Source organism: Streptantibioticus rubrisoli, from assembly GCF_024436055.1.
GTDB lineage: Bacteria > Actinomycetota > Actinomycetes > Streptomycetales > Streptomycetaceae > Streptantibioticus_A > Streptantibioticus_A rubrisoli.
Genome location: NZ_JANFNH010000006.1, coordinates 114,323 through 171,472, shown reverse-complemented (window position 1 = coordinate 171,472; position 57,150 = coordinate 114,323). Strand labels below are relative to the sequence as shown.

The window sequence follows — 57,150 nt, the reverse complement described above, 5'->3', positions numbered from 1 at the left end:
CCAGGAAGCGTGCTTCGGTGCGCTCGACGGCATGCCGGACCTCGCGGTCCCGGTAGACCGGGATGACCGGGGTCTGCACCGCTCCCAGCCGGGCGAGCGCGGCGGAGAGCACCACCGTCTCGATTCGCGTCGGCAGTTGCCAGCACACCGGGGTGCCCGGCCGCACCCCCAGCTCGTACAGGCCCGCCGCCGCGCGTTCCGCGTGCTCGGCGAGCCCGCCGAAGGTCATCCGGCGGTCCGTCTCGTCGAACAGCGCCGGTGCCCGGGGTGTGAGCGCGGCGCGGCGTGCGATCAGCTCCCACAGGGTGTGGGACGTGCCGAGGTCGTACGGGGTGGTCGCGCTCATCCGGTCCTCCGGTCGCGCCTTGTCGGTTGCGGGTGGCGTGGCTACGGTAGATCTGACGCCGCGTCAGATGAAGTGTCCGGGCGAAGGGGAGGCGGCCGTGGAGCTACCGAGGATCATCAGCGTCGACGACCACGTCATCGAGCCCGCGCACCTCTTCGACAGCTGGCTCCCGGCCAAGTACCGCGACCGCGGCCCCCAACCGCTCACCGCGGGCATCGGCGAACTCGCCTACGTCGGCGGCAGGTACCAGATCACCATGGACCCCGACGGACCGCCCACCGACTGGTGGATCTACGAGGATCTGAAGTTCCCGTACAAGCGCAACATCGCGGCCGTCGGCTTCGACCGCGACGAGATGACCCTGGAGGGCATCACCCGCGACCAGATGCGCCGCGGCTGCTGGGACCCGATCGAGCGGTTGAAGGACATGGACCTCAACCATGTCGAGGCATCGCTGTGCTTCCCCACCTTCCCGCGGTTCTGCGGCCAGACCTTCGCAGAGGCGCGGGACAAGGAGGTCGCCCTGGCCTGTGTGCGCGCCTACAACGACTGGATGGTGGAGGAGTGGTGCGGGGACAGCGGGGGACGGCTGATACCGCTGTGCCTGATACCGCTGTGGGACGTGGAACTGGCCGCCGCGGAGATCCGGCGCAACGCCGAGCGCGGGGTCAAGGCGGTCTGCTTCAGTGAGATCCCGACCCATCTGGGGCTGCCCAGCGTCCACTGCGGCTACTGGGACCCGTTCTTCGCCGTCTGCGAGGAGACCGGCACCGTCGTCAACATGCACATCGGCTCGTCCTCGCAGATGCCCGCCGCCTCACCGGACGCGCCGCCCGCCGTACAGGCGAGCCTGAGCTTCAACAACGCGATGGCGTCGCTGATGGACTTCCTGTTCAGCGGCGTGCTGGTGAGGTTCCCGCAGCTGAAACTCGCCTACAGCGAGGGCCAGATGGGCTGGGTTCCGTACGCCCTGGAGCGCGCGGACGACGTCTGGCGCGAACACCGGGCGTGGGGCGGCGTGCGCGACCTGGTCCCCGAGCCGCCGTCCACGTACTACTACCGGCAGGTCTTCTGCTGCTTCTTCCGCGACAAACACGGCGTCGAGTCGATCGACACCGTCGGCCGCGACAACGCGACCTTCGAGACCGACTATCCGCATGTGGACTCGACGTTCCCGCACACCAGGCAGGTGGCGCTGGACCATGTCAAGGGACTGGACGACGAGACCGTCTACAAGCTGATGCGCGGTAACGCCATCCGGATGCTGGAGCTGGACCTTGACCGCTGAGCTGTGCGCGGGCCGGGTGGTGGCGATCACCGGCGCGGGGCGTGGGATCGGCCGCGAGCACGCGCTGGCGTTCGCGGCGGCGGGGGCGCGGGTAGTGGTCAACGACCTGGGCGTGGTTGGCCAGTCGCAGATGTTTGACGCTCCGGCCGCACTTAATGAGCCGGGCACGCCCGAGGAGGTCGTCGAGCGGATACGGCAGGCGGGCGGCGAGGCCGTCGCCCACACCGGGGACGTCGCGACCTGGTCGGGCGCCGCGTCCCTGGTGCGCACCGCGCTCGACGCCTTCGGCGGTCTGGACGTACTGGTCAACAACGCCGGGATCCTGCGCGACCGGATGCTGGTCTCGATGACGGAGGCGGAATGGGACGCGGTGGTGCGGGTGCACCTCAAGGGCCACTTCGCGCCGCTACGGCACGCCGCCGCGTACTGGCGGCAACAGGCCAAGTCCGGTCGGCCGGTGGCGGCCCGTGTCGTCAACACCACCTCCGGTGCGGGGCTGCTGGGCAGCGTCGGGCAGGGCAACTACGCGGTGGCGAAGGCGGGCGTCGCCGCCCTGACGCTGGTCGCCGCGGCCGAACTGGGGCGGTACGGGGTGACCGTCAACGCCATCGCCCCCGCGGCCAGGACCCGGATGACCGAGCAGGCGATGCCGGAACTGGTCGCCCGCCCGGAGCGCGGGTTCGACACCTACCACCCCGGCAACGTCTCGCCGCTGGTGGTCTGGCTGGGCAGTACGGAGTCGGCCGGGGTGACCGGGCGGATCTTCGAGGTCGAGGGCGGCCGGGTGTCGCTCGCGGACGGCTGGCGGCACGGCCCGGCCGTGGACGTGGGCCGCCGCTGGAGGCCCTCCGAACTCGGCCCGGTCATCGGCGCGTTGCTGGGCAAGGCGGCACCGCCCGAGCCGGTCTACGGGCAGTGATCCATGGACCTGGCCTACACCGAGGAAGAGGAAGCCTTCCGCGCCGAACTGCGCGCCTGGCTCACCGCCACCGTGCCCACGCTCGCGCCCAGACCCGATCCGGCGGACTGGCCGGGCCGAAGGGCGTACGACAGCACCTGGCAGCGCATGCTCTACGACGCCGGTTACGCCGGACTGCACTGGCCCGCGGAGGCGGGTGGCCGCGGTGCCACCCCCACCCAGCACCTGATCTTCCTGGAGGAGACCGAGCGGGCCAAAGCGCCGTACGTCGGCGCCCACTTCGTGGGACTGCTGCACGCCGGGCCGACCATCGCCGCCGAGGGCACCCCGCAGCAGCGGCGCCGCTGGCTGCCGCCCATCCTGCGCGGCGACGAGGTGTGGTGCCAGGGCTTCAGCGAACCGGAAGCGGGCTCGGACCTGGCGGCCTTGCGCACCAGAGCGGTCCGGGACGGCGACAGCTATGTGGTGACCGGTTCGAAGATCTGGACCTCGCACGCCGAAGTCGCCGACTGGTGCGAACTGCTGGTGCGCACCGACCCCGAAGCGCCCAGGCATCAGGGCATCACCTGGTTGGCCATGCCCATGAACGCCGACGGCATTAAGGTACGGCCGCTGCGCACACTCGCTGGATCGAGGGAATTCGCCGAGGTGTTCCTTGACGAGGTCCGGGTACCGGTGGCGAACCGGGTGGGCGAGGAGAACGACGGCTGGCGCGTCACCATGGTCACGCTGTCCTTCGAACGCGGTACGGCGTTCGCCGGTGAAGTCATCGCCTGCCAAAGGACGTTGCGCGAGGTGGCCGCCATGGCGCGGCGCAACGGCAGCTGGGACGACCAGACGCTGCGGCGGCGGGTCGGACGGCTGGCCGCCGAGTTCTCGGTGCTGTGGCGGCTCATCCAGTGGAACGTCAGCGCGGCGCAGGACGGCACGGGCGTACCCGGCGTCGGCGGCTCGGTGTTCAAGCTGCGCTACTCGCAGGCGCGCCAGGAGCTGTACGACACGGCGGCGGCGGTGCTGGGCGTGGAGGCCCTGGACACCTCGCGGGAGTGGACCGTCGACCGGTTGTCCTCGCTGTCGTACACGATCGCCGCGGGCACCTCGCAGATCCAGAAGAACATCGTCGCCGAGCGGATCCTCGGCCTGCCGAAGGGGCCGTGACCCGGTGCGCTTCCAACTGAACGACGACCAGCGCGCGTTGCGCGGGGGCGTACGGGAACTGCTGGCCGGACGGTTCGGCCGGGACCGGATGCGGGCCTGCGTGGCGGACCCCTCGGTGGACCGGAGGCTGTGGCGGGAGCTGGGCGCCGCCGGAGTGTTCGGGCTGCGGCTTGAGGAGATGGGGCTCGCCGAGGCCGCGTTGGTCTTCGAGGAGGCCGGGCGGGCGCTGCTGCCGGGACCGCTGGTGGCCACGCATCTGAGCGCGGGAGTGGTGGACGGTGCCGCCGAGGGCGAGGCGGTGGTCGCCGGGTGCGATGGCGCGCTGGTCGATCATCTGCCGGACGCGGACGCGGTGCTGTGGCTCGATGAGAGCGGCGCCTTCGTTGTCGATCCGGCCGAACTGGTCACCGTCGAGCTGCGGTCGGTGGATCCGATGACCCCGCTGAACCGCGTCACGGTCCGGCCCGCCGAAGGGCGCGCGCTTCCCGGCGCCGCGCGGTTGCGCCGTGAGGCCGTGCTGTTGACCGCCGCCCAGCAGTGCGGCATCGCGGGCCGGACGCTGGAGTCGGCGGTGGAGTACGCGGGCGTACGGCGCCAGTTCGGGCGGGCGATCGGGGCGTTCCAGGCGGTCAAGCACCTGTGCGCGGACATGCTGGTGCGGGTCGAGATGGCCCGTACCGCCGTCCACGCGGCGGCCGTCACCGGTGATCCGGTGGAGACCGCCGCCGCCAAGCTGCTCGCCGACGAGGCCGCCGTCCGCAACTCCCGCGACTGCCTTCAGATCTTCGCCGGCACCGGCTTCACCTGGGAGGCCGATGTGCACCTCCACATGAAGCGCGCGTGGTTGTTGTCAACCCGGTTCGCCCGGGAGGGGGAGATCCAGGACGCCCTGGCGAGCTCCCTTCCCGCGCCCGGGATCTGGTAATGGTGACCGGGCGGGTACGCGCCCTCGCCCCTGGTCGCCAGCAGTTGCGGAATGGTGCGATATGCCCGGAATAAGGAGTCACAGAGCGTCGATATCGGGTTGTGTCCGAGGTGTAACTCGTAACGGCGTGGAGTCGACGCCTTGCTCGGGTACCCTCCATCGGGTGCGAGTGGTTCACGGGCGCAACAATCGCGACGGTCGTCATGGCGGTGGCCATGCGGCAACCGGCGCGGTGCCCCGGGATGCCCGCGGGCGGCGTGAAATCGCCCGTAGGCGCTGGACACGCACGGTGTCGCGCCCATTCACTACCCGTAACGCGCGCGGCCGCGGGGCAGTATGCAGCATGTGTACCGCGTCCCGTTGGAATATGACTGAAGCGCTTGTTGCGGTGACTGTACGTCAATCATGCTGTCCTTCGTCAGCGTCACGGTCGGTGACGGTACGGAGGCGCGAGGCGATGTGTCCGCCGGTTCGGATGGTGTGAGCGGTGCAGGTGCTTCAGGTGCAGTTGGAGGTCTTCCCTGACCCGGCTGAGGTGGGCCGGGCCCGCAGATGGGCCCGTTCCCGGTTGCAGCGCTCGGGCATAGGAGCGGACGAGCCGCTCGCCGAGACACTGCTGCTGCTCATCTCGGAGCTGGTCACCAACGCGGTGGTGCACACCGGCTGTCCGGCCGTGCTGCGGATGCTCTTCCCCGAGTCCGAGGCCCATGAGGCGGGCGCCAACGGGACGGTGCGCGTGGAGGTCGCCGACGCCAGCGCCAAGCCTCCGGCGCCGCGGCACGCCAAGGGCGACGAGACCGGCGGGCGCGGCCTTGAACTGGTCGACGGGCTCGCCGACCGCTGGGGCTGGGAGCGCGAGGGCTCCGGCAAGCACATCTGGTGCGAGGTGGACCGGCCCGAGGAGACGCCGACGGCTTCTCCCGCCCGGTACCTCTGCGACGAGGCCCCCATGACCGCCTACGGTGACGCCATCGGATACCGGAGCGACGACCCCGCCGCCGCCGGAACCGTTCCCGGGCCGGGTGCCTCCAGGCGCCCGGGTGCGGCGAGTACGGGCTATCTGATCGCGACCGGCGCGACCGGACTGCCCACCCCGCCGACGAACGGCTCGGGCGTCGCGCTCAGCAGGAACGCGTAACGACCGTCCTCGGCACAGGCTGTGGACAGTTCCTCCAGATTCCAGTTCTGCCCCTGCGGCATGCCCATCTCCACCAGGTGGAGCGCGTGCACCGGCAGCCACAGGTCCTTGATCTCGGGCGGGAACACCTCGAACGTCAACGTGTCGTCGGCGACCGCCGCCACATCACGGGCGTGGAACCACTCGGGCGCGCTGATCGACAACCCGGGGGACGGGTACGCGTATCCGTGCCTGTCACCGCTCAGGTACCGCTGGATCTGCCCGGTGCGCACGACAACGATGTCGCCCCCGCGGACCCTGGTGCCCGCCAGTTCCTCGGCGGCGTCGAGGTCTTCGGATGTCACGGCATGGCCCTCGGGAAGGCGCTCGACGCCGCGTGTGCGGGCGACGTCCAGCAGGACACCGCGGGAGATCAGGGTGGTGACCTTCTCGATCCCGCTGAACCCGGCTCCCTGGTGCGCGGTGACCGTGCTGGCGGGGCGACCGTTGTAGAGGCGGCCGGAGTGCGAGACGTGACCGAGGCCGTCCCAGTGTGTGCCCGCCTGCAGCCCCATCGTGACCACGTCGTCGCTGATGGCGACCGTATCGGGGCCGAACATCGCCCAGTTGACGGCGGTCATCGTGCGCAGCGGGTTCACCCGGCCCGGGATCGCTCCGGTCTGCACCCCGTCCTGCCTCAGGGGTAGCGCGAGCGGGACTCGGTGGCCGGTGCGGACGGCGCGGGCCGCCTCGCGCACCACCTCGTCGGTGATCAGGTTGAGCGTGCCGATCTCGTCGGCCGTGCCCCAACGCCCCCAGTTGTTCACGCGCTTGGCGATGTCATGGAACCGCTCGGGCAACGGCATCCGGGCCTCCAGTGCGCAGTACGGGCTTGCGGGGACGCGGGGCTTGCGCGATGGGTCACCACTGTTCCTAGAATCTAACGCACCGTCAGAAACTGGGGAAGTTCCGTGGGAAGGTTCCGCCGTGGGCGACTTCTTGACCGGCAAGGTCATCGCGATAACCGGCGCGGGGCGGGGGATCGGACGGGCCGTCGCGCTCGCCTGCGCCGCCGAGGGCGCCAAGGTCGTGGTCAACGACCACGGTGTCTCCATCGAGGGCGGCGAACCGACCAGCGAGGTGGCGGCGGCCGTGGTCAAGGAGATCGAGGCGGCGGGCGGCGACGCCGTCGCCGTGGCCGACGACGTGGCGACCATGTCCGGCGGCGCCCGGATCGTCGCCACCGCCGTCGAGACGTACGGGCGGATCGACGGGGCGGTGTGCGTCGCCGGAATCCTGCGCGAACGCATGCTGTTCAACATGACCGAGCAGGAGTGGGACCCCGTCGTCGCCACCCATCTCAAGGGCACCTTCACCGTCTTCCGTGCCGCATCCGCCGTGATGCGCCAACAGCGCTCCGGCACCCTGATCGGCTTCACCAGCGGCAACCACCAGGGCAGCGCCTCCCAGGCCAACTACTCGGCGGCCAAGGGCGGGATCATCTCCCTCGTTCGCAGTGCCGCCCTCGGCCTGCACAAGTACGGCGTGACCGCGAACTGCGTCGCGCCCATCGCCCGCACCCGGATGTCCGCCAACGTCCCCATGGAACTGAAGGAGATGGGCGAACCCGAGGACGTCGCCCCCTTCGTGGTCTACCTCCTCAGCGACCGCGCCCGCGACATCACCGGCCAGGTGTACACCGTCGCCGGACCGAAGATCGCGGTGTGGGCCCAACCCCGCGAACTGCGCGCCGCCTACGCGGAGGGCGGCGGCTGGACCCCGCAACGCATCGCGGACCTCCTGCCCGGCACCGTCGGCACCGACCCGATGCCGCTGCTCGCCCAACTCGACGCCATGCGGCGAGCCGCCGCCACGGGCGACCGGCCCAACGCCTAGGGAACCGCCATGGACTTCACCTTCGGGCCGCGGGCCGAGGCCTTCCGCGCCGAGGCACGGGCCTGGCTCGCCGAACACCTCACGGCCACCACGACCAGCGGCCGGGCGTGGGAAGGCGAGTTGGGCGCCCACGGCTGGATCGGCCTGGGCTGGCAACCCCCGGACGGCCACCCCGCACCGCCCAACGGCGCCCGCGGACCGTACGGAAACCGGCATGGCTCGCTGGTCGAACAGGTCGTCTGGGGGGAGGAGTATGCCCGCGCCGCCGCACCGGCCCGCTCCGGCCACATCGGCGAGAACCTCCTCGCCCCCACCCTGCTCGCCCACGGCACCCCCGCCCAACGCGACCGCTTCCTGCCGCCCATCGCCCGTGGCGAGGAACTGTGGTGCCAGGGCTACAGCGAACCGGACGCCGGATCCGACCTCGCGGGCGTGCGCACCGCGGCCGTCCGGGACGCCGGTGGAGCCAACTACCGGGTCACCGGCCAGAAGATCTGGACGTCACTGGCGCTGGACGCCGACTGGTGCTTCGTCCTGGCCCGCACCGAACCCGGCTCCACCCGTCACCGTGGACTGTCCTTCCTGCTGGTGCCCATGGACCAGCCCGGCCGCGTTGAGGTCCGCCCCATCCGGCAGATGTCCGGCGACAGCGACTTCAACGAGGTGTTCTTCGACGGCGCCTACGCCGCCGCGGACCACCGTGTCGGCGCCGAGGGCGACGGCTGGCGCATCGCCATGGCCCTCCTCGGCTTCGAACGCGGCGTGTCCACCCTCGTCCAGCAGATCGGCTTCGCCCGGGAGTTGGCGGACATCATGGCACTGGCCTGCGGCAACGGCGCCACCGATGATCCGGTGCTACGCGACCGCCTGATCCGGCAGTGGGCGGACCTGCGCGTCATGCGCTGGAACGCGCTGCGCACCCTCGGCACCACGGATCCGGCCGCCCCGAGCATGTCCAAACTCCTGTGGGCCCGCTGGCACCAGCGCCTCGGCGAACTGGCGATGGCCGTACGAGGCACCCCCGCCTCGGCGGGCCCCGCCCTCCAGGACGCGGCTGTCTCGGCCGCCGAACCCGACGACCCGAGCACTGACCTTCCATATCAACTCGACTCCATCCAAAGGCTCTTCCTGTTCAGCCGGGCCGACACCATCTACGGCGGATCGGACGAGATCCAGCGAACGATCATCGCCGAGCGCGTCCTCGGACTTCCGAAGGAGCCCCGCCCATGACCCCCGAACCCACCCCCGGGCGGCTCACCGGGGCTGGTACGGCAGCTCGGACGCGGCCACCGTCGTACGAGTCGGCCCATGGACTGCTCACCGGGCGGACCGTCCTGGTAACCGCCGCCGCGGGCACCGGGATCGGCTTCGCCACCGCCAAACGCTGCGCCGAGGAAGGGGCCGCCGTCGTCATCAGCGATCGCCACGAGCGCCGCCTGGCCGCGTCGGCCGAGCAACTCGCCGACACAACGGGTGGCAAGCCCCTCGCCGTGCCCTGCGATGTGACCGTCGAAGCCGACGTGCAGCGTCTGTTCACCACCGTCACCAACGAACTCGGCGGAGTCGACGTCCTGGTCAACAACGCGGGCCTGGGCGGCACCGCCGAACTCCTCGACATGACCGACGAACAGTGGAATCGCGTCCTCGATGTCACACTCGGTGGCACCTTCCGCTGCACCCGCGCCGCACTTCGGCACATGTGCCCCCGCCGCACGGGCGTGATCGTCAACAACGCCTCCGTACTGGGCTGGCGCGCCCAGGCCGGACAGGCCCACTACGCCGCGGCCAAGGCCGGTGTCATGGCACTGACCCGATGCGCGGCCATCGAGGCCGCCCCGCACGGTGTGCGGGTCAACGCCGTCGCCCCCTCTCTCGCCATGCACCCCAACCTGGCCAAGGTCACCAGTGACGCACTCCTCGATGAACTCACCTCCCGCGAAGCCTTCGGCCGCGCCGCCGAACCCTGGGAGATCGCGAACGTCATCGTCTTCCTCGCCAGCGGCTACAGCTCCTACCTGACCGGTGAAGTCATATCGGTCTCCTCCCAACACCCCTGACGTCATGGCCACTTGACCGACCAGCGGGTGACCGGACCAACGAGCCCAGCGAAGGGCACCGACGGATGAAGCGCTACGCGCACTGGATCAACGGACGGCATCAGCCCGCCCAGGACCACTATCCGGTCATCAACCCCGCCACCGAGCAGGTCATCGGCCTCGCCCCGGAGGCGGCACGGGACGAAGTGGACGCCGCGGTCACAGCCGCGCGTACCGCGTTCGAGCGGTGGAGCCGCACCGCTCCCCGGGAGCGCGCCGCCGTGCTGGACCGTGCCGCGGACCTGCTGGCCGCCCGCGCCAAGGACCTCGTACCACTCCTCCAGGCCGAGACCGGAGCGACAATGCGGGTGGCGGCCACCATGCAACTGCCCACGGCCGTCGAACGCTTCCGTCGCTACGCGCGCGGGGCGATTGAGCCCGACACGATCCCGTTGGCACCCCTGCCGGTGAAGGCGTCCCCACTGGCGGCCGGAGGCCTGCTCGGCGCGGCCGCCATCCGGCGACCGGTCGGCGTCGTCGCCTGTATCACCTCGTACAACTTCCCCGTGGTGAATCTCGCGGGGAAGGCCGCGCCCGCACTGGCTATGGGCAACACCGTCGTGGCCAAGCCAGCGCCGCAGGATCCGCTGGCCTGTCTCCTTCTCGGCGACATCCTCCAGCAGGCCGGTCTGCCGGACGGCGTGTTCAACGTGGTGACCGGGTCCGGTGCCACAGCGGGTGAGTACTTGGTCGGCCACCGTGGCGTCGACATGATCAGTTTCACTGGTTCCACCTCCGTGGGAAAGGCGATAGCCGAATCGGCTGGCCGGTCGATGAAGCGAACGCTCATGGAACTCGGTGGCAAAGGAGCCGCGATCGTCCTGGACGACGTGACCGACGGGGCGTTGAAAAACGTGGTGGGCGGCGTCGGTTCGACATGGTCGTTCCACTGCGGACAGATCTGCACGGCTCCGACCCGGGTACTCGTCCATCGCGCGCTGTACGAGAAGGTCGTCACCGGTCTCCAACGCTACGCCGAGACACTGACAATCGGGGACCCTGTGGATAACTCCACGATCATCGGCCCGTTGATCAGCGCCGCCCAACGCGACCGCGTCGAGTCCCACATCGCCGGAGCTCGGGACCAGGGCGCCCGTATCGTCACCGGCGGCACCCGCCCCGACCTCAAGCCCGGCTTCTACGCGGCGCCCACCCTCATCGCCGACGTGCGACCGGAGACGGCCGTGGCCCAGGAGGAGGTCTTCGGGCCGGTGGTAGTCGCCATCCCCTTCGACACCGAGGACGAGGCGGTCGAGATCGCCAACGGCACCGCGTACGGTCTGTACGACTACGTCTTCTCCGGCGACGCCGGTCGCGCCTGGCGGCTCGCCGGTCGGCTGCGCAGCGGAAACGTCGGCATCAACACCGTGCAGCGGCACCCCGAAACGCCCTTCGGCGGATTCAAGGAAAGCGGGGTCGGCCGGGACGGCGGCTCGTTCGGCCTGCACGCGTACAGCGAACTGCAGTCGGTGGTCTGGCCGTCGTAAGGAACCGGCGGCCGTGAGGACGGTGGGTATGAGAGGCGTGATCTTCGACGGCGAGCGGCCCCGGGTCGTGGACGATCTCGCGGTGCGCGCGCCCGGCCCGGGCGAGGTCGGTGTGCGCGTCCGGGCCGCGGGACTGTGCCACAGCGATCTGTCGGTGATCGACGGCACGATCCCCTTTCCGGTTCCCGTCGTCCTCGGCCACGAGGGCGCGGGCGTGGTCGAGGCCGTCGGCGCGGGCGTCAGCCATGTCGCACCCGGCGATCACGTCGCGCTGTCCACGCTGGCCAACTGCGGTGCGTGCGGCGAATGCGATCGAGGCCGTCCGACCATGTGCCGCAGGGCGATGGGGCGTCCGCAGCGACCGTTCAGCCGCGGCGGCGAGGCGCTCTACAACTTCGCGGCCAGCTCCGCCTTCGCGGAGCGCACCCTCGTCAAGGCGGTGCAGGCGGTCCCCGTTCCACGGGACATACCCTTCACCTCCGCCGCGCTGATCGGCTGCGCCGTCGTGACTGGCGTCGGTGCCGTGCTCAACCGGGCCAGGGTCGGCCTCGGCGAGTCCGTGGTCGTCATCGGCACCGGCGGCGTCGGCCTCAACGTCATTCAGGGCGCACGGATCGCCGGAGCCCGGCGCATCATCGCCATCGACGCGAACCCGGCAAAGGAAGCGGTGGCCCGGCGGTTCGGCGCCACCGACTTCATCGACGCCTCACGGGTCGCCGACCCGGTCGAGGCGGTCCACGCCCTGCTGCCGAGCGGCGCCGACCACGCCTTCGAGTGTGTGGGGCACGTACGGCTCATCCGTCAGGCCATCGACCTGCTGGACCGACATGGCCAGGCCGTACTCCTCGGCGTACCGCCCGCGGACGCCGAGGCGTCGTTCCGTGTCTCCACCATGTATCTGGACAAGTCCATCCTCGGCTGCCGGTACGGGTCCTCACGGCCGCAGCGGGACATCGCGTTGTATGCCGAGCTCTACCGGCAACGGCGCCTGCTGCTCGATGAGTTGGTCACCAGGACCTATCCGATAGAGGACTTCGCCAAAGCCGCTGATGACGCGCGCAACGGGCGGGTGGCCCGTGGCGTGCTCACCTTCTGATGGGGCTTGCGTTGGCGCGCGGCGCCAAGCGGGAGCGTGCGAGGTTGTGGCCGGAGCTCTGACCGGAGGCGGTGCGAAGTCAGGCTGGAGCCCTAACCGGAGACGGTGCCGAAGCGCCCCTGGTGGAAGATCAACGGCGCCTCCGCTCCGTGCCGCTGCGTACCGAGGGCGGCGACACGGCCGACGACGATGAGGTGGTCACCGCCGGTGTGCACCGCGTGAATGGTGCAGTCGACCCACGCGGTGACCCCGGCGAGCAGCGGTGCGCCGGTCGCGGGGGCGGCAGCCCACTCCACCCCGGCGAACTTGTCGCCACCGCTCACGGCGAAGGCCCGGCACAGTTCCTTCTGGTCGGCGCCGAGGACGTTGACGCAGAAGACACCGGTGCGGGCGATGCGCGGCCAGGTGGTGGACGTACGGCCGACCATGAACGCGACCAGCGGTGGGTCGAGCGACAGCGAGACGAACGACTGGCAGGCGAAGCCGGCGGGGCCGGGCTCCTCGTCATGCGCTTCCGGCGCGGTGATCACCGTGACGCCGCTGGCGAAGTGGCTCAGCACGCGCCGGAATTCGCCGTGGTCGACCGGCGCCCGATCGTCATCCCGAACCGCTCGCAGCTCCGGTCGTGGCATCGCTTCGACGGGTGCGGCGGTTGTCGGCGCCCCTACTGACCTGAGGTAGCGGACGGCGGTGGCCGCCATTCCTGCGTGTCCCATCACACTGACCATTGAAACTGACCAAGCGTCAGATTGAAAGTGTGTTTGTGGGGCGCTTGCCGCCGGTCAGCGGCCCCGGAATTGCGGGCTTCGGCGTTCGACGAAGGCGCGGACGCCTTCCTGGGCGTCCGCGGTGGTCATGTTGATCTCCTGGGCGGCGGCTTCGGCGGCGAACGCGGTGCCGCGGTCGGACTCCAGCGAGGAGTTGACCAGTTGTTTCGTGAGCGTCAGCGCTCGGGTGGGTGCGCAGGCGAGCCGGTCAGCCCACTCACGGGTGGTTTTCGTCAACTCCTCAGCGGGCACGACGCGGTTGACCAACCCCAGCCGCTGCGCCGTGGCAGCCCGCAGGTCCTCGCCGAAGAACATCAGCTCCTTGGCGCGCTGCGGACCGACCAGGCGGGGGAGCAGATACGTACCGCCTCCGTCGGGGACCAGGCCACGCCGGACGAACACCTCGATGAACCGCGCGCCCTCGGCCGCGATGACCAGGTCGCATGCGAAGGCGAGGTGCGCCCCGATACCGGCGGCGGTGCCGTTCACGGCCGCGATCACCGGTTTCTCGCAGTCCAGCACGGCGGCGATCAGCCGTTGGGCGCCGCGCCGTATGGTCCGGGCGACGTCGCCCGCGATGCGGTCGGCGGGGGTGGGGATCGGGCTTGCGGTGGGTGGCCCCGGGCGGGTTGCCGGGGTGGCGCGCAGGTCTGCTCCGGCGCAGAACGCCCGGCCCGCTCCGGTGATCACGACGGCCCGGACCAGCGGGTCGCCGGAGGCGTCATCCAGTAGGCGGATGAGGCGTTCGCGCTGGTCGGGGGTGAGCGCGTTCATCGCCTCCGGCCGGTTGAGGGCGATCCACGAGACCCCGTTGTCAGTGGCCCGGAGTACAACTGAATCGACGGACGGATCGATGGATTCTTCGGGGGAGGAAGTCATGAAAGTCCTTGGTCACGGTTGGAAGTACCGGCCGCCCACGCGGCATCGGCCGGGCGCCGCGCCTGGCTCACCGGCACACCGCGAGCGCGTCCAGCGCCACCGCGCCCTGACCGCGGGGCAGCACCATCAGCGGGTTGATGTCCAGTTCAGCGAGGCTGTCATCGAGTTCCATCGCCATGCGCTGCACTCGCAGGATCACATCCACCAACGCGTCGGCATCGGCGGGCGGTTGGCCGCGCGCCCCCTCGAGAAGGGGGTACCCGCGCAGTTCACGCAGCATCGCATGGGCTTCTTGTGGCCCGAAGGGGGGAACTCGCACCGCTGTGTCCCGCAGCACCTCGACCAGCACACCACCGAGACCCACGGTCACGGTGGGGCCGAACAACGGGTCGTGGTGGACGCCGACGACCATCTCCACACCCTGCTCCACCATCTGGCAGACCAGGACACCGTCCAGATCGATGTTCCAGAAGCGGGCGATGTCGGTCAGCTCCCGATAGGCGTCGCGGACCTGGCTGGCGGAGGTCAACCCGATCCGGACCAAGCCGAGTTCGGTCTTGTGCGACAGCTGGGCACCGGAGGCTTTCATCACGATCGGGTAGCCGACCAGCCCGGCCGCGCGAACCGCTCCGGCGGCACTGTTCACCAACTGCTCCCGCGGCACGCGGATTCCGTACGCCCGAAGCAACTGCTTGGCCGCGTGCTCGCTCAGTCGCTGTCCCTTGCGCAGCAGCGGCCTGGCCTTGCGGACGGACGGCGAGAGCGTGCGTGGCGCGTCGGTGAAGGGGGACCGGTAGTCGGCGACGAAGCGGTGGTGCTGGAGATAGGCCTTGATCGCGGTGACGCAGTTGCCGAAGGTGCGGAACGTGGCGACCTTGGAGGAGCCCAGCAGTGTGCTGCGATAGGCCTCCTCGGTGCCCACCGGCGAGCCCCACACCACGCACACCAGCTTGTCCGTGTGCTCGGCCGCGTCCACCAGGTCCTGGGCCAGCTTGTCGCTCATGGGCGGGAACGGCCCGGTGATCGGGCAGACCAGCACACCAACGGACGGGTCGGCCAGGATCGCGTCGATGATCCTGCGGCCCCGCCAGTCGCCCACTGGATGGCCACCGTTGTCCACTGGGTTGGCCACGCTCAGGTACTCGGGTATCCACTGGTGCAGCTCTGCCTGCTTGTCTTCGGACAGTACGGGAAGCGACAGGCCCGCCGCACTGGCCAGGTCGGAGAAGTGCGCGCCGGTGCCGCCGGAGATGGAGTAGACGACGACGCCCTCGGCGCTCGGCGGCTTGGCGCGGGCCAACAGATGGGCGGTGTCCTGGAGTTCGTCAAGGCCGTCGACCCGGATGACGCCGAACTGCTTGAACGCCGCGTCGGTGACGGCGTCCGAGCCGGTGAGCTTCCCGGTGTGCGACGCGGCCGTACGGGCGCCGGTCTCGGTCCTGCCGACCTTGATCGCGACGATCGGGACCTTGTTCCGGGCCGCCCGATCGGCGGCGAGCATGAACGACCGGCCGTCCTTGAGCCCTTCCACATACGCGGCGATGGCCCCCACCTCGGGCCGTTCCGCGAAATACGAGATGAAGTCGGCGGCTTCCAGATCCGCCTCGTTGCCGGTGGGCGCCCAGTGGCTGAGCCGAATGCCGAGTTCCTGGAGGGCGAAGACCGGGCGGCCCTGGTGGCCTGACTGGGTGATCAACGCGATCGCCGGGCCTTCCAGGTCGTCGCGGAACCGCTCGAAGGCGTTGAGGTTGGTGTTCGGCCCGAGCAGCCGCAGGCCTGAGCGGCTCACCGCCTCGGCGAGGCGCCGTTGGGCGGCCGTGCCCGCCGCACCGGTCTCGGCGAACCCTGAGGCGAACGCGACGGCGAACTTCGCCTTGGCGTCGGCCAGTTCCTCGATCACCGGCAGCGGATCGGAGACCAGTAACACCGCGAGGTCAACCGGCTGCGGCAGCTCCGCGGCGGATGCGTGGCACGCAAGCCCGAAGACCGTCTCGCGTCCCGGGTTGACCGGGAGGAGCCGGGCGCCGACTCGATCGGACCAGGCCATCAGCTGGCGGGTGATACCGGTGTTCGGCTTGCCCTCGGCGTCCGAGGCGCCGATCACGGCCACCGTCTCCGGGCGGAAGAACCGGTCGAGGTCGGGCACCGGTGCGTACAGCGGCCGTCCGCTGACGTCGAGGTCCGCGGCGCCGTGCACGGCGGGTCCAGGACGTTCGCCGCAGGCCACGGCCCGCGCCGAACGGGGGTCGGTGCTGAGGCTGCCGTGTGTCGATCCAAGCATGGGTCCCGCCCGCTCCTGGTGCACTGTTGACTTAGCTGACGCTTAGTCAGATTACTGAATTGAGCGAGCGCCAGGAACTGGTCAGTAGCGAGAAGCTTCCGCAGGGCTCGCGTGCGCCGAGAGCCGGTCGACGGCTTCGCTCAGGGGGGGGCGGATGGATCGACGAGATGTGCCAACTGCCGGGGGAATCTGCTGAGGAAGGAGTTCCATGGTGCACACGCTCTGGCTGACGGGTGGCGACTGGTTCGCCGTGCTGCGCATAGGTCTGGGCCTGTGGTGGCTGGAGAGTTGGCGGCACAAGGACAAGAAGGCATGGTTCGAGCGCGGTTCGGGCATCGCCTGGGCGGCCGACATCGCCGAAAGGCACCGTTGGTCCTTGGTGCGCAACGGCTTCAGTGCGGTCGTGGCCCCTCGGCCCAAGACGATCGCCTATGTGGTGGCGTATGCCGAACTCGCCCTCGGACTGGGCCTGACGTTCGGGCTGCTGACACCGATAGCCCTGGTGGGCGGCTTGCTGCTCAACCTCATCTACTTCGTGCTGATGATCCACGACTGGGCCGAGCAGGGGCAGAACTCGATGATGGCGCTGATATCGCTGGTGGGGCTGTTCGCCATGTGCTGGCAGCACTGGTCGCTCGACGCGGCGTTCGGACTCTTCTGACGGTGGGGCGCGAACGGAGGGAACAGCCATGCCAGAGGGGCGCTTCGACCTGCCGGAGATCGACGCCTTCACCCGCCGCTACTGGGACGCGGCAGCCGAAGGCCGGTTGCTGATCCGACGGTGCCGGGGCTGCGGTGTCGCGCATCACTACCCGCGTGAGTTCTGCCCGCACTGCTGGAGCGATGCCGTGGACTGGGAGGAGGCCAGCGGTCGGGCCACCCTCTACACCTGGTCGGTCGTCCACCGCAACGATCTGCCGCCCTTCGCGGACCGTGTGCCGTACACGGCAGCGGTGGTAACCCTCGCCGAAGGGCCGCGCATGATGACGGAGATAGTCGACTGCGCGGCGTCCGACCTGCGGGTCGGCATGGAACTGCGGGTGGCCTTCCGGGCGGGTGCGGACGGCGGGGCGCGCTTAATTCCCGTGTTCCGCGTGGCCGGTACAGGTGTTGAATGAGTGCATGCTGCGACCTGTCGAACTCCAGGCCTATGGACTGACGCTGCGCCCCTGGGAGGAGGACGATGTGAAAGCCGCGCTACGTGGCCTGTCGGATCCGGACTTCAACCGCTGGAACACGCCCGCAGCGCCGATAGAGGACGAGCAGGGTGCCCTGAGGTTCATACGGAGCCGCCGGGAGGGTTGGGCGCGCGGTGACACGGTGTCGTTCGCCGTCTGTGAGGACGGTGATGTCCGCGGTCATGTCGGCGTGCAGTTGTCCGACGCGAGGATGCGTAGCGGGCGGGTCGGCTACTGGGTGATCCGGGAGGACCGGGGACGGCGCATAGCGTCGCGGGCGCTTGAGGCGCTCACCCGTTGGGCGTTTCGTGATCTGAGGCTGTACCGGCTCGAGTTGGGGCACGACACCGACAATGAGGCGTCCTGCGCGGTCGCCCGCCGGTGTGCGTACGCCTACGAGGGGCTGTTGCGTGGCGCGCGGATCGACCTGGGCGGCATACCTCGCGACCTGCATCTGCATGCCCGGCTCGCCGTCGATCCGGCGCCCGAGGTGCCGACCGCGCCTTGAGCGCGCGGTCTCAGTCGCGCCCCAGGACGACGGTGCCCGAGGAGCAGAACCAGCCGCCCGTCCCGCTTGCCACGGCCAGTTGTGGCAACCGCCCACGCCTGCGTACCTGATGGCCGCCCGCCTCACCCCGCAACTGCCGTACGGCCTCGACGAGGAGGAACAGCCCACGCATACCGGGGTGGCAGGCGGACAGTCCGCCGCCATCGGTGTTGACCGGCAGTTCGCCGTCGGTCAGCAGTCGCCCATCGGCGGCGAACGCGCCGCCCTCTCCCTTACCGCAGAAGCCCAGGTCCTCCAGCGTCACCAGCGTCATGTACGTGAACGCGTCATAGATCTGTGCCACGTCGATGTCGGACGGCCGGATTCCGGCCCGCGCGAAGGCAAGCCGTCCGGAGACCGCAGCGGGTGACACGGTGAAGTCATCCCACTCCGACATCGTGCTGTGCGATACGCACTCACCGGTACCCAGGATCCACACCGGAGGCTTGACGGTGTCCGGTACGTACTGCTCGGCGGCCAGCAGAACCGCGCAGCCGCCGTCGGAGCGGATGCAGCAGTGCAGTTTGGTGAACGGGTCGGCGATCACCGGGCCGGAGAGCACCTCGTCGACGGTGATCGGCGTCCGGTACATCGCGTCGGGGTTGCGGCTGGCGTTCGCGCGGGCCTGGACGGCTACCTCGGCGAGCTGCTCCAGCGTCGTGCCGTACTCGTGCATATGGCGTCGGGCGGCCATCGCGTACTTGGCGATCAACGTATGCCCGTACGGCACCTCGAACTGCAGGGGGCCGCGGGCGCCGAAGGAGAGGTTGGCGGTACGGCGTCCGGCCTTGAGGTCGGCGCGCGCGGTGGACCCGTAGACCAGCAGTACGGCGTTGGCGTGCCCGGCGGCGATGGCGTCGGCGGCGTGCGCCGCCATCACTTCCCAGGTCGAGCCGCCAACGGCGGTGGAATCGACCCAGGTGGGGCGCAGACCCAGGTATTCGGCCACTTCCACGGGCGCCAGGGTGCCCAGTCCCGCCGACCCAAAGCCGTCGACCACCGACCGGTCCAGCCCGCAGTCCGCCAGGGCGCGTCGGGCGGCCTGTGCGTGCAGGGCGTATGGGGTCAGCTCATCGACCCGACCGCAGTCGGCCAGGGCCACCCCGATGACGGCGACCTTGCGACCGTCGCGGGATATCACGGGCGTCGGCATAAATCTGACGGTACCTCAGTTTGGCGGCGGCCGTGCGATCTCGTCGTGGCGTACCCCTGTGCTCGGGATGCCCGGCTCCCTAATATGACGAGACGTCAGGTAATGGGAGTGTTGCGGTGGCCCGCCTGGAAGGATCCGCCGATGGATGCCGAGTTCACCGAGGAACAGCACGAGATCCGGCGCACCCTGCGCGACCTGCTACGCGAGCGGTGCGGACCCGACCAGGTCAGGGCCGCGTGCCGCACTCCCGCTGGATACGACACGGAACTGTGGCGGCTACTGGCACAGCGGCTCGGGCTGCCTGGCCTGGCCCTCCCGCAGCGGTACGGCGGCGTCGGCTGCGGCGCCACCGAGCTGGTGCTGGCGTGTGAGGAGACAGGCCGGGTGCTGCTGCCAGCTCCGCTGCTGGCCAGTTGTGTGCTCGTGGCACCGCTCATCGCGGAGTTGGGCAGCGAGGAGCAGCGGGCCGCATACCTACCGCGCATCGCCGCGGGCGAGCTGACGGCCGCGCTGGCCGTTCCCGGGCCGCTGGGCGCTGTTCTCGGGCTGACCGGACCCAATGACGGCCCTTGGGCCGGGGGTGGGCGAGCGGGCGGCGTACAGGCCCGTCAGGCCGCCGACGGCTGGTGGCTGTACGGGCAGGCGGACCAGGTGCTGGACGGGCACAGTGCCGGGCTGCTGCTGGTCGCCGCGCACACCGGTGGCTACGTGCGCGGTCGAACCCGCCTGTTCATGGTGGAGGCGACGGCGCCCGGGCTGACCCGCACCCGGCTCACCACGCTGGACGGGACCCGTCCACAGGCGCGGGTGGAACTGCGTGACGTGGCCGCCGTGCCCCTGGGCGGGGCGGTCGGGCCGAGAGCGGACGAACTGTCGGCGGCACTAGTGCGCACCGGTGGGCTCGCCGCGGCCGTACTGGCCGCGCAGGCGGTGGGGGCCGCGGACTTCGCGCTGTCCAGCACGGTGGCGTATCTGCGGGTGAGGCGGCAGTTCGGACGGCCCGTCGGATCGTTCCAGGCGGTCAAGCACCGTCTCGCCGACGGTTATGTGCGGGTGGAGGCGGCGCGCTCGGCCGCGTACTACGCCGCCTGGGCGGCGGGCCGGGAGAGCGCGCCCAATGGTGGCGGCAGGGAGGACGACATCGGCGTCGTCGGCCCGCTGGCCCTCGCGCAGGCGCTGGAGACGCTGACTCACGTGGCCGGGGAGTCGATCCAGCTCCACGGTGGGGTCGGCTTCACCTGGGAGCACCACGCGCATCTGTACTTCAAGCGGGCTGCCGCCGACGAGTTGGTTTTCGGCCCCGTGCACCGGCTCAGGGCGCATGCCGCACGGCGGGCCGGGGTGCTCGGTGCCGGTGTGGCCGAGGGGGCGGTCGCATGACGGCGGCAAGCGCCGTGCGGCGGATCGTCCAGGAGGTCTCGTCCACCAGGGCGTTCGCCAAGGTCGCGCCGTATGTCCTTCCGGCGCTGGACCGGCTCGTCCACCGCTCGACCGGCGGCAGGGTGATGCTGGGCGCCCGGATGCTGCCCAGTGTGGTCCTGACGTCCACGGGTGCGCGCAGCGGCCAGCCACGGCAGACCCCGTTGGCCTGCATGCCCGCCGAGGACGGGACCTTCGTGCTGGTGGGCAGCAACTTCGGGCGGCCGGGCCACCCCGCCTGGACGGGCAACCTGATCAGGAACCCGAGTGCTCGCATCAACTGGAAGGGGCGCGACATCCCGGTCACGGCCGCGTTGCTCGAAGGTGCCGAGCGCGCGCGGGTGTGGGACGCCGTGGTGCGCTTCTGGCCGCCGTACGCGAAGTACGCGGAGCGGGTGGAACGGGAGATCCGGCTGTTCCGGCTCACGCCGCGCAATTGACCGGGCGCCATCCGAAGCGGCGCCAGAACGGGCGGTGGGAGCCCCACACGCCGACGCGGGCGCCGGACCGGCTACCTCCCCCGAGGGCCGGCCGACGCCCGCGTCAATGGCTGGCAGGACGTGGCAGGACGAACTGGCGACACGGCGCTGGGCCGCCGCCGAATGGTGCTTGCGCTGTTACTTGGTCGGCTTCTTACCGGTCACACCCAGGTGCACCAGGAGCGCCAGGTTGGGCTTGAGCTCAGCCTGCTTGACGCCCCAGGACTGGAAGCCCTTCTGGTGCGCCGCCACTGCGGCGAGCATGGCCACCAGAGAACCGGCGATCGCCGCCGGGCTGACCGTCTTGTCGACCCGGCCCTTGCTCTGAAGCTCCTTGATGGAGTCGGTGAGGGAGTTGGTGACGGCGTTGAGGATCTTCATGCGGATCTTGTAGAACCGTTTGTCCCCTTCTGCCGCGCCAAGGTCGACGACGCGCAGAATGGCGTCGTTCTTACGCCAGAAGGAAAGGAACCCGTCCACCAGGTCCTCCGCGGCGGCCCAGGCGGGCTTGCCCGTCCAGGTGCGCCCTGCGACGAGATCGGTGAGGGTCGCTCCTTCCTTGGCCATCTCCTCGGCGAGTTCGAGGACCGCGCCCTCGACATCGGGGAAGTACTGGTAAAACGTTGCGGGGGAGGTACCCGCCATCCGGGCGACGTCGATGACCTTGACGTCCCGGTACGGCGAGCTGCTGAGCATCTCGCTGAGGCATTCGAGCAGCTTCTGCCGCGTCGCCTGCCCGCGGCGCCCTGCAACTCGGCCGTCGACGGTGCGAACTTGTCCTGTCATGCCGTCAGTTTACCTTCGGGTGATCAGTGCGCGATTCGGCTGCGTGCAAATGGGGAGGGCGCTCCCCTCCACCATGAACATGCAGGTCAGCGCCGGTTATATAGCGCGCGCCGGGTGATGCCAGAAACAGCACCGGATCCGCGATCTCCTCGGGGCGGGCCAGTCGGCCCATGGGAATGGCGGCGCCCAGTGTTCGCCTGGCGGCCTCGTCCCCGTAGTGGGCGCGAGCCGCCTGCGCTGCGCCGCCGGTCTCGTCGTCGGTCAGTACCAGGCCCACGACCAGGCAGTTCACCCGGACCTTCGGCGCCCACTCGGCGGCCAGGGAACGGGTGAGCGAGGACAGTCCTGCCTTGGCGGCCCCGTAGGCCGCGGTGCCGGGGGAGGGACGGACCCCGCTGACGCTGCCGATGTTGACGATGGATCCGCCACCGGGCTGCTCGCGCATGATCAGGTACGCCGCCTGTGCGCAGTACAGCGGGGCGAGCAGGTTCAGCTCGATGATCGCGCGGGAGAAACGCGGGGAGGCCGTGGCGGCCTCCGCGTAGGGGGAGCCGCCCGCGTTGTTGACCAGCAGGTCGAGCCGTCCGTACGCGGTGTGTACCCGGTCGAACAGCGCGCTGACGGCGTGCGGGTCGCGTACGTCGGCTGGGTGGAAGGTGATGCCGTCCGGCAGCGTCCGCGGCCTCCCACGGGCGCATACGGCGACCTCGGCGCCCGCTGCGCGGAGCCGCTCCGCGATCGCCCGGCCGATGCCGCGGGTGCCGCCCGTAACGAGTGCGACTTGCCCTTCCAGGTCATCCATCACGTCGGCTATCGTGCCAGAGGAACTGACGCAGCGTCAGATTAGGTTCAACTCGGCGCGAAGGGAGGTCTGATGGCGGTACGGGTGGCGCACCAGGCGACGGGCATCGCGGAGGTGGTGATCGATGCCCCGCCGGTCAACGCGCTTGACGTGGCAGGGTGGTTTGAGCTCGCCCGCGCACTTAACGCGCAGGGATCGGAACCCGGCACAAGGGCGCTGGTTCTGCGCGCCGAAGGCCGGGGCTTCTGTGCGGGCGTCGACATCAAGGAAATGCGGCGTCCACCACGCGCGGGTGCGGGGGCCTACGGCGCGCTGCTCGGCGCCAACTCGGGTTGCGCCGCGGCCTTTTCCGCGGTGTACGACTGTCCGGTACCGGTGATCGCCGCGGTGCACGGCTTCTGCCTGGGTGGCGGAGTGGGGCTGGTGGGCAACGCGGACATCGTGATCGCCTCGGACGACGCCTACCTGGGGCTGCCCGAAGTCGACCGCGGAGCGCTGGGCGCGGCCACGCACCTGGCCCGCCTGGTGCCGCAGCAGCGGATGCGGCACATGGTCTATACGGCCCAGTACGCCACCGCCGCCGAACTCCATGGCTACGGTTCGGTGCTCGCGGTCGTCGACCGCGACCGGCTGCGCGAGACGGCGCTGGACGTCGCCGCCCGCATCGCCGCCAAGGACGTGGTCGTCATCCGCGCTGCCAAGCAGTCCCTGAACGGCATCGACCCCGTCGACGTCAAACGCTCCTACCGCTATGAACAGGGCTTCACCTTCGAGCTGAACCTGACCGGCGTCAGCGACCGGCTGCGCGAGGGCTTCGGCCGGGGCGATGGAGCTGGCGACCCGGGCGGCCCGGCGCAAGGGGAGGGCACATGACGGACAAGCGGATGACCGCCGACGAGGCCGTCTCGCGCATCGAGAGCGGAATGACGGTGGGCATCGGGGGCTGGGGATCGCGCCGCAAGCCCATGGCACTGGTGCGCGCCCTGCTGCGCTCTCCCGTCAAGGACCTGACCGTCGTTTCCTACGGTGGTCCGGACGTGGGGCTGCTGTGCGCCACGGGCAAGATCCGCGAGGTCGTCTACGGCTTCGTGTCGCTGGACTCCATCCCCCTGGAACCGCACTTCAGGACGGCCCGGGAGACGGGCGCGGTGCGGGCCCTGGAACTGGACGAGGGCATGTTCCTCGCCGGGCTGCGGGCGGCGGCGCTACGGCTGCCGTTCATGCCGGTGCGCGGCGGGATCGGCTCGGACGTGCCGCGCAACGCGCCCGCCCTGCGCACCGTCGCCGATCCGTACGGCAGTGGTGACGAGGTGATGGCCGCGCCGCCGTTGGAGCTGGACGTCGCCTTGGTGCACGCCAATCTCGCCGATCCGCGCGGCAACGCGGCGCTGACCGGGCCCGACCCATACTTCGACGACCTGTTCTGCCTCGCGGCCAAGACGGCCTATGTCTCGGCCGAGCGCGTTGTCCCTACCGCCGAGCTGCGGCGGCAGGCGGGTTGCCTGCACGCGCTGGTCATCCACCGGTACCTGACGACAGGTGTGATCGAGGCACCACGCGGGGCGCACTTCACCGAGTGCCCGCCGCAGTACGGGCGCGACGAAGCGTTCCAGCAGGCGTACGCGCGGGCCGCGGCCGACCCGCAGGAGTGGGCCGCCTTCGCCGACCGCTTCCTCGGTCACCCTGACGAGCCGTCGTATCAACAGGCTGTGGACGAGTTCTACGCCGCGCGAGGAGTCCGTGCCGGAGGCGTGCGATGACTAGCACCGCGACCCGTGCCGAGGTCTGCGTCACCGCTTGCGCGCAGGCCTGGCGCGGTGACGGCGAGATCCTCGCCAGCCCCATGGGCACGGTACCCACCCTCGGCGCCCGCCTCGCCCGCGCCACGTTCGCGCCGGATCTGGTGCTCACCGACGGCCTCGCCCTGATCGTCGACGGTGACATCCCCCTGGGCACACCAGCTGAGGACCTCACCGTCGAGGGCTGGCTGCCGTACCGCGCGGTGCTCGACCTGCTGGCCAACGGGCGCCGCCACGTGATGATGGGCCCGGCGCAGATCGACGTGTATGGCAACGCGAACATCTCCTGTGTCGGCGACTGGGCACGCCCCAAGCGCCAGCTCCTCGGGGCCCGCGGTGCCCCCGGGAACACCGTCAACCACGCCACCAGCTACTGGGTACCGCGGCACAGCCGCCGTGTCCTCACCGCCCACGTCGACGTCGTGTGCGGCGTCGGAAACGACCGTGCCGCCGCGCTGCCCGGTCCCGCGGCCCGCTTCCACGACCTGCGGCGGGTCATCACCAATTTGTGCGTGCTGGACTTCGAAACCAGCGACGGACGGATGAGGCTGGTCTCGGTGCACCCCGGTGTGACGGTCGCGGAAGTTGTCGAGGCGACAGGTTTTGATCTTGCCGCCCCCAAAGGATCGGGACAGGTGCTGCCGGGCGTTGACGTACCCGTGACCGCGGGCCCTACCCCGGAGGAACTGCGCCTGATCCGTGAGGTCCTCGACCCGCGCTCGCTACGCGACCGCGAGGTTCCGGGATGACGCTGCGCACCCGGCTGACCGCCCTGGTGGGCATCGACCACCCGATCGTGCAGACCGGGATGGGGTACGTGGCCTATCCGCAGTTGGTCGCCGCCACCGCCCGCGCGGGCGCCCTGGGCGTGCTCGCCTCGGCGACCATGGCCTACGAGGAGCTGGCGGCCGCGATCGCCGAGGTCAAGGCGGCGGCACCGAACCGCCCCTTCGGCGTCAACCTGCGGGCCGACGCCCCCGATGCCGCCGAGCGGATCGACCTCATGGGCCGTGAGGGCGTACGGGTCGCCTCGTTCGCGCAGGCGCCCAGCCGCGACCTGATCAAGCGGGCGCACGGTCACGAGATGATCGTGATGCCGTCGATCGGTGCCAGACGGCACGCCGAGAAGGTGGCGGAGTGGGGAGTGGACGCGGTCGTCGCCCAAGGCGGCGAGGGCGGCGGGCACACCGGTCCGGTGCCGACCACACTGCTGCTGCCGCAGGTGGTGGACGCCCTCGCGGGCTCGTCCGTCGCCATCGTCGCGGCGGGCGGGTTCTTCGACGGCCGGGGCTTGGCCGCGGCGCTGGCCTACGGCGCCGACGGCATCGCGATGGGCACCCGCTTCCTGCTCACCTCGGACGCCCCGGTGCCACGTCCGGTCCAGCGGCGCTATCTGTCCGCGGACGTCACCGGGACCACGGTGACCCGTGAGGTGGACGGTGTGCCGCACCGCGTGCTGGCCACCGATTTCGTGGCCTCGCTGGAGCGCGGTGGGCCGCTGCTCCGCTATCCGCGCGCCGTGCGCAACGCGTTGCGTTTCGCGCGGATGTCCGGAACGCCGTTGCGCGCGATGCTGCGCGAGGGGCGGGCGATGCGCGAGGAGCGCGGGTTGAACTGGCCGCAGGTGCTGATGGCGGCCAACACCCCGGTACTGCTGCGCGCGGCGATGGTGGACGGCCGCGCCGACGTGGGTGTCATGGCCTCAGGGCAGGTGGCGGGGGTCATCGAGGACCTGCCGTCCTGCGCGGAGTTGGTCCGGCGGGTGGCCGCCGAGGCTGAGACGCGGCTGACCGCCGTCCACAGCCTCGCGATGCGCTGATCCGATGATCGGATCAGAGTTATCCACAGGGCGGGCGGAAGCCGTGCTGCCGGGCTAGCGTGGCCAAGGAGACGACATCCCATCGCACGGGAGGACTCAGGGCGATGTCTGCGTTCGCGGAAGGTGCCCCTTGCTGGGTGGATGCGATGCTCCCGGATGTGGCGGCGGGCAAGCGCTTCTACGGGGAGCTGCTGGGCTGGACGTTCGAAGACGGCGGCACGCCGGGCAGCTCCTACAGCCTGGCGCTGCACGGCGGACGGCACGTCGCGGCGCTCCTTCCCAAGCGGGACGGACGCATGCCGACCACATGGACGGTGTACTTCGCGTCGGATGACGCGGTCAGGATCGCCGAGACGATACGCGAGGCAGGCGGTCAGATCGTGACGGGCCCGGGTCAGGTGGGCGATTTCGGCACGATGGTGATCGCCGCCGATCCCAGCGGTGCCGTCTTCGGCGTATGGCAGGGCGGCACACATCAGGGCTTCGGCAAACGGGACGAGGTGGGGGCGTTCGGCTGGACGGAGCTGTACACGCGGGAGAAGGACGCCGTCGACCCCTTCTACCGAAGGGTGTTCGGCTATGAGACCGAGCAGATAGGCGAGGCGGGCGGCGATTTCGACTACGAGGTGTGGACGCTCGAACGCGGCTCCGAGATCCAGTACATCGGAGGGCGCCTGCAGATGGGGCCGGACTTCCCGGCCGGGCTGCCCGCACACTTCCGGGTCTACTTCGTGGTCGGTGACTGCGACGAGGCGGTGGCCACCGTGCGCGAACTCGGCGGCAGGGTCAGCACGGAGCCGCAGGACAGCCCGCACGGCCGCTGGTCCTCGGTCATAGACGACCAGGGTGCGCACTTCACGGTCATCGACACCGCGACGAAAGTGGGGGAGGGATAGGCGTCTGCCGGAACAACCAGCGTGCTAAAGAGGTCGGTTGGGCGTCGTGACCGCCGTGGGGTCTACAGCCGCTCGATGATGGTGACGTTGGCCTGGCCGCCGCCCTCGCACATGGTCTGCAGGCCGAACCGGCCACCCACACGCTCCAGTTGGTGCAGCAACGTGGTCATCAACTTCGCGCCGGTGGCGCCCAGCGGATGACCGAGGGCGATGGCGCCACCACACGGGTTCACCTTGGCGGGATCGGCGCCGGTCTCCTTCAGCCAGGCCAGCACCACTGATGCGAAGGCCTCGTTGATCTCAATGGCGTCGAAGTCGTCGATGCTCATGCCCGTCCTGGTCAGCGCGTGCGCGGTCGCCGGGATCGGCGCGGTCAGCATGGCGATCGGGTCGTCGCCGCGCACCGACAGGTGGTGGATGCGGGCGCGCGGGGTGAGCCCGTGGTCCCGTACCGCCCGCTCCGAGGCGAGCAGCAGCGCCGACGCGCCGTCGGAGATCTGCGACGCGAGGGCGGCGGTGAGCCGTCCGCCCGGTGCGAGCGGTTGCAGGGACGCCATCTTCTCCAACGAGGTGTCCCGGCGCGGCCCTTCGTCAACCGCCAGTTCGGGTAGCGGCGCGGTCTCCTTCTCGAACCAGCCGCTGTCGATCGCGTGCACCGCCCTGTGGTGGCTGGTGAGCGCGAGGCGCTCCATCTCCTCGCGGGAGATGTCCCACCGGTGCGCGATCATCTCCGCGCCGTGGAACTGGCTGACGGGCTGGTCCCCGTACCGCTCGCGCCAGCCGGTGGAGCCCGAGAAGGGGTCGGCGAAGCCGTACTCCGCGCCGACCCGGAACGCGGCGGCGATCGGAATCCGCGACATGTTCTGAACGCCGCCCGCGACCACCAGGTCACTGGTGCCGGACAGTACCGCCTGTGCCGCGAAGTGCACCGCCTGCTGCGAGGAGCCGCACTGCCGGTCGATCGTCACGCCCGGCACGTGTTCCGGCAGCCCGGCGGCGAGCCAGCAGGTGCGGGCGATATCACCCGCCTGCCCGCCGACCGTGTCCAGGCAGCCGAAGACCACGTCCTCGACGGCCGCCGGATCGATCCCGCAGCGCTGGACCAGCGCGCGCAGCACATGCGCGCCCAGGTCGGCCGGGTGCACCGACGACAGTGCGCCGTTCTTGCGTCCCACCGGGGTGCGCACCGCTTCGACGATGAAGGCCTCTGCCATGGCAACCCCTCCAGAAAGGATGCTGATGCCGACCGCGGGATGGTGAGGAAGCACTCTTAAAACTGACGATCCGTCAGGTTATGCTAGCGCAAGTGACGGACCTTATCTTCAGCGTGACCGAAGAGGCCTTCCGGCGGGAGATACGGGACTGGCTGGCGCGGCATGTGCCGAGCGAACCGCTGCCGTCCATGGACACCCCGGACGGCTTCGAGGCGCACCGGCGGTGGGAGCGCCATCTGTACGACGCCCGCTGGGCGGTGGTCAGCTGGCCCGCGGAGTACGGCGGGCGGGGTGCGTCACTGGTCGAGTGGCTGATCTTCGAGGAGGAGTACTGGCGCTCGGGCGCGCCCGGCCGGGTCAGCCAGAACGGCATCTTCCTGTTCGCCCCCGCCGTCTTCGCCTACGGCACCGAGGAACAAAAGCGCCGCGTCCTGCCGCCGATGGCCGCCGGGGAGGAGATATGGGTGCAGGGCTGGTCGGAGCCGGAGGCCGGATCGGACCTGGCGGCGCTGCGCTCGCGCGCGGTGCGCGACGGGCGGCGCGGCGGCTGGCGACTGACCGGCCAGAAGACCTGGAGCTCCCGGGGAACTTACGGGCACCGGATGTTCGGCCTGTTCAGGACCGACGCCCGGGCCGAACGCCACCACGGCCTGACCTACCTCATGGTCGACCTCGCCGCCGACGGCGTCACTGTGCGCCCCATCCGGCAACTCGGCGGCGAACCGGGATTCGCCGAGGTCTTCCTGGACGACGTCTTCGTACCGGACGCGGACGTGCTCGGCGAGCCCGGCGAGGGATGGCGCGTCGCGATGTCGACCACCGGCGACGAGCGCGGCCTCAGCCTGCGCGGCCCCGGCCGGTTCCTGGCCGCGGCCGACCGGTTGGTGGAGCTTTACCGCCGGGTGAGCGCTGGTGAGGAAGCGGGCACGGACACCCCGAACGCGTTCCGCGACGCCGTGGTGGACGCCTGGATGCGCGCCGAGTCCTACCGTCTCTACACCTTCCGTACCGTCACCCGACTCGGCGACGGACAGCGCGTCGGCGCGCAGTCCAGCCTCAACAAGGTCTTCTGGTCCGAACTCGATCTCAACCTGCACGCCACCGCGCAACGACTCCTCGGCCCATGGGCGGAGACCGGCGGCCCCTGGCTCGACGGCTACCTCTTCTCGCTCGCGGGACCCATCTACGCGGGCACCAACGAAATCCAGCGCAATGTCATCGCCGAACGACTGCTGGGCCTGCCAAAGGAACCAAAAGGGTCGAACGGCGAGAAAGGTGAGAAAGGGGAAGGCCGGTGAGGCTCGCGCCGACGGCCGACGAGGAACTGTTCGCCCGCACGGTCCGGGCGGTGCTGGAGCGCCGCTGCGCCCCGCGGGAGGTGCGTGCGGGGTTCGCCCGCGGACGGTGGGCGGAGCTGGCCGAGATTGGCGTCACCGGCCTGCTGGTGCCCGAGGAACACGGAGGGCTCGGCCTCGGCGCGGGCGCGCTGGTCGCGGTGGCGGAGGAGGCGGGCCGGGCGTGCGCGCCGGAGCCGGTGGTGGAGGCCGCGGTCGCGGCCACGTTGCTCGCGCGGGTGGACGCGGACGGCCGCGCCCGCGAGTGGCTGCGCGCCCTCGCCGTGGGCGCCGCCGTCCCCGCGGTGCGGCTGGCCGGGCCTGGCACGGCACCGGTCGCGCACGCCGCGCACGCGAACTTCGTGCTGGTCGCCGACGGCGACACGCTGTACGGGCGGTCGGCCGCCGAGGCGTACATACATCCAGCGCCAGGGGTGGATCCTGGGCGGGGACTCGCCTATGTCGATATGTCGATGAGCCCGGACGGGTTGCTGGCAGTGCGGCAGGAGCAGGCCGTCACCCGTGCCGCGCGGCTCGGCGCGATCGGTGCCGCCGCAGATCTGCTGGGGGCCGCCCGCGCGATGCTCGACCTGACCGTGCGCCACGCCCGCCAGCGCCACCAGTTCGGGCGGCCCATCGGCTCGTACCAGGCGGTCAAACACCAGTTGGCAGACGTCCTGAGCGCGGTGGAGTTCGCCCACCCCGTCGTCCTTCGTGCCGCCTACTCCCACGAACACGGTCGGCCGTCCGCCGGGCGGGACGCGGCCATGGCCAAGGTCTTCGCCTCGGACGCCGCCGACCTGGCGGCCCGCTCCTGCCTGCAGGTGCACGGTGCCATCGGCTACACCCAGGAGTGCGACCTGGTGCTGTGGCTGCGGCGGGTGTGGGCCCTGTCCGCCGCCTGGGGTGACGCCGCTCACCATCGCGCCGCCATCGCGGCGGACCTGCTGGGTCCCGCACCAGCGCCGCCGTGTCCGTAGGTGGCGTAGGCAACCCGTGGCCGAAAACCGGCGTCTGTATCACAACGTGGGCGGACCAGTAGACGCAGAATCGTTCCGGCGTACCGTACGGCACGCTCGGAATCGCCCCGGGTTCGCACCCGGGGCACATCCCAGGAAGAATCAGCACCCGTACCCCGGGGCGATTGACGGTGAGACGCTGCCCGGGGCTGCAACAATTCGGGGGTACGGGGAGGTGGCAGGCCAGTGGTGGAACAGCTGACGCAGCACGACCCGAGGCGAATCGGTCCATTCGAGGTCCTCGGGCGGCTCGGCGCCGGCGGCATGGGTTTGGTCTATCTCGCCCGCTCGGCGTCCGGTCGACGCGTGGCGATCAAAACCGTGCGCGCCGAGCTGGCGGAGGACCAGCTGTTCCGGGTCCGGTTCACCCGCGAGGTGGAGGCGGCGCGCGCGGTGAGCGGCTTCTACACCGCCGCCGTGGTCGACGCCGATCCACGTGCCGCCGTGCCGTGGCTCGCCACGGCCTACGTTCCGGCGCCCTCGCTCGAGGAGATAGTCAACGAGTGCGGGCCGCTTCCGGCCCAGGCGGTGCGCTGGCTGGCCGCCGGGGTGGCGGAGGCGCTGCAGTCCATCCACGGCGCCGGTCTTGTGCACCGGGATCTCAAACCCTCCAACGTCCTCGTGGTCGAGGACGGACCGCGGGTGATCGACTTCGGTATCGCCAGCGGTGTGTCGAACACCCGGCTGACCATGACCAACGTCGCCGTGGGCACGCCTGCTTACATGTCGCCTGAACAGGCGCGCGACTCGCGGAGCGTCACCGGCGCCAGCGACATCTTCTCGCTCGGCTCGACGCTGGTCTTCGCCGCGACCGGACATGCGCCCTTTCACGGGTCGAATCCGGTTGAAACGGTCTTCATGCTGCTCCGTGAGGGCCCGGACACGACGGGCCTGCCGGACGAGTTGCGTCCGCTCATCGAGTCGTGCATGCACATGGAGCAGGAACTGCGGCCAACCCCCGCCGACCTCCAGGCGCAACTGGCGCCTCATCTGTTCTCCTCCGCGGACGACGGCGGTTCGGTCTCCGCGTGGCTGCCGGAGCGCGCGGTCGCGTTCATAGAGCAGCGCAGCGGCCGCAGGCAACGCGCCGCCGCGGCCGCCGCGGCCAACGTCGCCGCCGCCAACGCCGCCGCCCACGACGGGCCGCCCCCGGTGGCGGCGCCGCTGCCTGAACAGGCGCCGCCCTCGGGGCGCCACGCAGGCGGCGAGGACGGTCGCGAGCACGGCGCGGACGGCCATCCGGCGCGGCCCGCGGGACCGGTACAGCTCGCGGGCTCGGTGCCGATCGGGCCCGGCCCGCTGGTGGCCGACGCCAAGGACCCGCGCGGCACCCAGGGCGCGCCCCCGGCCCCCGGCCTGGACTGGACGGCACGCGGCCGCGGACCGGTCCCGGCCAGCCCGCCTCCCGCCGTGGAGCCGTCGACCCACCAGTCCGTCCCCGCACAGCCGCCCGCTCCTCCGGTCCGGCAGCCGGTGCAGCACGGCGTCGACGGCCATGATGAACGGGACACGCGCTGGCGCCCTTGGCGCTTCCGCATGTCGAACGACGTATGGGGTACGCCCGTTGTGGCGGGCGACCGCCTGTACGTGACATCGTTTGAGGTGCATGTACTCGATGTGGCCACCGGACAGCGGCAGTTCAAGACCCGTGACGTCGCCTGGACGATGGTTGTCGCCGACGGCCGGATCTATGCGTCGGACGGTCCGAGCCTGTACGCGCTGGACGCCGCGAACGGCGGCGAGTTGTGGCGCCTGGCCGTCGACGGATGGGTGTACGCGCTCCAGGCCGCCGGTGGCACGGTCGTCACCGGTGTCCGCGGCGGAGGCGTACAGGCGTGGGACGCGGCGAGCGGTGAACTGCTGTGGGAACGGACCGGCGCCCAGGCCGACTTCGAGTCACCGCAGTCCGGCCCCGCCCTGGTGGACGGCTTGGTCTACTACCGCGGCGGCGGACTGCTGCACGCGCTCGACGCCCGTTCAGGTGCTGAGCGCTGGGTGTATCCGCTGGGTGACGCAGAGGCGGCCGTGAGCGGCGCCTCCGGCATGCCGGTGCGCCCGACCGTGGGCGGTGGGGCCGTGTACGCCACTGTGGGCGGCCGGGTCCTGGCGCTGGACGCCGCCGACGGTGGCGAGCGGTGGCGCTTCGACGCCCCAGCGGTGGTCTTCGCACCGCCCACGCACGCTCCCGGCGGGGTGTACGTGGCCGACTACCTGGGCACGGTGTACGCGCTCGACGCCCGTTCCGGCGTGGAGCGCTGGCGTGTCGCCACGGAGGCCCGGCAGTCCGTCGAACCTGTTCTGGTTTCGGGTGGCCTCGTCCACCTCGGCAGCGGTGGCGCGCTCTACACACTGGACGCGGTGTCCGGGGCGCCCAGGTGGCGGTTCGCCACCCAGGGTGAGATCGTCGGATCCCCCACGGCGGCGGACGGCCGCCTCCACTTCGGCTCCGTGGACCACTGCCTCTACACCGTGGACGCGACGAGCGGCCAGTTGCGCTGGAAGCTGGAGACGGGCGGCGAGATCACCGGGTCCCCGGTGGTGCGGGACGGGGTGGTGTACGCGTGTAGCAAGGACCGGTGCGTTTACGCCCTGGACGCGGTCAAGGGGACGGGCTCGCGCCGGTAGGGCGCGCGGTGGGCGGCCTTCGGGCAGCCCACCGCATCAGCGCACACGGTGATCACCGCTGCGGTCGCGGAAGAGAGCGGCCTGCTGTTCAGGCGGAAGGTTTCCCAGCTTGATCAGTTGTGGTGCTCCGGCCAGCGCGAGGGAACGTGTGGCGGCCCGCGCCGACCACACGGCGCGCACCGTGCCCTGCACCGCCTCCGTCGGATACGACGCGATGACGCGGGCCGCCTCCATCGCGGCGTCCAACAGTCCCGCACTCGGGACGAGTTCGGAGACGAGCCCGATCTCGTAGGCGCGGCGCGCGCCGATGCGTTCCGCGGTGCCCATCAGGGACATCCGCATGACCTCCCCGTATGGCATGCGCTGTGCCATGCCGATCGACTCGAAGGCGCTGACCATGCCATAGGTGGTGTGCGGGTCGAAGAAGCTCGCGTGGTCGGCCGCGATGGCGAACTCGCACTCCGCGAGCAGATAGAACGCACCCCCGCAGGCCATACCGTTGACCGCGGCGATCACCGGTTTCCACAGGTCGGCGGACTTGGGACCGATGTCGATCAGCGGATCGTCGATCGTGTACGGCGACGGCGGTTGCGGAACCACCCATGAGCGGTCCAGACCGGTGCAGAAGGCCTTGTCTCCGGCGCCGGTCAGGATGACCACGCGCACGTCCGTGGACATCCGGAACTCCCCCCAAGCGGCACGTAGTTGGTCGCGCATCGCACGGTCGATCGCGTTGTGCCGGTCCGGCCGGTCGAGGGTCACCACCGCGATCCCACCCCGGTGATCGACGGTGATCACGGGCGTTCCAGCATCCAGCGCGGGACGGTGGTGTCCTCCGCCATCGTGTGGAAGCAGACGCGCACGGCCGCGCCGATGCGCAGCCGTGCCGGATCGAGGGAATTCAGCGGAGCGTCGGGCGCGGTGACCACGTTGCCGACGAGTCGGATCCGGGGGTCCTCCACGAGCTCCACGACGACCGCGTTGTACGGCGCCTGCGCCGCGTAGCCGGGCAGCAGCGGCGGATGGGGCACGACGTAGGACCAGATGCGGCCGCGGCCGGACATCGACCGCCAGTCGCTGGCGAAGGACCGGCAGTGCGGGCAACACGGCCGCGGCGGGAAACGCAATCGTCCGCACGCGGCGCAGGCCTGGACGCGCAGCTCGCCGCGCGCCGCGAACTCCCAGAAGGGGGCGCCGTCCTGGTCGTGGACCGGCAGCAGCAGGCCGTTGTCAGTGGTGGCCTTCATGATGGGGGACATGAACGCTCAACTCCTCAGCAACAGGGCGGAGGTCGGCACGCCCTCGCCCGCCGTGACCAGACATGTCGCCGCGTTCGGCACCTGCGCGGTGGAGGTACCGCGCAACTGCCTGACGCCTTCGTTGATCAGGTTGAAGCCGTGTACGTACGCCTCGGACAGGCCGCCGCCCGAGGTGTTCAGCGGCAGACGACCTCCTATCTCCAGAGCGCCACCGGTGGTGAACGCGCCACCCTCACCGCGTCCGCAGAAGCCATAGCCCTCCAGGGAGAGCGGGATGAGCGAGGTGAACGCGTCATAGATCTGCGCGACGTCGATGTCCTCGGGGGTGAAGTCGGCGGTCTTCCACAGCTGTCTGGCCGCTGTCCACGCGGGGCCGGTCAGCGGGTCGTCGGTCCAGTAGTTGACCATGCCGTGATGCTGGGCGGGCAGCGCCTGGGCGACGGAGTGCACATAGACCGGTGGGTGACGGCAGTCGCGAGCGCGGTCAGCGCTGACCACGACGCAGGCCAAAGCGCCGTCGGTCTCCAGGCAGTTGTCGTAGAGGCAGAGTGGTTCGCTGATCCACCGGGCGGTCATGTACATCTCGCGGGTCAGCGGGCGCTCGTACATCATCGCGGCCGGGTTCTGGTTGGCCCGGTTGCGGCAGGCGAGAGCGACATTGAAGAGGTGGTCCCTGGTGACTCCGTACTCATGCATATAGCGACGGGTGAGCATGCCGATCTCGTCCGCCGGACGCAGCAGCCCGAACGGCCGCGTCCACTGGGCGGGGGTGGGCAGTTGGACCTGGACGTCGGTCCACGGGCGCTTGCCTGAGCCCCGCTTACGCGACCGCCAGGCGACGCCGACGGTGGCCTGGCCGGTGGCGATGGCGGCGGCGAGGTGCACCACGGTGGCGCATGAACCACCGCCTCCGTAGCCGACCTTGGAGAAGAAGGTCACATCTCCCGCGCCGATGGCCTTGGCGATCTCGACCTCGTCGGTCTCCTCCATGGTGTACGAGGCGAACGCGTCCACCTCAGAGGGGTCGATTCCGGCGTCGTCCAGCGCCGCCAGGACCGCCCGGCAGGCGAGTGTCTTCTCGGGGTCGTCGAGCCGTTTGGCGAACGCGGTCTGGCCTATCCCGACGATCGCGGTCGCGTCCTTGAGCGATGCCATCGGAGCGCCTCCTAAGTGTCCCGAGTACGCGAAGGACCGGGTCTGGCCGGGCACCAGGCTACCCACTAATCTGACGACTAGTCAGCTATCTGGGTTGAACCGCATGGCTATGGGAGGCAGCGGTGATGCGCGGTGACCTGGAGTTCGGGAGCATCCCCAGGCTGGTGGCCGAGGCCGCCAGACGACACGGTGACCGGGAGGCCGTGGTCGACGGGCGGTCCAGGATCTCCTATGCGGAACTGGCCGCACGCGTCGAGCGGGTGGCGGCGGCCTGCGTCGCCCGCGGTGTCGAGACGGGCGACCGGGTGGCCGTCTGGGCACCGAACACGGCCGACTGGATCACCGCGGCCCTCGGGGCGATCAGCGCAGGCGCCGTCCTGGTGCCGTTGAACACCCGCTACAAGGGCACCGAGGCCGCCTACGTACTGGACCGCACCCGCGCCCGACTGCTGTTCGTCACCGGCACGTTCCTCGGCACGTCCTATGTGGCCTCGCTACGGCGTGCGGTGGGCGAGCCGCCTTCGCGGGGGTCCGACGGGCCGCTGCCCGGGCTGCCCGGACTGCGCGACGTGGTGGTGCTGGCGCAGGACGCACCGCCCGACTTCCACACCTGGAAGGATTTCCTGGCGGGCGGCGACACCGTACCCCGCGAACGAGTGCGCGCCCGGGCCACCGCCGTACGCCCCGACGCCCCCTCCGACATCATGTTCACCTCTGGCACCACTGGCCACCCCAAGGGCGTTGTCATCACCCATGCGCAGACCCTGCGCGTCTACGGAGTGTGGAGCGAACTGGCGGGACTGACCGCCGAAGACCGCTGCCTGATCGTCAACCCCTTCTTCCACACCTTCGGTTACAAGGCGGGCATCATCGCCTGCCTGCTGCGCGGGGCGACCATGGTTCCGCAGTCCGTGTTCAACGTGGACACCGCCCTGGCCAACATCTCCACCGAACACATCAGCGTGCTGCCCGGACCGCCCACCCTGCACCAGGCGATCCTCGACCATCCGGCACGCTCCCAACACGACCTGTCCGCACTCCGCTTGGTGGTGACCGGGGCCGCCGTGGTCCCGCTGACACTGGTGGAGCGGCTGCGTCGCGAGTTGGGTGTCACCGTGCTGACCGCCTACGGTCTGACGGAGGCCTCGGGCACTGTCGCCATGTGCCGCCGCGGCGACCCGGCGCAGGTCATCGCCTCGACGTCCGGCCGTGCCATCCCCGACACCGAGGTCGCCATCGCTGACAACGGCGAGATCCTGGTGCGCGGTTACCACATCATGACCGGCTACTTCGAGGAGCCGCAGGAGACGGCGAAGGCGATCGACAAGGACGGCTGGCTGCACACCGGCGATGTCGGAGTCCTCGACGCCGCTGGCAACCTGCGCATCACCGACCGCATCAAGGACATGTTCATCGTGGGAGGTTTCAACGCCTACCCGGCGGAGATAGAGCGCGTTGTCTGCCGCCACCCTGATGTGCTGGACGTGGCCGTGGTCGGCGTTCCTGACGCACGGCTCGGCGAGGTGGGCAAGGCATATGTGGTGCGGCGCCCGGACTCCACGATCACCGGTGAGGATGTGATCGCCTGGGCGCGGCGGGAGATGGCCAACTACAAGGTGCCGCGACAGGTGGAGTTCCTGAGCGAGCTGCCGCGCAACGCCAGCGGCAAGGTGCTCAAGGGCGCCTTGCGCGCCCGCCCCACAACATGACGGAGCGGCGGCGGACCCCCCGGTGCCGCCGCCGCTCCTGCTTGGGGTGAGGGGATTAGGCGTTGCCCCAGGTGTCCGGCGTGGTGGCGGTCGAGTCCGCGTCGCTTGCCCGCTCGACGGCCACGGTCCGCTCACCGTGGGTGTTCGCGCTGCCGGAAGCAGCCGCGGGGACCGCGAGTGCTGCCGTCGCGGCCGCGATTCCCGCTGCCGCGATGGCAGCCTTCCGTATCAGACTCATGTCTGCTCCAGTCTTGGAGTGATAGATGGAATGGGAGCCGCGCACAACGAAGTTGGCCGCGACGCCCCCTCCACGCCGCGGCCGCCTAGATCGCTGATGAACCCCCGTTGTTCCCCCGTGGCGTCAACCCCTCACTGAGAGGGGAGGATCGTGTTGCCCCAGGTGTCGGGAAGGACCGGCCGCGTCCCCGTGTTGCCCCAGGTGTCGGGGTCGTCCTGAGCCTGCTCCGAACCGCCCTCGCCAGCCGACTGCTGCTCGATGCCGTTCGGCGGCTCCGGGAACTCTCCCGCACCGATTCCCGTGCCGATGCCCGAGCTGGGCTTGTTGCCCTTGCCAGTACCTGGAACATTCGCGGTCATTGTCGTACTCCCCGTTAGATGCCTCGTGGCGTGTTTGCTTCCGAACTCAGGGCGCCCGCTTGGTGACGACCCCCGTGCGCCACCAAGCGGGGCATCTCTCGATGCATGGAAATCTTGGCAGCGCCCGATAAGCAACCGATAAACGCCCCTCCAATACCCCTTTGAACTGCGGTTATACAGCTACGCTCGATGAGGGGCGGTCGTTGAGGAGCTGCAGCACCTCGCTTGCTCCCTCTGTACCGAGTGACTTGTGGATGTTCAGGGCGTCATGCCAGCAGGCGCGGGCACGGTCGGCCTGCCCGATTCCGTCGAGCGCGCGGCCGAGAACGGTCAGCACATCGGCCATCCGCCAGTGGCCGGTGGTCCTGTTCACCAGCCCCAGTGCCTGCTCGGCGTGCGCGGCCGCCTGGCGGTGCCGTCCGGCCGCGACGTGTGCCACAGCCATGCGGTAGAGGGTCATTCCCTCCCACAACTGCTGGCGCGCCTCCCGGAAGATGGGCAGCGCCTTGTTCAGGCAGCCCAACGCCTCGTCGAGGCGACCGCTCGCGGTCAGCGCGATCGCCAGCACATACAGCCCCATGCCGAGGCGGTAACCGCCGGTCCTCAGCTCGTAGTAGAGCTCCATGGCCTCCTCGGCGGACGCCACGGCCCGTTCGCAGTCGCCCACTTCGACGTGTACGCGTGAGAGGTTGCTCAACGTCGAGGCCATACCGGTGAGGTTGTGGTGCTCCCGGAACGACTCCAGCGCCTGTTGGTAGTACGCCTGGGCCTCCTCGTAGTGGCCCCGGTCCTTGGCGATCAGCCCGCGCAGGTTCGGTGCGTAGCTGCAGGTCAGCGGGTCCTCTGCGGCCAGCCCCAAGAGCAGCGCGCGCTGCGCCTCGAGGTCGGCCTCCTCGAAGTGGCTGCTGGACCACGAGCGGATCCGGCCCAGCAACAGATGCGCCCGCCCGGCCACCAGCGGGTCACCGCAGTCGTCCGCGGTCTCGATCACCGCGCGGACCGCTTGCTCGTAGGAGCGTAGATGGACACCCGACTCCATCAGGTCCTGGGCCGCGAACAGCAGGTCGACCGCATGGCGCAGCGGCCCCGCACAGCCGTGTGCCGCGGCCTGCCGGACGGCGGCCAGGGCTCCGGCGGCTTCGGCGAAGAGCCAGTCCAAGGCCTCGGACTGCTCAGTGAAGGCCAGACCGGACAGTGTGGGTGCCGCGAGGTGCTCGAGGACCGGCTCCCCCGGGTTCATCAACTCATACACACCCGCCGCCGACGCCAAATAGAAGTCGAGCACGCGCGACAGCGCGGCCTGGCGGTCCTGTGGGGTCTCGTCGCGTTCGGCGCAGTCGCGGGCGTAGAGGCGCAGGAGGTCGTGGTACCGGTAGCGGGCCGGGGCCGCGGACTCCAGCAGGCTTATGTCGACCAGCGCCTCCAGCAGCGACTCGGCCTCATAGGTGTCCATGTCCAGCACCGCGGCGGCCGCGTCCAGGGAGATGTCGGGGCCGTCCGGCAGCGCCAGCAGGCGGAAGGCGCGCGCCTGTTCAGGAGCCAGCTGGCCGTACCCCATCTCGAAGGTGGCCTTGACCGCGAGGTCACCCGCCTTCAGCTCGTCCAGCCGGCGCCGCTCGTCGCTGAGCTTGCGGGCCAGTACCGAGACGGTCCAGGTGCGTCGGGTGGCCAGCCGGGACGCGGCGATACGGATCGCCAGCGGCAGGAAGCCGCAGGCCGCGACGACATCGAGAGCCGCCTGGCGCTCGGCCATGACGCGCTCGCTGCCGACGATCTTGGTGAAGAGCTGGAGCGCCTCCTCCGGACTCATGACATCGAGGTCCACCAGATGCGCGCCTTCCAGGTCCACCATGCGGACCCGGCTGGTGATCAGCGCCGCGCTGCCCGCGGTCCCCGGCAACAGCGGTCGTACCTGCGCCGCGTCGTGCGCGTTGTCCAGCAGGGCGAGTACCCGGCGTCCGTCGAGCACCGAGCGGTACAGCGCCGCTCGGTCCTCAAGACCGTCCGGAATGGCTGAATCCGGTGTGCCGAGCGCCCGTAGAAAGGATGCCAGCACCGTCTCCGGTTCGGCTGGCCGCGCCCCCTGCCCCTGGAGGTCCACGTACAACTGCCCGTCAGGGAAGGCGGTTCGGGCCGCATGGGCGACATGCACCGCCAGCGTCGTCTTGCCGACACCGCCGATGCCTGCCACCGCGGACAGCGCCATGACACCCTGTTCGGCGGTGGCCAACTCCTCGGCGAGTTCCGAGACGAACGCCGCCCGGCCGGTGAAGTCCACGACGGTGGCGGGAAGTTGCGCGGGTCGCACTGTGGCGATCGCCGATCCGGCATCCCCGGGCAGCGACGGAGGGGCTAGTTCCGGATCGGCCTCCAGGATGCGCTGGTGGAGCTCGCTGAGTTCGGCGCAGGGGTCGACACCAAGCTCGTCGGCGAGCAACCGCCGGGTGTCGGCGAAGACACCCAGCGCCTCGGCCTGCCGACCACTGCGGTACAGCGCGAGCATGAGCAGCGCCCGCAGCCGCTCGCGCAGCGGATGTTCGGCCGACAAGGCGGTCAACTCCGATACCGCCTCACTGTGTCCGCCGAGTTCCAGATCAAGTTCGAGGCGGGCGTCCAGCAGCGACAGCCGGTACTCGATCAGTCGGGCGCGCTGCATCTCCGCGTACGGCCCCGGCAGCCCAGCCAGCGGCTCGCCGTCCCACAAGTCGAGTGCGGCGCACAGCAGTTCCCTCGCCCGCGCCGGATCGCCGGAGGCCCGCGCCTTCTCCGCCTCGGCCGCGTGCTGCTCGACGACCGCGATGTCCACGCTGCCCGGCGCGGTGCGCAGCGCGTAGCCGCCCGACACCGATGTCAGCACCCCCGCGCCGAGGGCCTTGCGCAGCCGGAACGCGTAGGTGCGCAGCGCCGCCAGCGCGCTCTCCGGCGGCTCCTCGCCCCACAGCGCGTCGATCAACTCATCGGCGGTGGCGGTGCGGCCGCCGCGCAGCAGGAGTGCGGCCAGCAGGGCACGCTGCTGGGGCGAGCCCGCCGGTAGCGGGTTCTCGCCGTCCCAGGCTCGCACCGGGCCGAGGAGCGCGAAGCGCAGTCCCGGCTCCGTTCCGCCATCCATCACAGACTCCCATTCCGCCGACGGCGAGAACGCTTCGAGCACGTACCGAGCGGACGTATATCGATCGTTCATCGCGAGCCGGGACCATCTCCGCGTGTGATGAGTACAGCCGCGTGACCGCCAGTTTGCCCTGTCCTAGCGGGCGCGGTCACCACCTCACGGGCGGTTGTACGCCAATCGGTCCGAATTGATCGGAATTTGATATTCCGTGTGTGAGGCCTGTGGGGGAGAGGAGTGACGGAGCTGTCATGTGCTCATGGTGTACACCGCCGAAGCCGTCCGCGTCGGTGTTGGGGGGCGGTCTCGGTGGAGCCACCGCGGAGCGGACGCACGCGAGGATGAGCACGGTGGTGACACCCGGCCGGATGTTGCGCAAGAGGGCCGCGGAACTGCCGTGCGCGGTTCCGTACGGCGCGCTGCCGGGGGCGCCCTTCGCCGCCACCGCGGCGTGCAGCTACGCCGAACTCGACCGCCGGGCGCGCGCGGTGGCCGCCCGGCTCGGTGGTGCGCTCCCACCGGGCAGTCGAGTGCTTCTCGCCTACCGCCAGGGTCCGGACTTCGCGGGCGCCTTCTACGGCTGCCTGTACGCGGGCATGGTCGCGGTGCCCTATCTGCTGTCCGAACCCGCACCCGGCGACGGCGTGCCGGACGGACTGGACGACGGCCTCGACGACGGGATCGCCGAGGCCGTCGACCTGGTGGCACCGGCCGCCGTACTGACCGCCGCGGACGGCTGGTCGGCCCTACCGGTCAACCGCGAGCGGGTTCCGGTTCTGGAGGCCGACGGGCACATGGTCGGCGGCAGCCCGGTCGCCGAACTCGCCGAACGCTGGCGCCCGGTGGGCGTGCTGCGGTGGGCGGACGCCTACCGGCGTTATGTGCCGGGGTCGTTGAGCGGTCCGTTGGGCGGCCGGATGGAGCCGCCGTTCAGCCATGGCGACCTGCTCAACGTCCTTCAGGAGCTACAGGACGCCTGTCGACTCGGCGTCAAGGACGAGGAGTTGAGCTGGATCGCCTCGGTGCACGGAATGGACGACGCGGTGTGGCGGCTGCTGCTCCCCGTCCACCAGGGGCGCGCGGTCTGGGAGACGGCTTGGCCGCCCAGTCCGGACGACATGGCGTAGCAGCCGGTGGCAGGGGTGCTCAGCGGCCGCGGCCGGGCGTGATCGACCGGCGGCGGCCCTTCCGCAGTAGCTGACGGCATGTCAGATAAGCGCTACCGTGGCTCCATGGAGAGCTTCCCGGAGATCATCTCGGTGGACGACCACACGGTCGAGCCCGCAGGCGTCTGGCGGGACCGGCTCCCGTCCCGGTACCGCGACACCGGTCCGCACGTCGTGCGCGCGCCGGTGAAGGAAATGACCTTCGTCGGCGGCAAGTTCGCACCGAGGATGGGCGAGCCAGGCGACGACGGGCCGATCGCCGACTGGTGGGTCTACGAGGACCTGCGCCGCCCGCTGACCCGGCTCGACACCGCCGTCGGCTACAGCCGTGACGAGGTCCGGCTCGAAGGCATCACCTACCAGCAGATGCGTCCCGGCTCCTACAGCGTCCCGGAGCGGCTGGCGGACATGGACATCAACCATGTGCGCTCCGCGCTCTGCTTCCCGACCTTCCCGCGCTTTTGCGGGCAGACGTTCACCGAGGCCAAGGACCGCGACCTCGCGCTGCTGTGCCTGAGGGCATACAACGACTGGATGGTGGAGGAGTGGTGCGGGCCACAGGCGCGCGGCCGTCTCATCCCCCTCACCCTCATCCCGCTGTGGGACGCGGAGCTCGCCGCCCGTGAGGTGCGGCGCAACGCCGAGCGTGGTGTGCGGGCGGTCTGCTTCAGCGAGATACCGCCACGCCTCGGACTGCCGTCCATCCACAGTGACGCCTGGGACCCCTTCCTGGGCGCCTGCGACGAGACCGGCACCGTCATAGCCATGCACATCGGCTCCTCCTCGCAGATGCCCTCCACCTCATCCGACGCACCGCCCGCCGTCGGCTCCACGATCACGTTCGCCAACTGCTGTTACTCGATGGTGGACTGGCTGATGTCGGGGAAGTTCGAGCGTTTCCCCAACCTGAGGATCATGTACGCCGAAGGGCAGATCGGCTGGATGCCGTACGTCCTGGAGCGCGCCGATGTGGTCTGGGAGGAGAACCGGGGCTGGGGCGGTGTCGCCGACAAGGTGTTGCGCCCTCCGTCCGAGCTGTTCGCGGAACACGTCTACGGCTGCTTCTTCGACGACGCGTTCGGCCTGCGGAACCTCGACGCCATAGGGGTGGGCAGCGTCCTGTACGAGACGGACTACCCGCACTCGGACTCGACCTGGCCGAAGTCGAAGGAAGTCGGTGAGTCACAGATGGGTCACCTCCCGCAGGACGTGGTCGAACGGATCGTGTGCGGCAACGCGATCGAACTGCTGGGCCTGACGCACAACGGCCTTTGGCCCGGCGCCGCGCGGTGAGCAGTGGGTGGGCGGTCCCCCGCGCCGCCCACCCGCCACCGACCGGAGCCGCTGGCCGCTCATCGTGGGGCTTGCCGCCCCGGTACTCAAAGGATGCCGAGTGGCAGGGGTATCGGGGCAGTGCCATTCGTCCTGAGTGCGTTATGACATACGTCATGGGATCAGGCATGCACGCAGGGTGCCCACTGACCCACGCTGGCTCGCCTCGGGCACGGCCCGTTGTCAGTGGCGAGGTGCATCATCGCTTCCATGACGCACAGCACCGACGACGCGCTGCACACACTCGCCCGCGAGCATCTGCCCGACGAGATCGCCGAACGGTGGATAGGCCTGCTGCGGCCGGGGCTGCGCCTGGAGAAGGCCACGGGCGCTGCCCCGGTTGCCGGCCGGCTCGGCGGACTGCCGGAGCTGCCGGAGAGCGAGGAGTGGCCCGTATGGCAAGGGCACGGCCCGCTCTCCTTCGTCGCCTCGCTCGACTGCGCCGCGCTCCCGTCCGCCGAGTTGGACATCACCCTGCCAACGGACGGCACGCTGGCCTTCTTCTACTTCGACGGGCAGTTGGACGACGGCTGGGCGGTGGTCGACGCTGGTGATCCCGACAGTTGGGCGGGAGCGCGGGTGCTGTACATACCGGCGGGCGCCCCCGTTGCCGAGCGGGCGGCGCCGGAGGGGGTTCGACCGTACCCCGAGGTGCCGCTGACGGTGCGGAGGGAGGCGACGGCACCTGACCTGTGGCACTCGGTGGTCCACCGGGAGTTCGGGCCGATGCCCGACGACCACCCGGTGTGGGGCGAGGACTTCAGGGAGGCCCTGTGGAAGCACTCCGAAGGCGCGGAGCACCGCATCGGAGGCCATGCGCGTCCGGTGCAGGACGAGGTGGAGTGCGAGGTTGCCCGCGGCGCTCTGGGCAGCCCGCCGTGGGATGACCCTCGCATCAAGGAGGAGGCCTCGCGCTGGGTGCTGCTCGCTCAGTTCGACACGGATGATGACGCCGACATGATGTGGGGCGACTGCGGCGCCCTGTACTGGCTCATACGCCCCGAAGACCTGGCGGAACGCCGCTTCGACCGCGCGATGTTCACCTGGCAGTGCGGCTGACGGAAATTGGTGCGGGACGTGCGACCGCCCGGACGCATGGTCGGCGGCCAGACCACACCCTTGCCTGACGGCACGTCAGCTATGACGATGTGGGCACTCGCCACGAGGAGGCCCACATGGTGCGGATCCTGCCGGAAGGCCGTTTGGTCTATGGGATGCAGTTGCCCGTCCAGGCGCTGAGCGCCGTCTTCGCGGAAGGGTGGGAGACCGAGGCAGGACCGGTGGAACTGCTCGCGGTCGCCCGGGCGGCGGACCGGCTCGGTTTCTTCTATGTCGCCTGCTGTGACCATGTGGCGATTCCCGCCCGGTTGGCGGACGCGATGAGCACCACCTGGTACGACCCGGTGGCCACCTTGTCCTATGTGGCCGCCGCGACCACGCGGGTGCGGCTGCTCAGCCATGTCGCCGTGGCCGGACTGCGGCATCCGCTGGCCTTCGCCAAGCAGTACGCCACCTTGGACCACCTCTCCGGCGGGCGGCTGATCCTTGGGGTGGGCGCCGGACATGTTCAGGAGGAGTTCGACGCCCTCGGTGTGGACTTCGGCCGCCGTGGGCCGGTGCTCGACGAGACCATAGACGCGCTCAAGGTCGCACTGGGGCCGCAGGAGTTTCCCGAGCACGACGGTCGGCACTTCTCCTTCCGCGGGCTGGGGCAGCGGCCCCGGCCGGTACAGGTTCCCCGGCCGCCGATCTGGGTCGGCGGATCCTCGCCCGCGGCGATACGGCGGTCGGCGCTGCGCGGCGACGGCTGGCTTCCGCAGGGCGATCCGCGAGGCCAACTTCCGTACCGGATAGCGGAGCTGGTCCGGCTGCGCCGTGGTGAGCCACTGGACATCGGGGCGATCACCGAGCCGGTGTACATAGGCGAGCCGTCCTGGCGGGTGGGGCGTCGCGCACTCTCCGGCAAGGGGGAGGCCATCGCCGAGTCGCTGCGTGAGTATGCACGGATCGGCGTCGGGCAGATACAGGTCCGCTTCCGCAGCCGTGGTGTGACCGAACTGCTCGACCAGATGGAGGCGTTCGCCGCCGATGTCGCGCCGCACCTCAACTGATCCCGGTGCCCGGGTATTGACGGTTCCGGCGGGCGCTGCGAGAGTCGAGTGAATCTGACGCTACGTCAGAAACGTGGTACCGCTTCGAGGAGCGATCTTGGAATTCGGGATCTTCGTACAGGGATATGTGCCCGCGAGTCGGGCGAAGGCCGACCCGGAGGCCGAGCACCACGCGCTGCTGGAGGAGACCGAGTACGTCATTCAGGCCGACAGGTCGGGTTTCAAGTACGCCTGGGCGAGCGAGCACCATTTCCTGGAGGAGTACTCCCACCTTTCGGCCAATGATGTCTTCCTCGGCTATCTGGCCCATGCCACGAAACGCATCCACCTTGGTTCCGGAATCTTCAATCCGCTGCCGCAGGTCAACCATCCCGCGAAGGTCGCCGAGCGGGTCGCGATGCTCGACCATCTCTCCGGCGGCCGCTTCGAGTTCGGCACCGGACGCGGCGCGGGCAGCCATGAGATCCTCGGCTTCCTCCCCGGGGTGACCGACATGAACCACACCAAGGAGATCTGGGAGGAGACCATCGCCGAGTTCCCCAAGATGTGGCTCCAGGACACATACGAGGGGTTCAAGGGAAAGCACTGGTCGCTCCCCCCGCGCAAGATCCTTCCAAAGCCGTACGGTGGCTCGCACCCCGCGATGTGGTACGCGGCGGGATCGCCGCCCTCGTACGCCATGGCCGCCAGAAAGGGCCTTGGGGTACTGGGGTTCAGCGTGCAGAAGGTCTCCGACATGGAGTGGGTGGTCGACTCGTACAAGACCGCCGTACGCGACGCCGAACCGGTCGCCGACTTCGTCAACGACAACGTGATGGTGACCTCCACCGCGATATGCGCCGAAACCTCGAAGAAGGCCCGGGAGATCGCGGTCTCCAGCAATCTCAACTACCTGCAGTCGCTGCTGTTCCGCTACCACGACACCTTCCCCAGGCCCGAGGGAATCCCGCGGTGGCCGGAACTCCTGCCGGACTACACCCCGGAGATCATCGACCTGTTGATCGCCGAGGAGTTGATGATCTGCGGTGATCCGGACGAGGTCCTCGCGCAGTGCAGGCGGTGGGAGGCGGCGGGCGCCGACCAGTTGGCGTTCGGACTGCCGGTGGGCGTGCCGTACCAGGACACGCTGACGACGATCAAGCTCATCGGAGAGCACGTCATCCCGAAGATCGACACCGACCCGGTGCACCGGACCACCCGCTTCCGCCAGGCGGCGCGGGGCTAAGGGCTCCGCTGGGAGTGCGGCGATGTCCGGTCGATCGTCTCAAGCACCATCGTGGCTGGCCGCGCGGTTCCCGGCGCCTTTCAGGGCACTGCCGAACCGCGGCGGACTTCGCCTGATTGCTCAACCGGTTACCCGGCCCGGACGGCGCCGCGGGCCTGTGGCGCCCCCTGTACGGCGACGGCTTCCCGGGCCGTCGCTTCCCGACCCGGTCCGGAGCCGTGCGGCGGCGGCCCGTCGCACGGCTCCGGCCGGGCCGACCCACTGGGCCGCGCACCCTCGCACCCACTTTCCGCGGAGGGGAATGGACCATGCTTGACCACCTGATAAAAGGCGCCACCGTGGTGGACGGCACGGGCGCGCCCTCGTACCTCGCCGACATCGGAATAAGAGGCGGCAGAATCGCCTCCATCACCGCCCCCGGCAGCACCGCGGAAAGCGTGCGCAGCGCTCAGGACGCGGCCGGGCTGGTGCTCACCCCCGGATTCGTCGATCCGCACACGCACTATGACGCCCAGTTGTTCTGGGACCCCTTCGCGACGCCGTCCATGAACCACGGTGTGACCACCATTGTGGGCGGAAACTGCGGATTCACCCTGGCACCGCTCAGGCCGCGGGACGCCGACTACACACGGCGCATGATGTGCAAGGTCGAGGGCATGTCGCTCAAGGCCCTTGAGGACGGGGTCGACTGGAACTGGGCCTCGTTCGCCGAATACCTCGGCGCGCTCGACGGGCGGATCGCGGTCAACGCCGGTTTCATGGTGGGGCATTGCGCACTGCGGCGGCATGTCATGGGCGAGGACGCCATTGGCGGGCAGCCCACCGCGCGGCAGTGGGAACGGATGCTGTGGCTCTTCCATGAGTCGATGGACGCGGGCGCATGGGGCCTTTCGACGACGCAGTCGTCCACGCACACCGACGGGGACGGCAAACCGGTGGCGTCGCGGTACGCGGGCCGCGAGGAGTTGCTGGCGCTGTGCCAGGCGGTCGGGGAACACGAGGGCACGCAGATGGAGGCGATAGTCGCCGGATGCCTGGACCGGTTCTCGGACGACGAGGTCGAGTTGCTGTCCGCCATGAGCGCAACCGCCGGGCGACCGCTCAACTGGAACGTGCTGACCATTGACGCGGCCGTCCCCGAACGTGTTCCACGGCAACTGCTCGCATCCGCCATGGCCCGTAAGGCGGGTGGCCGGGTGGTGGCACTGACCATGCCGATCCTCACCCCCATGAACATGTCGCTCGGCACCTTCTGCGCGCTCAATCTGATTCCCGGATGGGGGGAGATCCTCGCCCTGCCGGTGGACGAGCGGATCGCGAAACTCAAGGACCCCTTGGTACGGGCGGAGATGCGGCGCCGGGCGGAGAGCCCGGAGGCGGGCGTCTTCCGGCGGCTGGCGGACTTCGGACGCTACGTCATCGGGGATACGTACTCCGAGGAGAACGCCGGACTGAGCGGTCGACGGGTGGGCGAGATCGCCGCGGAGCGCGGCCAGGAGCCCTTCGAGGCACTGGTGGATATATGTGCCAACGACCGACTGCGTACCGTGCTTTGGCCCATGCCCACGGACAACGACCCCGCGAGCTGGGAGCTGCGGCGGCAGACCTGGGAGCATGAGGACGTCATGCTGGGTGGCTCGGACGCGGGCGCGCATCTGGACCGGATGTGCGGTGCGCCGTATACGACGCGGTTCCTCGGGGACTGCCTGCGCGGGCGCAAGCTGGTGGGGCTGGAGCGTGCGGTGCGTATGCTCACCGGCGATCCGGCCAGGCTGTACGGGTTGCGCGGACGCGGCCGGATCGCCGAGGGCTACCTCGCCGACCTGGTGCTCTTCGACCCGGAGCGGATCGATGCCGGACCCGCGACGCTGGTGCACGATCTGCCGGGCGACAGCCCGCGGTTGGACTCCAGGGCGCAGGGCGTGGTGAGCGTACGGGTGAACGGCGTGGAGACCGTCCGCGACGCGGTGGTGACCGGCGCCGTCCCGGGGACGGTGCTGCGCTCTGGGCGCGACACGGAGACGGTCTCGACACGGTAGACCACCCGCGGCGGATCCCCTGTCGGACGCGGCGGTTTCGGCCCGCCGCGTGACCGCGCGCCGCTGCGGCTCCTACGTTGGCTGGCGAGCCCCCCAACAGCTTCGGCAGGAACGCCGCAGCGGTTGCGCGCCGTGCCGGAGCTATCTCAGATTCGATGCGACCACGTACGGGAAGAGACAAGACCGGGCAAAAGTCGCCCGAACCCGGAGGTGCTCGCAGTGCGTATCTCGACCATGATCTTTCTGACCGATGAGACCCTCGGCCCCGTCCAACTCGCGCGGGAGCTTGAGCAGCGTGGATTCACCGGGCTCTACCTGCCCGAGCACACCCACATCCCGGTCTCCCGCAAGAGCCCCTACCCGTTCGGCGGGGAACTGCCGCGCGAGTACAGCCGCACCCTCGACCCGTTCACCGCGCTGGGCGCTGCCGCCGCCGTCACCGAGCGCCTCGTACTCGGCACCGGGATCACCCTGGTGGCCCAGCACGACCCCATTGTGCTCGCCAAACAGGTCGCCACCCTTGACCACCTCTCAGGCGGCCGGTTCACCTTCGGTGTGGGCCTAGGGTGGAACGAGGAGGAGGCCACCGATCACGGGGTGGACTGGAAGCGGCGCCGCACCATCGTCCGGGACAAGATGGCGGCGATGCGCGCCCTGTGGGCGCCCGAACCAACCGGGTACGACAGCGAGTTCGTCCACGTCGAGCCCAGCGAGGCGTATCCCAAGCCGAAGGGCCTGCGCGTCCTGCTCGGCGGCGCGCCCGGACCGAGGCTGTTCGCGGACGTCGCCGGATACGCCGACGGCTGGCTGCCGGTCGGCCAGGACCCGGCCGAGCACCTGCCCGCACTGCGCGCCGCCTGGGCGGAGGCGGGCCGCGCGGGCGAGCCGCAGGTGGTGCCCTACGGGGTGCGGCCCAGCGCGGACAAGCTCGCGAGGCTGGGCGACCTGGGCATCGAGGAGGTCGTCGTCATGCTGCCGCCCTCCGGAGCCGACGAGGCGCTGCGCACCCTCGACGGCTACGCCCAGTACCTGTAACGCACGGCCGGGGCCGCGTCGCGGGGCCGAACCGCGCCGGACCGTACGCGGCCGCTATTCCTGGGCATGCCTGTGACAAACCGCGCAGGGCGGCATCGCTGGTGCTGTCGGTGGTCGCTCGTATGCTCGGTGAATGGACACCAGCCTGCCGCGCCCCGAGGAGCCGACACCGACCGCCAACGCCATGCGACGTGCGCTGAGCCGCGCCCGCAGCGGTGTCGCGTTGGACGTCGCCGAGGCGGCCGTCCTGCTGCGAGCGCGCGGTGAGGACCTCGACACCCTCGCCGCGGTCGCCGCACGGGTGCGGGACGCGGGCCTTGAGGCGGCCGGACGTCCGGGCGTGATCACCTACGCGCGCAACGTCTTCATCCCGCTGACCCGGCTGTGCCGGGACCGCTGCCACTACTGCACGTTCGCCACTGTGCCGGGCAAGCTGCGGCGCGCGGGCGAGGGGATGTTCCTGTCCCCCGACGAGGTGCTGGCCATCGCCCGGCGCGGTGCCGAACTCGGCTGCAAGGAAGCCCTGTTCACGCTCGGCGACCGCCCCGAGGACAGGTGGCCGCAGGCCCGCGAGTGGCTGGACGCCCACGGCTACGACGACACCGTGGCCTACGTACGGGCGATGGCGATCCGGGTGCTGGAGGAGACGGGGCTGCTCCCGCACCTCAATCCGGGCGCGATGTCCTGGACGGACGTACAGCGCCTCAAGCCGGTCGCGGCCTCCATGGGCATGATGCTGGAGACCACCGCCATCCGGCTGTGGTCGCAGCCGGGCGGCCCGCACCACGGCTCCCCGGACAAGGACCCCGCCGTGCGCATGCGGGTGCTGCACGACGTGGGCCGTTCCAACGTGCCGTTCACCACGGGCATCCTGATCGGAATCGGCGAGACGTACACCGAGCGCGCCGAGTCGCTGTTCGCGATCCGCACGGTGGCCCGGCAGTACCACGGCGTCCAGGAGGTGATCGTCCAGAACTTCCGCGCCAAACCGGACACCCCGATGCGCGGCATGCCGGACGCGGAGCTGGACGACCTGGTGGCCACCATCGCCGTTGCCCGGCTGATCCTTGGCCCCGCCGCCCGCATCCAGGCGCCGCCGAACCTGATCGCGGGCGAGTACGCGCGGGTCATCGCCGCGGGCATCGACGACTGGGGCGGCGTCTCCCCGCTCACCCCCGACCACGTCAGCCCCGAGCACCCCTGGCCGCACATCGACCAACTGCGCGCCGTCACCGCCGAGTCCGGCTTCGCCATGCGTGAACGCCTCACCATCTACCCGGAGTTCGTCAAGCGCGGCGAACCCTGGCTCGACCCGCGCGTCCTGCCGCACGTACGGGCACTGGCCGACCCGGACAGCGGCCTGGCGGTGGAGGACGCCCAGCCCACCGGCCTGCCCTGGCAGGAGCCTGAGGAGGTCTTCACCGCCAGCGGGCGCACCGATCTGCACACCGCCATCGACACCGAAGGCCGCACCAGCGACCGCAGGAACGACTTCGACGAGGTGTACGGCGACTGGGAGGCACTGCGTGAACAGGCCGCGCCCGGCACCGTCCCGGACCGCATCGAGGCCGACGTACGCGCCGCCCTGTCCACCGCCGCCGACGACCCCACGCGGCTCACCGACGCCGAGGCGCTCGCCCTGCTCCACGCGGAGGGGCCAGCGCTGGACGCGCTGTGCCGGATCGCCGACGACGTACGGCGCGACGCGGTCGGCGACGAGGTCACCTACATCGTCACCCGGAACATCAACTTCACCAACGTCTGCTACACCGGCTGCCGCTTCTGCGCCTTCGCCCAGCGTCGCACCGACGCCGACGCCTACACCCTCTCCCTTGAACAGGTGGCCGACCGTGCCCAGCAGGCCTGGGAGGTGGGCGCCACAGAGGTGTGCATGCAGGGCGGCATCCACCCCGACCTGCCCGGCACCGCCTACTTCGACATCGCCCGGGCGGTCAAGGACCGGGTGCCCGGCATGCATGTGCACGCCTTCTCGCCGATGGAGGTGGCCAACGGCGCCACCCGCACCGGACTGTCCATCCGCGACTGGCTGCAACGGGCCAAGGAGTCCGGCCTGGACACCATCCCCGGCACCGCCGCCGAGATCCTCGACGACGAGGTGCGCTGGGTCCTCACCAAGGGCAAACTGCCCACCGCCACCTGGGTGGAGGTCATCAAGAGCGCCCACCAACTGGGCATCCGCTCCTCCTCCACCATGATGTACGGGCACGTGGACCAACCCCGGCACTGGCTGGGCCATCTGCGGCTGCTCGCCGAGATACAGCAGGAGACCGGGGGGTTCACCGAGTTCGTCACCCTGCCGTTCATCCACACCAACGCGCCGGTGTATCTCGCGGGCATCGCCCGACCCGGGCCGACCCACCGGGACAACCGCGCGGTCACCGCCATGGCCCGGCTGCTGCTCCATCCGCATATCCGTAACATTCAGACGAGCTGGGTGAAACTGGGCACCGAAGGGGCGGCCGAAATGCTCCGCTCGGGCGCCAACGACCTGGGCGGCACGCTGATGGAGGAGACCATCTCCCGAATGGCGGGCTCCAGTTACGGGTCCTACCGCTCCATCCGCGACCTGGTCGCCATCGCCGAAGCGGCGGGCCGACCGGCCCGGCAGCGGGACACCCTGTACGGCACGGTTCCGGAGGAACGCCGGGCGGCCGGGCTGGCCTCGGACGGCCACCTGCCCGAGCTGCTGCCGGTCCTGGACAGCTGAGAAGAATCGACACAGTGAAGCGGCCAACTGAGAAGGGGAGTTGAGGCGTGGCCGAAATATGGGGGCGGGCGGAGCAACAGGACTTCCGCAGCCGGGTGAGAGGCTGCCTGCTCGGCGGGGCGATCGGCGACGCGCTGGGCGCCGGTATCGAGTTCGACTCGCTGGCGGCGATCCGCGACAAGCACGGTGCGGCGGGCGTCACCGACTACGTCCCCGCCTACGGGCGGCGCGGCGCCATCACCGATGACACCCAGATGAGCCTGTTCACGGTGGAGGGGCTGATCCGCGCCCATGTCCGCCGCGACGCCGGGACCTGGCACCCGCCGACGGACGTGCACCGTGCCTACCTCCGCTGGGCCGCCACCCAAGCCGACTGGGGCCCTGACGAGCGGGACGCCGACGCGGGCTGGCTGGCCCGCGAGGAGTGGCTGTACTCCCAGCGTGCCCCCGGCCGCGCCTGCCTCTCCGGCCTCGGCGACGACCGGATGGGCACCCTCGCCCAGCCGAAGAACCCTGGTTCCAAGGGCTGCGGCACGGTGATGCGCTCCGCGCCGTTCGGCCTGCTGGTCGGATGGGAGCCGGGGCTGGTCTTCCAACTGGCGGTGGAGTGCGCCGCGCAGACGCACGGTCACCCCACCGGATACCTGGCGGCCGGGGCGTTCGCGGTGATCACGCACGCGCTGGCGCACGGCAGTCCGCTGGAGCAGGCCGTACAGCAGGCCCTGGCGCTCCTGGCCGCCCAGCCCGGCCATGAGGAGACCACCCAGGCGCTGCACGCCGCGCTGGACGCGGTCCGTCAGGGGCCGCCGTCCGCCGAGCGGGTCGAGGCGCTCGGCCAGGGCTGGACCGCCGAGGAGGCGCTGGCCATCGGGGTTTACTGCGCGCTGGTCGCCGAGGACGTACGGCATGGGCTGCTGCTGGCCGTCAACCACTCCGGCGACAGCGACTCCACCGGTTCGATCTGCGGGAACCTGCTCGGCGTCCAGCACGGCGACACGGCGCTGCCGCCCGCGTGGGTGGTGGAGTTGGAGGGCCGGGGGGCGATCCTCCAGCTGGCGGACGACTTCGCGATGCAGATGACCCAGGGCGCCGCCCTGACCGGCGCCAGCGCCTGGCTGCAGCGTTACCCGGTCTCGGGGTGATCCCGTGCCCGGCCACCCGCCCCGAACCCCTTACGGCGAAGGGCGGGTGGCGCCGGGCCGGGTAGCCACCCAATAAGAGCGGTGCTTCGCAGACCGGAACCGAAGTCCGTTCCCTGCGAAGGGACTTGAACAGCAACGAGCCCCCTCGGCCAGGACGGCGACCAGTCGAGAGGGACTCTGGTGTTACTGCCGGTGTAACTGCCGCGGCTCGCGGCGGTGTTTGTGACGAGAAGGGATATCGCGCTGCGGCGACCGGACCTCAGGCGAGGTCGAAGGCGCCCGCCTCCACACCGGCGATGAAGGCCGCCCAGGACTCCGAGGTGAAGGACAGCGAAGGTCCTTGCGGGTCCTTGGAGTCGCGCACCGCCACGGCCTGCGCCCCGGGGGTGCGCACCTCCACGCACGCGCCGTGTGCGCCGGAGTGCGAGGACTTCTTCCACGCGGCCGTGATGCCCTGGCTGGTCTGCTGGTTGTTCATGGTCAGCTCCGAAATAGCCGAGATGATTGGGGAGTTGTCGACCCCTTGGCGACGCGAACGACGCTACTCGGCAACATCACTTCCTGGAGCCGCTGTTCACTCGACCGGATGGCATATCCCATTCACCTCTTCCGTCATCAGTGACGACGGTGTAGCCTCCGGCGCCGCATGCGACACCGGAGCACTCCAGGGCTCTACGGGACGTACTCGCGGGCGACCTTGTTCATGAACTGCCGTGACTGTTCCGGGCTGAGTGCCAGCGCCCGCAGGTGCTCGTACATCACGCAGTAGTCCTGCACATCACTGGGCTTCTCCAGGTACAGGTCGCTGGTCATGCCCTCCAGATAGACCACGGACGCGTCCGAGGCGTCCTCGAACTCCAGGATCGCGAACTCGCCGTACATCCCCGGGTGGGCGCCGACGCTGTACGGCAGGATCTGCAGCGTGACGTGTGGCATCGTGCTGTACTCCACCAGGTGGTCCAACTGCTCGCTCATGATGCGCGCGTTGCCGGTGACCCGGCGTAGCGCCGCCTCGTCCAGCACCACCCAGAACCGCACCGGGCTGACCGGGTCGGTGATTCGTTCCTGCCGCTTGAGCCGCACCTGGATACGTTTCTCCACCTCGGCGACGGTCGCCTCCGGCCACATGCCCTCGATCACGGCCCTGGCGTAGTCCGGGGTCTGCAGCAGGCCGGGGACGATCAGCGAGTCGTAGACCCGCAACGAGACGGCGTCGGTCTCAAGGCCGATGTAGACGCTGTACGGGACATCGCCGAAGGCGTGCCACCAGCCCTGCTGACGCGACTCCTTGGCCATCTGCATCAGCGATTCCACGATGCGGTGGTCCTCCACGCCGTACACACCGCACAGATCGCGTACGTCGCGCTGGCTGATGCTGCGGCGGCCGTTCTCCAGCCGACTGATCTTCGACTGCGACACCAGGAGCCGGGCGGCGACCTCCTCCGCCGTCATGCCCTTGGTCTCACGGAGTTTGCGCAGCTCCGAACCCAGTCTGCGTCGCCTGACAGTGGGATTGACGTTGGACGCCACGGAACTGCACCTCCGACTGTGAACCGCACCGGCACCGCTGCTCTTGTAGGAGTTCAGGTACCTGCTCTTGTACGACCGGTGTACTGCCGGTCAGCAGCCTGCCACCAGAGGTCAACGCTGCGCAGAAGAACGGGAGCAATTAGCTGTGCGGTACCAGCGGAACGCGCGAGGCGGTGAACCGGTGTTCGGCCGGTTCACCGCCTCGCGCCCTTCAGCGGCTCCCGTACCGGGTCATGGGGACGGGGGTGTGGGTCGGTGCTGTGTCCGTGGCTTTCGCGTCCGATGGGTGTCGGACGGTGTCACGGGCCGGGTCATCCGGTCGCCCGAGGGGCGTCAACGAGCTCCTGCCCTGGCCATGCCGCGACCGGCGGCACGGGCCTGTGCGGCCTGGGCGGGTGCTCGTCGCGGCTGTACCGCCACGCCGTTCTGCACGTCCATCACGGCGTGCGCGACCAAGCCGCCCATCGGGTCGTACCTGATGAGGTCCCGTAGGCGCGATCGCGAGGACCGGCCTTCGTTACCGGGGTAGAGGTGCTTGCCGAGGCCCACCGCGTGGGCGAGTGAGGCCAGCGCCGCGGTCCGCGGGTCCGGCGGTACGCCGGTGCGGATCGCGTTGTCCAGCCGGGCCCTGATCTCCCGGCTGACCGCGCTGTCGGTCGCCTGGTAGCGGGTCGTCGGCAGTACCCCGCACATCTGGCCCGGCACGGCGTGCACCATGTCGCAGCGTTCCAAGTGCGCGAGATACGTCTGGCGCAGCCCCAACCGGGGCCCGCCGATCCAGTGGACGGCGCGCACCGGGCTGCCGCGCCTGCGCAGCAGTTCCAGTGCGGTGTCCAGGGTCGGATCACCTGTCGGCCGCGGATGCACCACGGCGATACGATCCCCGTCCGGGGCTATCCGTCCTGCCAGGGCCAGCTCCACTAGCTGTGCCCCGGCCAGACCAAGGTCGAGTGACTGCGGCTGCGCCGTGGTCCCGGTCGTCGGGTCCAGGGCGAGCAGCAACAGCTCCTCCGGAATTGTTCTGCGGCTCCTGCCCATCCATGCCTCCCCGCGTGGATGAATGACAGGGTGACGCCTCTCACACCGATGTGTCGAGAGTGCCTTTGCCTTATCTGCGGGAACCGGTAGGTATGTCGTTCTCGTCTAGCGGGGTGGCGGCGGCGTCGTGTGGCGTGGACCGGCTGTTCCCCATTGGGTTGCGGTGGGATCGGCGGGTCAGGCGGCGAGGGCGCGGGCGCGGGCAGGACACTGGTCCGGGACACTGGATATCGGCAGCGGGGCGCCGGGTGAGGCGCCCCGCCTGATGTGTACGGGAGGCTTGGGTGGCGGGCGATTCCCCCGGCAGGGCGGAACAGCGGCGGTCGTCGGGGGAGACGACGGAACGTACGGGGAAAAATAGCGACAAGCTAGACCCGAGGCTCGCGGTGAAGCGGACCGGGTCAACTGACGGCGCCGCGGCCGACGGTACGGAGCAAGACGGCGCGCCTGAGCCGACGATGACGATGCGGATCCGGGTGCCCGCGGGCGACGGCGCGGCCCGCTCCGCCACCGCGGTCACCGAGCGCGCCGGGCGTGAGCACCCGGCGGGCGACCCGGCTGAATCTACGTCGGATGACGTAGCGGAACCGGGCTCCGGCCAGCGCTCCGGTACGTCCAACAGTGGTCGTGTGTCGACTCCGGCTGCACGGGAC

Annotated in this window: 52 protein-coding genes (2 of these 52 only partly in view); 34 read left to right on the top strand and 18 right to left on the bottom strand. The window is 70.2% G+C overall.

The genetic code is table 11. The annotated features are described in order from the left end of the window. Positions 1-346, bottom strand: partial view of a class I adenylate-forming enzyme family protein gene (locus NON19_RS10075; protein WP_255926460.1) — the 5' end (the start) only. 1,229 nt of this gene lie to the left of the window's left edge; 346 of the gene's 1,575 nt are visible here — the first part of the coding sequence; its start codon is at positions 344-346; the stop codon falls past the left edge of the window. A 67-nt stretch (positions 347-413) separates the two neighbouring features. On the opposite strand from NON19_RS10075, the gene NON19_RS10070 reads away from it, so the two are divergent. The 5 genes from NON19_RS10070 (at position 414) to NON19_RS33620 (ending at position 5,774) form a co-directional block, all read left to right on the top strand. Then, on the top strand, positions 414-1,634 hold the full coding sequence (locus tag NON19_RS10070) for an amidohydrolase family protein (protein ID WP_255926458.1): 1,221 nt from the start codon (positions 414-416) through the stop codon (positions 1,632-1,634). Continuing rightward, positions 1,624-2,553, top strand: coding sequence for an SDR family oxidoreductase (locus tag NON19_RS10065; protein ID WP_255926456.1), 930 nt, complete (start codon positions 1,624-1,626; stop codon positions 2,551-2,553). Before NON19_RS10070 ends, NON19_RS10065 begins: the two co-directional genes overlap by 11 nt. A gap of 3 nt (positions 2,554-2,556) precedes the next feature. Then, on the top strand, positions 2,557-3,711 hold the full coding sequence (locus NON19_RS10060) for an acyl-CoA dehydrogenase (RefSeq protein WP_255926454.1): 1,155 nt from the start codon (positions 2,557-2,559) through the stop codon (positions 3,709-3,711). Positions 3,712-3,715: 4 nt separating this feature from the next. After that, on the top strand, positions 3,716-4,636 hold the full coding sequence (locus tag NON19_RS10055; RefSeq protein ID WP_255926452.1) for an acyl-CoA dehydrogenase family protein: 921 nt from the start codon (positions 3,716-3,718) through the stop codon (positions 4,634-4,636). A gap of 487 nt (positions 4,637-5,123) precedes the next feature. Continuing rightward, positions 5,124-5,774 carry an ATP-binding protein gene (locus NON19_RS33620; protein ID WP_372514059.1) on the top strand — a complete coding sequence of 217 codons (651 nt, stop codon included), beginning with the start codon at positions 5,124-5,126 and terminating at the stop codon, positions 5,772-5,774. Here NON19_RS33620 and NON19_RS10045 read toward each other — a convergent pair. Continuing rightward, on the bottom strand, positions 5,693-6,619 hold the full coding sequence (locus NON19_RS10045) for a cyclase family protein (protein ID WP_255926450.1): 927 nt from the start codon (positions 6,617-6,619) through the stop codon (positions 5,693-5,695). The two genes, NON19_RS33620 and NON19_RS10045, sit on opposite strands and share 82 nt — an antisense overlap. Positions 6,620-6,740: 121 nt before the next feature. Between NON19_RS10045 and NON19_RS10040 the strand changes: the two genes are divergently transcribed. From NON19_RS10040 to NON19_RS10020, 5 genes are all read left to right on the top strand, one after another. Continuing rightward, the gene (locus NON19_RS10040) at positions 6,741-7,649 is read left to right on the top strand and encodes an SDR family oxidoreductase (protein WP_255926448.1); all 909 of its coding nucleotides are present in this window, start codon (positions 6,741-6,743) and stop codon (positions 7,647-7,649) included. A 9-nt stretch (positions 7,650-7,658) separates the two neighbouring features. Continuing rightward, a complete protein-coding gene (locus NON19_RS10035) occupies positions 7,659-8,879 on the top strand; it encodes an acyl-CoA dehydrogenase family protein (RefSeq protein ID WP_255926446.1) in 1,221 nt (406 codons plus the stop codon). Next, a complete protein-coding gene (locus NON19_RS10030; protein WP_255926444.1) occupies positions 8,876-9,706 on the top strand; it encodes an SDR family oxidoreductase in 831 nt (276 codons plus the stop codon). Before NON19_RS10035 ends, NON19_RS10030 begins: the two co-directional genes overlap by 4 nt. Positions 9,707-9,771: 65 nt before the next feature. Then, a complete protein-coding gene (locus NON19_RS10025; protein WP_255926442.1) occupies positions 9,772-11,232 on the top strand; it encodes an aldehyde dehydrogenase family protein in 1,461 nt (486 codons plus the stop codon). Positions 11,233-11,260: 28 nt separating this feature from the next. Beyond that, complete coding sequence (locus tag NON19_RS10020; RefSeq protein WP_255926440.1) at positions 11,261-12,328, top strand: Zn-dependent alcohol dehydrogenase; 1,068 nt, start codon at positions 11,261-11,263, stop codon at positions 12,326-12,328. Between the two features lie 92 nt (positions 12,329-12,420). Here the strand turns inward: NON19_RS10020 and NON19_RS10015 are convergent, their stop codons facing one another. The 3 genes from NON19_RS10015 to NON19_RS10005 form a co-directional block, all read right to left on the bottom strand. After that, positions 12,421-13,044 carry a flavin reductase family protein gene (locus NON19_RS10015; protein WP_255926438.1) on the bottom strand — a complete coding sequence of 208 codons (624 nt, stop codon included), beginning with the start codon at positions 13,042-13,044 and terminating at the stop codon, positions 12,421-12,423. Between the two features lie 66 nt (positions 13,045-13,110). Beyond that, a complete protein-coding gene (locus NON19_RS10010; protein WP_255926436.1) occupies positions 13,111-13,974 on the bottom strand; it encodes an enoyl-CoA hydratase/isomerase family protein in 864 nt (287 codons plus the stop codon). Positions 13,975-14,041: 67 nt separating this feature from the next. Further along, on the bottom strand, positions 14,042-16,255 hold the full coding sequence (locus NON19_RS10005; RefSeq protein WP_255926434.1) for an acetate--CoA ligase family protein: 2,214 nt from the start codon (positions 16,253-16,255) through the stop codon (positions 14,042-14,044). Between the two features lie 211 nt (positions 16,256-16,466). On the opposite strand from NON19_RS10005, the gene NON19_RS10000 reads away from it, so the two are divergent. Genes NON19_RS10000 through NON19_RS09990 form a run of 3 tightly spaced genes read left to right on the top strand, consistent with a single transcriptional unit; the run spans position 16,467 to position 17,941 of the window. After that, positions 16,467-16,916 (top strand): DoxX family protein, encoded by a 450-nt coding sequence (locus tag NON19_RS10000; protein WP_255926528.1) that lies wholly within the window; start codon positions 16,467-16,469, stop codon positions 16,914-16,916. A 28-nt stretch (positions 16,917-16,944) separates the two neighbouring features. Next, positions 16,945-17,373, top strand: a complete 429-nt coding sequence (locus NON19_RS09995; RefSeq protein WP_255926432.1) for a Zn-ribbon domain-containing OB-fold protein — start codon at positions 16,945-16,947, stop codon at positions 17,371-17,373. Between the two features lie 4 nt (positions 17,374-17,377). After that, entirely contained in the window at positions 17,378-17,941 is a 564-nt protein-coding gene (locus tag NON19_RS09990; RefSeq protein ID WP_255926430.1) for a GNAT family N-acetyltransferase, read from the top strand. A 10-nt stretch (positions 17,942-17,951) separates the two neighbouring features. On the opposite strand, the gene NON19_RS09985 is transcribed toward NON19_RS09990, so the two are convergent. Beyond that, positions 17,952-19,133: a thiolase C-terminal domain-containing protein gene (locus NON19_RS09985; protein ID WP_255926428.1), complete on the bottom strand. Its 1,182-nt coding sequence runs from the start codon at positions 19,131-19,133 to the stop codon at positions 17,952-17,954. A gap of 141 nt (positions 19,134-19,274) precedes the next feature. On the opposite strand from NON19_RS09985, the gene NON19_RS09980 reads away from it, so the two are divergent. Further along, complete coding sequence (locus NON19_RS09980; protein WP_255926426.1) at positions 19,275-20,513, top strand: acyl-CoA dehydrogenase family protein; 1,239 nt, start codon at positions 19,275-19,277, stop codon at positions 20,511-20,513. Then, positions 20,510-20,992 carry a nitroreductase/quinone reductase family protein gene (locus NON19_RS09975; RefSeq protein ID WP_255926424.1) on the top strand — a complete coding sequence of 161 codons (483 nt, stop codon included), beginning with the start codon at positions 20,510-20,512 and terminating at the stop codon, positions 20,990-20,992. The genes NON19_RS09980 and NON19_RS09975 overlap by 4 nt, the downstream gene beginning before the upstream one ends. 177 nt (positions 20,993-21,169) lie before the next feature. Here the strand turns inward: NON19_RS09975 and NON19_RS09970 are convergent, their stop codons facing one another. After that, positions 21,170-21,817: a TetR family transcriptional regulator gene (locus NON19_RS09970; RefSeq protein WP_255926422.1), complete on the bottom strand. Its 648-nt coding sequence runs from the start codon at positions 21,815-21,817 to the stop codon at positions 21,170-21,172. A gap of 4 nt (positions 21,818-21,821) precedes the next feature. Next, the gene (locus tag NON19_RS09965) at positions 21,822-22,619 is read right to left on the bottom strand and encodes an SDR family oxidoreductase (RefSeq protein ID WP_255926526.1); all 798 of its coding nucleotides are present in this window, start codon (positions 22,617-22,619) and stop codon (positions 21,822-21,824) included. Between the two features lie 72 nt (positions 22,620-22,691). Here NON19_RS09965 and NON19_RS09960 point away from each other — a divergent pair, with 72 nt between their 5' ends. The 5 genes from NON19_RS09960 (at position 22,692) to kbpA (ending at position 27,133) form a co-directional block, all read left to right on the top strand. Continuing rightward, positions 22,692-23,492 (top strand): enoyl-CoA hydratase family protein, encoded by an 801-nt coding sequence (locus tag NON19_RS09960; RefSeq protein ID WP_255926420.1) that lies wholly within the window; start codon positions 22,692-22,694, stop codon positions 23,490-23,492. Continuing rightward, positions 23,489-24,379: a CoA transferase subunit A gene (locus NON19_RS09955; RefSeq protein ID WP_255926418.1), complete on the top strand. Its 891-nt coding sequence runs from the start codon at positions 23,489-23,491 to the stop codon at positions 24,377-24,379. Before NON19_RS09960 ends, NON19_RS09955 begins: the two co-directional genes overlap by 4 nt. After that, positions 24,376-25,167: a CoA-transferase subunit beta gene (locus NON19_RS09950; RefSeq protein ID WP_255926416.1), complete on the top strand. Its 792-nt coding sequence runs from the start codon at positions 24,376-24,378 to the stop codon at positions 25,165-25,167. The genes NON19_RS09955 and NON19_RS09950 overlap by 4 nt, the downstream gene beginning before the upstream one ends. A gap of 2 nt (positions 25,168-25,169) precedes the next feature. Further along, entirely contained in the window at positions 25,170-26,237 is a 1,068-nt protein-coding gene (locus NON19_RS09945) for an NAD(P)H-dependent flavin oxidoreductase (protein WP_372514064.1), read from the top strand. Between the two features lie 104 nt (positions 26,238-26,341). After that, on the top strand, positions 26,342-27,133 hold the full coding sequence (kbpA, locus tag NON19_RS09940; RefSeq protein WP_255926413.1) for an AfsK-binding protein KbpA: 792 nt from the start codon (positions 26,342-26,344) through the stop codon (positions 27,131-27,133). A 62-nt stretch (positions 27,134-27,195) separates the two neighbouring features. Here the strand turns inward: kbpA and NON19_RS09935 are convergent, their stop codons facing one another. Beyond that, the gene (locus tag NON19_RS09935; RefSeq protein WP_255926411.1) at positions 27,196-28,347 is read right to left on the bottom strand and encodes an acetyl-CoA C-acetyltransferase; all 1,152 of its coding nucleotides are present in this window, start codon (positions 28,345-28,347) and stop codon (positions 27,196-27,198) included. A 92-nt stretch (positions 28,348-28,439) separates the two neighbouring features. Between NON19_RS09935 and NON19_RS09930 the strand changes: the two genes are divergently transcribed. The 3 genes from NON19_RS09930 (at position 28,440) to afsK (ending at position 33,325) form a co-directional block, all read left to right on the top strand. Then, positions 28,440-29,645, top strand: coding sequence for an acyl-CoA dehydrogenase family protein (locus NON19_RS09930; protein WP_255926409.1), 1,206 nt, complete (start codon positions 28,440-28,442; stop codon positions 29,643-29,645). Then, entirely contained in the window at positions 29,642-30,661 is a 1,020-nt protein-coding gene (locus NON19_RS33365; RefSeq protein WP_255926407.1) for an acyl-CoA dehydrogenase family protein, read from the top strand. Before NON19_RS09930 ends, NON19_RS33365 begins: the two co-directional genes overlap by 4 nt. A gap of 225 nt (positions 30,662-30,886) precedes the next feature. After that, entirely contained in the window at positions 30,887-33,325 is a 2,439-nt protein-coding gene (gene afsK / locus NON19_RS09920) for a serine/threonine-protein kinase (protein WP_255926405.1), read from the top strand. A gap of 36 nt (positions 33,326-33,361) precedes the next feature. Here afsK and NON19_RS09915 read toward each other — a convergent pair whose 3' ends face one another. Genes NON19_RS09915 through NON19_RS09905 form a run of 3 tightly spaced genes read right to left on the bottom strand, consistent with a single transcriptional unit; the run spans position 33,362 to position 35,739 of the window. After that, positions 33,362-34,123, bottom strand: a complete 762-nt coding sequence (locus tag NON19_RS09915) for an enoyl-CoA hydratase/isomerase family protein (RefSeq protein ID WP_372514056.1) — start codon at positions 34,121-34,123, stop codon at positions 33,362-33,364. After that, a complete protein-coding gene (locus tag NON19_RS09910; RefSeq protein ID WP_255926403.1) occupies positions 34,120-34,584 on the bottom strand; it encodes a Zn-ribbon domain-containing OB-fold protein in 465 nt (154 codons plus the stop codon). The genes NON19_RS09915 and NON19_RS09910 overlap by 4 nt, the downstream gene beginning before the upstream one ends. A gap of 6 nt (positions 34,585-34,590) precedes the next feature. Then, positions 34,591-35,739 carry a lipid-transfer protein gene (locus NON19_RS09905; RefSeq protein WP_255926401.1) on the bottom strand — a complete coding sequence of 383 codons (1,149 nt, stop codon included), beginning with the start codon at positions 35,737-35,739 and terminating at the stop codon, positions 34,591-34,593. 125 nt (positions 35,740-35,864) lie between these two features. Between NON19_RS09905 and NON19_RS09900 the strand changes: the two genes are divergently transcribed. After that, positions 35,865-37,448, top strand: coding sequence for a FadD3 family acyl-CoA ligase (locus tag NON19_RS09900; protein ID WP_255926399.1), 1,584 nt, complete (start codon positions 35,865-35,867; stop codon positions 37,446-37,448). 55 nt (positions 37,449-37,503) lie between these two features. Here the strand turns inward: NON19_RS09900 and NON19_RS09895 are convergent, their stop codons facing one another. The 3 genes from NON19_RS09895 to afsR all read right to left on the bottom strand — a co-directional run bounded on the left by NON19_RS09895 (position 37,504) and on the right by afsR (position 41,154). Beyond that, complete coding sequence (locus tag NON19_RS09895) at positions 37,504-37,686, bottom strand: hypothetical protein (protein WP_255926397.1); 183 nt, start codon at positions 37,684-37,686, stop codon at positions 37,504-37,506. A 131-nt stretch (positions 37,687-37,817) separates the two neighbouring features. Further along, the gene (locus NON19_RS09890; RefSeq protein ID WP_255926395.1) at positions 37,818-38,045 is read right to left on the bottom strand and encodes a hypothetical protein; all 228 of its coding nucleotides are present in this window, start codon (positions 38,043-38,045) and stop codon (positions 37,818-37,820) included. A 172-nt stretch (positions 38,046-38,217) separates the two neighbouring features. Continuing rightward, positions 38,218-41,154 carry an SARP-family global regulator AfsR gene (afsR, locus tag NON19_RS09885; RefSeq protein WP_255926393.1) on the bottom strand — a complete coding sequence of 979 codons (2,937 nt, stop codon included), beginning with the start codon at positions 41,152-41,154 and terminating at the stop codon, positions 38,218-38,220. Between the two features lie 338 nt (positions 41,155-41,492). On the opposite strand from afsR, the gene NON19_RS09880 reads away from it, so the two are divergent. The 9 genes from NON19_RS09880 to NON19_RS09840 all read left to right on the top strand — a co-directional run bounded on the left by NON19_RS09880 (position 41,493) and on the right by NON19_RS09840 (position 53,929). Continuing rightward, on the top strand, positions 41,493-42,278 hold the full coding sequence (locus NON19_RS09880; protein ID WP_255926391.1) for an AMP-binding protein: 786 nt from the start codon (positions 41,493-41,495) through the stop codon (positions 42,276-42,278). A 105-nt stretch (positions 42,279-42,383) separates the two neighbouring features. Continuing rightward, the gene (locus tag NON19_RS09875; RefSeq protein ID WP_255926389.1) at positions 42,384-43,610 is read left to right on the top strand and encodes an amidohydrolase family protein; all 1,227 of its coding nucleotides are present in this window, start codon (positions 42,384-42,386) and stop codon (positions 43,608-43,610) included. A gap of 249 nt (positions 43,611-43,859) precedes the next feature. After that, positions 43,860-44,708, top strand: coding sequence for a YwqG family protein (locus NON19_RS09870; RefSeq protein WP_255926387.1), 849 nt, complete (start codon positions 43,860-43,862; stop codon positions 44,706-44,708). 116 nt (positions 44,709-44,824) lie between these two features. After that, positions 44,825-45,760, top strand: a complete 936-nt coding sequence (locus NON19_RS09865) for a TIGR03619 family F420-dependent LLM class oxidoreductase (RefSeq protein WP_255926385.1) — start codon at positions 44,825-44,827, stop codon at positions 45,758-45,760. Positions 45,761-45,857: 97 nt separating this feature from the next. Then, the gene (locus NON19_RS09860) at positions 45,858-46,985 is read left to right on the top strand and encodes an LLM class flavin-dependent oxidoreductase (protein ID WP_255926383.1); all 1,128 of its coding nucleotides are present in this window, start codon (positions 45,858-45,860) and stop codon (positions 46,983-46,985) included. 308 nt (positions 46,986-47,293) lie between these two features. Then, complete coding sequence (locus NON19_RS09855; protein WP_255926381.1) at positions 47,294-49,024, top strand: N-acyl-D-amino-acid deacylase family protein; 1,731 nt, start codon at positions 47,294-47,296, stop codon at positions 49,022-49,024. Positions 49,025-49,243: 219 nt separating this feature from the next. Continuing rightward, positions 49,244-50,059: a TIGR03619 family F420-dependent LLM class oxidoreductase gene (locus NON19_RS09850; RefSeq protein ID WP_255926379.1), complete on the top strand. Its 816-nt coding sequence runs from the start codon at positions 49,244-49,246 to the stop codon at positions 50,057-50,059. A gap of 133 nt (positions 50,060-50,192) precedes the next feature. Next, entirely contained in the window at positions 50,193-52,787 is a 2,595-nt protein-coding gene (locus NON19_RS09845) for a bifunctional FO biosynthesis protein CofGH (protein WP_255926377.1), read from the top strand. 47 nt (positions 52,788-52,834) lie between these two features. Continuing rightward, entirely contained in the window at positions 52,835-53,929 is a 1,095-nt protein-coding gene (locus NON19_RS09840) for an ADP-ribosylglycohydrolase family protein (RefSeq protein WP_255926375.1), read from the top strand. A gap of 259 nt (positions 53,930-54,188) precedes the next feature. Here the strand turns inward: NON19_RS09840 and NON19_RS09835 are convergent, their stop codons facing one another. The 3 genes from NON19_RS09835 to NON19_RS09825 form a co-directional block, all read right to left on the bottom strand. Continuing rightward, entirely contained in the window at positions 54,189-54,407 is a 219-nt protein-coding gene (locus NON19_RS09835; protein ID WP_255926374.1) for a DUF397 domain-containing protein, read from the bottom strand. Positions 54,408-54,601: 194 nt separating this feature from the next. Continuing rightward, positions 54,602-55,459, bottom strand: a complete 858-nt coding sequence (locus NON19_RS09830) for a helix-turn-helix domain-containing protein (RefSeq protein ID WP_255926372.1) — start codon at positions 55,457-55,459, stop codon at positions 54,602-54,604. Positions 55,460-55,792: 333 nt separating this feature from the next. Further along, entirely contained in the window at positions 55,793-56,497 is a 705-nt protein-coding gene (locus NON19_RS09825; RefSeq protein ID WP_255926370.1) for a GOLPH3/VPS74 family protein, read from the bottom strand. A gap of 458 nt (positions 56,498-56,955) precedes the next feature. Between NON19_RS09825 and NON19_RS09820 the strand changes: the two genes are divergently transcribed. Then, positions 56,956-57,150, top strand: partial view of a D-alanyl-D-alanine carboxypeptidase family protein gene (locus tag NON19_RS09820; protein ID WP_255926368.1) — the 5' portion only. The gene runs 2,181 nt beyond the window's last position; 195 of the gene's 2,376 nt are visible here — the first part of the coding sequence; the start codon lies at positions 56,956-56,958; its stop codon lies beyond the right edge, outside the window.

Bases quoted from the DNA above. Each gene is read 5' to 3' on its own strand.
- NON19_RS10070 (WP_255926458.1), top strand. From the start codon at position 414: ATGAAGTGTCCGGGCGAAGGGGAGGCGGCCGTGGAGCTACCGAGGATC.
- NON19_RS10060 (WP_255926454.1), top strand. From the start codon at position 2,557: ATGGACCTGGCCTACACCGAGGAAGAGGAAGCCTTCCGCGCCGAACTG.
- NON19_RS10045 (WP_255926450.1), bottom strand. From the start codon at position 6,619: ATGCCGTTGCCCGAGCGGTTCCATGACATCGCCAAGCGCGTGAACAAC.
- NON19_RS10035 (WP_255926446.1), top strand. From the start codon at position 7,659: ATGGACTTCACCTTCGGGCCGCGGGCCGAGGCCTTCCGCGCCGAGGCA.
- NON19_RS10030 (WP_255926444.1), top strand. From the start codon at position 8,876: ATGACCCCCGAACCCACCCCCGGGCGGCTCACCGGGGCTGGTACGGCA.
- NON19_RS10025 (WP_255926442.1), top strand. From the start codon at position 9,772: ATGAAGCGCTACGCGCACTGGATCAACGGACGGCATCAGCCCGCCCAG.
- NON19_RS10020 (WP_255926440.1), top strand. From the start codon at position 11,261: ATGAGAGGCGTGATCTTCGACGGCGAGCGGCCCCGGGTCGTGGACGAT.
- NON19_RS10015 (WP_255926438.1), bottom strand. From the start codon at position 13,044: ATGGGACACGCAGGAATGGCGGCCACCGCCGTCCGCTACCTCAGGTCA.
- NON19_RS10010 (WP_255926436.1), bottom strand. From the start codon at position 13,974: ATGACTTCCTCCCCCGAAGAATCCATCGATCCGTCCGTCGATTCAGTT.
- NON19_RS10005 (WP_255926434.1), bottom strand. From the start codon at position 16,255: ATGCTTGGATCGACACACGGCAGCCTCAGCACCGACCCCCGTTCGGCG.
- NON19_RS09995 (WP_255926432.1), top strand. From the start codon at position 16,945: ATGCCAGAGGGGCGCTTCGACCTGCCGGAGATCGACGCCTTCACCCGC.
- NON19_RS09990 (WP_255926430.1), top strand. From the start codon at position 17,378: ATGCTGCGACCTGTCGAACTCCAGGCCTATGGACTGACGCTGCGCCCC.
- NON19_RS09985 (WP_255926428.1), bottom strand. From the start codon at position 19,133: ATGCCGACGCCCGTGATATCCCGCGACGGTCGCAAGGTCGCCGTCATC.
- NON19_RS09980 (WP_255926426.1), top strand. From the start codon at position 19,275: ATGGATGCCGAGTTCACCGAGGAACAGCACGAGATCCGGCGCACCCTG.
- NON19_RS09975 (WP_255926424.1), top strand. From the start codon at position 20,510: ATGACGGCGGCAAGCGCCGTGCGGCGGATCGTCCAGGAGGTCTCGTCC.
- NON19_RS09970 (WP_255926422.1), bottom strand. From the start codon at position 21,817: ATGACAGGACAAGTTCGCACCGTCGACGGCCGAGTTGCAGGGCGCCGC.
- NON19_RS09965 (WP_255926526.1), bottom strand. From the start codon at position 22,619: ATGGATGACCTGGAAGGGCAAGTCGCACTCGTTACGGGCGGCACCCGC.
- NON19_RS09960 (WP_255926420.1), top strand. From the start codon at position 22,692: ATGGCGGTACGGGTGGCGCACCAGGCGACGGGCATCGCGGAGGTGGTG.
- NON19_RS09955 (WP_255926418.1), top strand. From the start codon at position 23,489: ATGACGGACAAGCGGATGACCGCCGACGAGGCCGTCTCGCGCATCGAG.
- NON19_RS09950 (WP_255926416.1), top strand. From the start codon at position 24,376: ATGACTAGCACCGCGACCCGTGCCGAGGTCTGCGTCACCGCTTGCGCG.
- kbpA (WP_255926413.1), top strand. From the start codon at position 26,342: ATGTCTGCGTTCGCGGAAGGTGCCCCTTGCTGGGTGGATGCGATGCTC.
- NON19_RS09935 (WP_255926411.1), bottom strand. From the start codon at position 28,347: ATGGCAGAGGCCTTCATCGTCGAAGCGGTGCGCACCCCGGTGGGACGC.
- NON19_RS09910 (WP_255926403.1), bottom strand. From the start codon at position 34,584: ATGTCCCCCATCATGAAGGCCACCACTGACAACGGCCTGCTGCTGCCG.
- NON19_RS09905 (WP_255926401.1), bottom strand. From the start codon at position 35,739: ATGGCATCGCTCAAGGACGCGACCGCGATCGTCGGGATAGGCCAGACC.
- NON19_RS09900 (WP_255926399.1), top strand. From the start codon at position 35,865: ATGCGCGGTGACCTGGAGTTCGGGAGCATCCCCAGGCTGGTGGCCGAG.
- NON19_RS09895 (WP_255926397.1), bottom strand. From the start codon at position 37,686: ATGAGTCTGATACGGAAGGCTGCCATCGCGGCAGCGGGAATCGCGGCC.
- NON19_RS09890 (WP_255926395.1), bottom strand. From the start codon at position 38,045: ATGACCGCGAATGTTCCAGGTACTGGCAAGGGCAACAAGCCCAGCTCG.
- afsR (WP_255926393.1), bottom strand. From the start codon at position 41,154: ATGGATGGCGGAACGGAGCCGGGACTGCGCTTCGCGCTCCTCGGCCCG.
- NON19_RS09880 (WP_255926391.1), top strand. From the start codon at position 41,493: ATGAGCACGGTGGTGACACCCGGCCGGATGTTGCGCAAGAGGGCCGCG.
- NON19_RS09875 (WP_255926389.1), top strand. From the start codon at position 42,384: ATGGAGAGCTTCCCGGAGATCATCTCGGTGGACGACCACACGGTCGAG.
- NON19_RS09870 (WP_255926387.1), top strand. From the start codon at position 43,860: ATGACGCACAGCACCGACGACGCGCTGCACACACTCGCCCGCGAGCAT.
- NON19_RS09865 (WP_255926385.1), top strand. From the start codon at position 44,825: ATGGTGCGGATCCTGCCGGAAGGCCGTTTGGTCTATGGGATGCAGTTG.
- NON19_RS09855 (WP_255926381.1), top strand. From the start codon at position 47,294: ATGCTTGACCACCTGATAAAAGGCGCCACCGTGGTGGACGGCACGGGC.
- NON19_RS09845 (WP_255926377.1), top strand. From the start codon at position 50,193: ATGGACACCAGCCTGCCGCGCCCCGAGGAGCCGACACCGACCGCCAAC.
- NON19_RS09835 (WP_255926374.1), bottom strand. From the start codon at position 54,407: ATGAACAACCAGCAGACCAGCCAGGGCATCACGGCCGCGTGGAAGAAG.
- NON19_RS09825 (WP_255926370.1), bottom strand. From the start codon at position 56,497: ATGGGCAGGAGCCGCAGAACAATTCCGGAGGAGCTGTTGCTGCTCGCC.